At 43.1% G+C, this 57671-nt stretch carries 52 protein-coding genes (1 of these 52 running past the window's edge); 29 read left to right on the forward strand and 23 right to left on the reverse strand.

The genetic code is table 11. From position 1 onward, the window contains the following. The first annotated feature begins 549 nt into the window (after window positions 1-549). The 3 genes from AB4513_RS17860 to AB4513_RS17870 all read left to right on the forward strand — a co-directional run bounded on the left by AB4513_RS17860 (window position 550) and on the right by AB4513_RS17870 (window position 2746). Window positions 550-1713: a threonine/serine exporter family protein gene (locus AB4513_RS17860; RefSeq protein ID WP_009845522.1), complete on the forward strand. Its 1164-nt coding sequence runs from the start codon at window positions 550-552 to the stop codon at window positions 1711-1713. A gap of 179 nt (window positions 1714-1892) precedes the next feature. Then, window positions 1893-2231 carry a zinc ribbon domain-containing protein YjdM gene (locus AB4513_RS17865; protein ID WP_004731484.1) on the forward strand — a complete coding sequence of 113 codons (339 nt, stop codon included), beginning with the start codon at window positions 1893-1895 and terminating at the stop codon, window positions 2229-2231. Between the two features lie 44 nt (window positions 2232-2275). After that, window positions 2276-2746 (forward strand): GNAT family N-acetyltransferase, encoded by a 471-nt coding sequence (locus AB4513_RS17870; protein ID WP_017101368.1) that lies wholly within the window; start codon window positions 2276-2278, stop codon window positions 2744-2746. A 47-nt stretch (window positions 2747-2793) separates the two neighbouring features. Here AB4513_RS17870 and AB4513_RS17875 read toward each other — a convergent pair whose 3' ends face one another. Then, window positions 2794-3903, reverse strand: a complete 1110-nt coding sequence (locus AB4513_RS17875) for an AraC family transcriptional regulator (RefSeq protein ID WP_032555060.1) — start codon at window positions 3901-3903, stop codon at window positions 2794-2796. Between the two features lie 20 nt (window positions 3904-3923). Between AB4513_RS17875 and AB4513_RS17880 the strand changes: the two genes are divergently transcribed. Then, window positions 3924-5930: a TonB-dependent siderophore receptor gene (locus AB4513_RS17880; RefSeq protein ID WP_009845519.1), complete on the forward strand. Its 2007-nt coding sequence runs from the start codon at window positions 3924-3926 to the stop codon at window positions 5928-5930. 172 nt (window positions 5931-6102) lie between these two features. Here AB4513_RS17880 and AB4513_RS17885 read toward each other — a convergent pair whose 3' ends face one another. The 6 genes from AB4513_RS17885 to AB4513_RS17910 all read right to left on the reverse strand — a co-directional run bounded on the left by AB4513_RS17885 (window position 6103) and on the right by AB4513_RS17910 (window position 12049). Next, entirely contained in the window at window positions 6103-7047 is a 945-nt protein-coding gene (locus tag AB4513_RS17885; protein ID WP_009845518.1) for an ADP-ribosylglycohydrolase family protein, read from the reverse strand. Window positions 7048-7239: 192 nt separating this feature from the next. Next, complete coding sequence (locus AB4513_RS17890) at window positions 7240-8166, reverse strand: amino acid ABC transporter permease (RefSeq protein WP_032555058.1); 927 nt, start codon at window positions 8164-8166, stop codon at window positions 7240-7242. Window positions 8167-8299: 133 nt separating this feature from the next. Beyond that, window positions 8300-9109 carry a transporter substrate-binding domain-containing protein gene (locus AB4513_RS17895; RefSeq protein ID WP_009845516.1) on the reverse strand — a complete coding sequence of 270 codons (810 nt, stop codon included), beginning with the start codon at window positions 9107-9109 and terminating at the stop codon, window positions 8300-8302. A 12-nt stretch (window positions 9110-9121) separates the two neighbouring features. Continuing rightward, window positions 9122-9919 (reverse strand): amino acid ABC transporter permease, encoded by a 798-nt coding sequence (locus AB4513_RS17900; RefSeq protein ID WP_009845515.1) that lies wholly within the window; start codon window positions 9917-9919, stop codon window positions 9122-9124. Next, window positions 9919-10665 (reverse strand): amino acid ABC transporter ATP-binding protein, encoded by a 747-nt coding sequence (locus tag AB4513_RS17905; protein WP_012600470.1) that lies wholly within the window; start codon window positions 10663-10665, stop codon window positions 9919-9921. Before AB4513_RS17905 ends, AB4513_RS17900 begins: the two co-directional genes overlap by 1 nt. A gap of 235 nt (window positions 10666-10900) precedes the next feature. After that, on the reverse strand, window positions 10901-12049 hold the full coding sequence (locus AB4513_RS17910; protein WP_009845513.1) for an iron-containing alcohol dehydrogenase: 1149 nt from the start codon (window positions 12047-12049) through the stop codon (window positions 10901-10903). 193 nt (window positions 12050-12242) lie between these two features. On the opposite strand from AB4513_RS17910, the gene AB4513_RS17915 reads away from it, so the two are divergent. The 7 genes from AB4513_RS17915 (at window position 12243) to AB4513_RS17945 (ending at window position 20561) form a co-directional block, all read left to right on the forward strand. Continuing rightward, window positions 12243-13127, forward strand: coding sequence for an AraC family transcriptional regulator (locus AB4513_RS17915; protein ID WP_009845512.1), 885 nt, complete (start codon window positions 12243-12245; stop codon window positions 13125-13127). A gap of 663 nt (window positions 13128-13790) precedes the next feature. Then, complete coding sequence (locus AB4513_RS17920; RefSeq protein WP_102258323.1) at window positions 13791-15038, forward strand: RidA family protein; 1248 nt, start codon at window positions 13791-13793, stop codon at window positions 15036-15038. A 243-nt stretch (window positions 15039-15281) separates the two neighbouring features. Beyond that, window positions 15282-15638 (forward strand): hypothetical protein, encoded by a 357-nt coding sequence (locus AB4513_RS17925; protein WP_009845510.1) that lies wholly within the window; start codon window positions 15282-15284, stop codon window positions 15636-15638. A gap of 94 nt (window positions 15639-15732) precedes the next feature. After that, on the forward strand, window positions 15733-15885 hold the full coding sequence (locus AB4513_RS17930) for a hypothetical protein (RefSeq protein ID WP_009845509.1): 153 nt from the start codon (window positions 15733-15735) through the stop codon (window positions 15883-15885). 954 nt (window positions 15886-16839) lie between these two features. Then, the gene (locus AB4513_RS17935) at window positions 16840-18249 is read left to right on the forward strand and encodes an EAL domain-containing protein (RefSeq protein ID WP_032555056.1); all 1410 of its coding nucleotides are present in this window, start codon (window positions 16840-16842) and stop codon (window positions 18247-18249) included. Between the two features lie 128 nt (window positions 18250-18377). After that, complete coding sequence (locus tag AB4513_RS17940) at window positions 18378-19832, forward strand: hypothetical protein (RefSeq protein ID WP_009845507.1); 1455 nt, start codon at window positions 18378-18380, stop codon at window positions 19830-19832. Window positions 19833-20042: 210 nt separating this feature from the next. Continuing rightward, entirely contained in the window at window positions 20043-20561 is a 519-nt protein-coding gene (locus AB4513_RS17945) for a GNAT family N-acetyltransferase (protein WP_009845506.1), read from the forward strand. A 113-nt stretch (window positions 20562-20674) separates the two neighbouring features. Here AB4513_RS17945 and AB4513_RS17950 read toward each other — a convergent pair whose 3' ends face one another. Then, window positions 20675-21121, reverse strand: a complete 447-nt coding sequence (locus AB4513_RS17950) for a DUF417 family protein (RefSeq protein WP_009845505.1) — start codon at window positions 21119-21121, stop codon at window positions 20675-20677. 281 nt (window positions 21122-21402) lie between these two features. Here AB4513_RS17950 and AB4513_RS17955 point away from each other — a divergent pair, with 281 nt between their 5' ends. Continuing rightward, window positions 21403-21765 carry a RidA family protein gene (locus tag AB4513_RS17955; RefSeq protein ID WP_009845504.1) on the forward strand — a complete coding sequence of 121 codons (363 nt, stop codon included), beginning with the start codon at window positions 21403-21405 and terminating at the stop codon, window positions 21763-21765. A 142-nt stretch (window positions 21766-21907) separates the two neighbouring features. On the opposite strand, the gene AB4513_RS17960 is transcribed toward AB4513_RS17955, so the two are convergent. Next, the gene (locus AB4513_RS17960) at window positions 21908-23494 is read right to left on the reverse strand and encodes a BCCT family transporter (protein WP_009845503.1); all 1587 of its coding nucleotides are present in this window, start codon (window positions 23492-23494) and stop codon (window positions 21908-21910) included. A gap of 450 nt (window positions 23495-23944) precedes the next feature. Here AB4513_RS17960 and AB4513_RS17965 point away from each other — a divergent pair, with 450 nt between their 5' ends. After that, window positions 23945-27103: a chitinase C-terminal domain-containing protein gene (locus AB4513_RS17965; RefSeq protein WP_032555055.1), complete on the forward strand. Its 3159-nt coding sequence runs from the start codon at window positions 23945-23947 to the stop codon at window positions 27101-27103. A gap of 292 nt (window positions 27104-27395) precedes the next feature. Continuing rightward, complete coding sequence (locus AB4513_RS17970; RefSeq protein ID WP_102258324.1) at window positions 27396-28859, forward strand: sensor domain-containing diguanylate cyclase; 1464 nt, start codon at window positions 27396-27398, stop codon at window positions 28857-28859. Between the two features lie 90 nt (window positions 28860-28949). Here AB4513_RS17970 and AB4513_RS17975 read toward each other — a convergent pair whose 3' ends face one another. Continuing rightward, a complete protein-coding gene (locus AB4513_RS17975; protein WP_009845500.1) occupies window positions 28950-29204 on the reverse strand; it encodes a YgjV family protein in 255 nt (84 codons plus the stop codon). Between the two features lie 268 nt (window positions 29205-29472). Here AB4513_RS17975 and AB4513_RS17980 point away from each other — a divergent pair, with 268 nt between their 5' ends. The 3 genes from AB4513_RS17980 (at window position 29473) to AB4513_RS17990 (ending at window position 31911) form a co-directional block, all read left to right on the forward strand. Continuing rightward, window positions 29473-30057, forward strand: a complete 585-nt coding sequence (locus tag AB4513_RS17980; RefSeq protein ID WP_009845499.1) for a DUF4136 domain-containing protein — start codon at window positions 29473-29475, stop codon at window positions 30055-30057. 178 nt (window positions 30058-30235) lie between these two features. Further along, complete coding sequence (locus tag AB4513_RS17985; RefSeq protein ID WP_017097507.1) at window positions 30236-31420, forward strand: D-alanyl-D-alanine carboxypeptidase family protein; 1185 nt, start codon at window positions 30236-30238, stop codon at window positions 31418-31420. A gap of 197 nt (window positions 31421-31617) precedes the next feature. Beyond that, window positions 31618-31911 (forward strand): YkgJ family cysteine cluster protein, encoded by a 294-nt coding sequence (locus AB4513_RS17990; protein WP_012600484.1) that lies wholly within the window; start codon window positions 31618-31620, stop codon window positions 31909-31911. Window positions 31912-31962: 51 nt separating this feature from the next. Here AB4513_RS17990 and AB4513_RS17995 read toward each other — a convergent pair whose 3' ends face one another. Beyond that, window positions 31963-32859, reverse strand: a complete 897-nt coding sequence (locus tag AB4513_RS17995; protein ID WP_009845496.1) for a LysR family transcriptional regulator — start codon at window positions 32857-32859, stop codon at window positions 31963-31965. 116 nt (window positions 32860-32975) lie between these two features. On the opposite strand from AB4513_RS17995, the gene AB4513_RS18000 reads away from it, so the two are divergent. Then, a complete protein-coding gene (locus AB4513_RS18000; RefSeq protein ID WP_009845495.1) occupies window positions 32976-33356 on the forward strand; it encodes a DoxX family protein in 381 nt (126 codons plus the stop codon). An 80-nt stretch (window positions 33357-33436) separates the two neighbouring features. Here AB4513_RS18000 and AB4513_RS18005 read toward each other — a convergent pair whose 3' ends face one another. The 6 genes from AB4513_RS18005 to AB4513_RS18030 all read right to left on the reverse strand — a co-directional run bounded on the left by AB4513_RS18005 (window position 33437) and on the right by AB4513_RS18030 (window position 38982). Then, window positions 33437-35119, reverse strand: coding sequence for an RluA family pseudouridine synthase (locus tag AB4513_RS18005; RefSeq protein ID WP_009845494.1), 1683 nt, complete (start codon window positions 35117-35119; stop codon window positions 33437-33439). A 151-nt stretch (window positions 35120-35270) separates the two neighbouring features. After that, window positions 35271-35891: a glutathione S-transferase family protein gene (locus AB4513_RS18010; protein WP_009845492.1), complete on the reverse strand. Its 621-nt coding sequence runs from the start codon at window positions 35889-35891 to the stop codon at window positions 35271-35273. Between the two features lie 34 nt (window positions 35892-35925). Beyond that, window positions 35926-36957, reverse strand: coding sequence for an NADP-dependent oxidoreductase (locus tag AB4513_RS18015; protein WP_012600487.1), 1032 nt, complete (start codon window positions 36955-36957; stop codon window positions 35926-35928). Window positions 36958-37094: 137 nt separating this feature from the next. Beyond that, a complete protein-coding gene (locus AB4513_RS18020; RefSeq protein WP_009845490.1) occupies window positions 37095-37685 on the reverse strand; it encodes a TetR/AcrR family transcriptional regulator in 591 nt (196 codons plus the stop codon). Window positions 37686-37839: 154 nt separating this feature from the next. Then, a complete protein-coding gene (locus AB4513_RS18025) occupies window positions 37840-38313 on the reverse strand; it encodes an FKBP-type peptidyl-prolyl cis-trans isomerase (RefSeq protein WP_012600489.1) in 474 nt (157 codons plus the stop codon). 42 nt (window positions 38314-38355) lie between these two features. Beyond that, entirely contained in the window at window positions 38356-38982 is a 627-nt protein-coding gene (locus AB4513_RS18030) for a thioredoxin domain-containing protein (protein ID WP_099165583.1), read from the reverse strand. Window positions 38983-39253: 271 nt separating this feature from the next. On the opposite strand from AB4513_RS18030, the gene AB4513_RS18035 reads away from it, so the two are divergent. Next, complete coding sequence (locus AB4513_RS18035) at window positions 39254-39847, forward strand: OmpA family protein (protein WP_009845487.1); 594 nt, start codon at window positions 39254-39256, stop codon at window positions 39845-39847. A 108-nt stretch (window positions 39848-39955) separates the two neighbouring features. On the opposite strand, the gene AB4513_RS18040 is transcribed toward AB4513_RS18035, so the two are convergent. Further along, window positions 39956-40315, reverse strand: a complete 360-nt coding sequence (locus AB4513_RS18040) for a glutaredoxin (RefSeq protein ID WP_065679986.1) — start codon at window positions 40313-40315, stop codon at window positions 39956-39958. Window positions 40316-40404: 89 nt separating this feature from the next. Next, window positions 40405-41997 (reverse strand): nitric oxide reductase transcriptional regulator NorR, encoded by a 1593-nt coding sequence (gene norR, locus AB4513_RS18045; protein ID WP_009845485.1) that lies wholly within the window; start codon window positions 41995-41997, stop codon window positions 40405-40407. A gap of 349 nt (window positions 41998-42346) precedes the next feature. Between norR and hmpA the strand changes: the two genes are divergently transcribed. Continuing rightward, window positions 42347-43543, forward strand: coding sequence for an NO-inducible flavohemoprotein (gene hmpA / locus AB4513_RS18050; RefSeq protein WP_102258325.1), 1197 nt, complete (start codon window positions 42347-42349; stop codon window positions 43541-43543). 159 nt (window positions 43544-43702) lie between these two features. Here the strand turns inward: hmpA and AB4513_RS18055 are convergent, their stop codons facing one another. Continuing rightward, window positions 43703-44683 (reverse strand): TDT family transporter, encoded by a 981-nt coding sequence (locus tag AB4513_RS18055; RefSeq protein WP_029222915.1) that lies wholly within the window; start codon window positions 44681-44683, stop codon window positions 43703-43705. Window positions 44684-44984: 301 nt separating this feature from the next. Then, complete coding sequence (gene clcA / locus AB4513_RS18060) at window positions 44985-46391, reverse strand: H(+)/Cl(-) exchange transporter ClcA (RefSeq protein WP_029225590.1); 1407 nt, start codon at window positions 46389-46391, stop codon at window positions 44985-44987. Window positions 46392-46931: 540 nt separating this feature from the next. Here clcA and AB4513_RS18065 point away from each other — a divergent pair. From AB4513_RS18065 to AB4513_RS18075, 3 genes are all read left to right on the forward strand, one after another. After that, window positions 46932-47915 (forward strand): GTP-binding protein, encoded by a 984-nt coding sequence (locus tag AB4513_RS18065; protein ID WP_102258326.1) that lies wholly within the window; start codon window positions 46932-46934, stop codon window positions 47913-47915. Between the two features lie 182 nt (window positions 47916-48097). Further along, a complete protein-coding gene (locus AB4513_RS18070) occupies window positions 48098-49384 on the forward strand; it encodes a DEAD/DEAH box helicase (protein ID WP_004731392.1) in 1287 nt (428 codons plus the stop codon). A 136-nt stretch (window positions 49385-49520) separates the two neighbouring features. After that, window positions 49521-50141 (forward strand): LysE family translocator, encoded by a 621-nt coding sequence (locus tag AB4513_RS18075; protein ID WP_004731394.1) that lies wholly within the window; start codon window positions 49521-49523, stop codon window positions 50139-50141. Window positions 50142-50405: 264 nt separating this feature from the next. Here AB4513_RS18075 and AB4513_RS18080 read toward each other — a convergent pair whose 3' ends face one another. Then, window positions 50406-52433, reverse strand: a complete 2028-nt coding sequence (locus AB4513_RS18080; RefSeq protein ID WP_102258327.1) for a PhoX family phosphatase — start codon at window positions 52431-52433, stop codon at window positions 50406-50408. 252 nt (window positions 52434-52685) lie between these two features. Between AB4513_RS18080 and AB4513_RS18085 the strand changes: the two genes are divergently transcribed. The 6 genes from AB4513_RS18085 to AB4513_RS18110 all read left to right on the forward strand — a co-directional run bounded on the left by AB4513_RS18085 (window position 52686) and on the right by AB4513_RS18110 (window position 57041). Continuing rightward, on the forward strand, window positions 52686-53027 hold the full coding sequence (locus tag AB4513_RS18085; protein WP_004731398.1) for a YggL family protein: 342 nt from the start codon (window positions 52686-52688) through the stop codon (window positions 53025-53027). A gap of 253 nt (window positions 53028-53280) precedes the next feature. Further along, window positions 53281-53448, forward strand: coding sequence for a hypothetical protein (locus AB4513_RS18090; protein ID WP_012600501.1), 168 nt, complete (start codon window positions 53281-53283; stop codon window positions 53446-53448). Beyond that, entirely contained in the window at window positions 53414-54097 is a 684-nt protein-coding gene (locus AB4513_RS18095; RefSeq protein ID WP_102258328.1) for a spondin domain-containing protein, read from the forward strand. Before AB4513_RS18090 ends, AB4513_RS18095 begins: the two co-directional genes overlap by 35 nt. 9 nt (window positions 54098-54106) lie before the next feature. Continuing rightward, the gene (locus AB4513_RS18100; protein WP_012600503.1) at window positions 54107-54787 is read left to right on the forward strand and encodes a spondin domain-containing protein; all 681 of its coding nucleotides are present in this window, start codon (window positions 54107-54109) and stop codon (window positions 54785-54787) included. Window positions 54788-54869: 82 nt separating this feature from the next. Then, a complete protein-coding gene (locus AB4513_RS18105) occupies window positions 54870-55601 on the forward strand; it encodes a response regulator transcription factor (RefSeq protein WP_012600504.1) in 732 nt (243 codons plus the stop codon). Between the two features lie 66 nt (window positions 55602-55667). Further along, complete coding sequence (locus AB4513_RS18110) at window positions 55668-57041, forward strand: HAMP domain-containing sensor histidine kinase (RefSeq protein WP_102258329.1); 1374 nt, start codon at window positions 55668-55670, stop codon at window positions 57039-57041. 176 nt (window positions 57042-57217) lie between these two features. Here the strand turns inward: AB4513_RS18110 and AB4513_RS18115 are convergent, their stop codons facing one another. Next, window positions 57218-57671, reverse strand: the 3' portion of a protein-coding gene (locus tag AB4513_RS18115; protein ID WP_102258330.1) for an exoribonuclease R. It continues 32 nt past the right edge of the window; 454 of the gene's 486 nt are visible here — the last part of the coding sequence; the start codon falls outside the window, past its right edge; it ends in the stop codon at window positions 57218-57220.

A 57671-nucleotide genomic window follows, 5' to 3' on the forward strand; every position in this document is an offset into this window, starting at 1 on the left:
GTAATAGCCATTATACGATGTACGCACATCGTCTTAACGAGTTTGATAATGCCACATCTAACTGAAAACGAAACCTTTTTCTTTCATTTTTATTCTAAGTGCTCGCATAACCACCACTCCGCTAGTTTTTCCATCATGTTCGGCGCTTTTAGAGTGAATAAAATGTGACTAAACTCTCGTTAAACGTAGGGCGAGAAACAACAAAGAACCCTCCACTCTTTCTAAGACCCACTCAGTTGGATTTATAAACCTATTTTAGTGGTGTTTCCTCATCACAAAATTAACATAAATACAGGCAATTTGACCGTTAACATAAACTGATTTCCATTCGTATTTTGATGCCCATTAATAACAATCTGGATGCATTGTTTTAACTTGCCAGTCTGCCAAAGTATTCATCAAGTGAATCCGAAGCGGGTGGAGTTATAGACTCCTCTAAGCGTTCGAAGGAAAAAGTAACGAATTTAGTTGATAATTCATGCAAAACTCTCGTCATTACGTCTATCGTTTGGTACATTTGCCGCACATTTTGTCTCCCCTAAAATTCCCATGCCTTCTCAGTTCCGAATTAACAAAATTGTTGAAATTGGTGACACTCTTCATCGCAGTGGTTGTGCTCCTTACAAGCTAGAGAAATACACCCAATTCTATGCAAAAAAGCATGGTGTTGATGTGATGATCCAAGCAACGCCAACCGCGATTAATTATCAATTTCCAGACGATAACAACGCCGTTATTCTTAAGCGTCTAAAGCCTGCTTCGATTAACTTGAGTTTGTTGGCCAATACCATCATTCGTATTAACCAACCGAGCAGTGAGCCTGTGCCAGAGCCTGTCGGTTACTCTAAACTTGTGACGGCACTGGCCAATATGGGTATTCCGCCAGCGTATCTGATGCTAATTGGCAGTACGTTAGAAGCGGTTGGCTTTTCTGCATTACTGGGTCTGATGGTTTGGGTATGTCAGCAAGTTCTTCATTCACGTCGCGCTATTGCGGTTGAATTCATCTCGGCACTATTAACGGGTATCTTCGTGGCATTTTTGGCAAGCACAGGGTTGCCGATCCCGGTGTGGGCGTTATGTATCGCTTCGATTGTCTTGTTTGTCCCCGGGTTATCCATAGCCAACGCACTAGAATGTTTGGCGTTTAATGATCTCGTCTCTGGTACCAGTTTGTTAGGGCAGAGCGCATTAACCCTGATAAAGCTGTTTGTCGGGATTATTATGGGGCTCAACATTGGTGAAGCGATATGGGGACAAGCGGTCTCCATTGACTATACGAATGCGGTTCCGACATGGATGCACATATCTGGTTTGGTGTTGATCTCGGTGTCGATTGGTGTGATGTTCAATGCGCGTCCTAAAGACATCTTACTTGGCTTGCCAGTGGCAGTTCTGGGTATGTGGGGGCCGTTCTATCTAGGTTTTGACAGTGGTTGGGTTGTCGGTACTTGGGTTACGACGGTTCTTATTACTTTGTACGGGACTTGGATTGCCAAGAAGATGGAGCTCACGGGCTCTATTTATATCGTGCAGGGGATCATCATCTTGGTTCCGGGTAGTCGAGTATTAGTGAGTGCCAGCCAGTCGGTGTTTGAACAATCGATTTTACCTATTCCGAGTATTGGTTTGTCGGCGTTGTTCATGTTCTCTGCAATTGTGGCAGGGCAAATCACCGCTTACTCGATTTACTCACCAAAAGTCGAACGTTAATCCGTTTCGCCTCCCAAGCCCTTAAACAAACACAGCTTAGCGGCTGTGTTTGTTCGTTTTAGGTACTGCTCTTTTCTAAGTTAAATTACGCTACTGAAAATTGGTTCGATTTGTGCTCGCTAAGCCTAACAAGAGTCATTAAAATGGACGCAAATTTTATTTAAATGAAGTATTAACGTATGTCTTTACCTCCTTGTCCGCAATGCCAATCTGAATATGTCTACCCAGACCAAAACAACCTAATCTGCCCTGAGTGTGCCTATGAGTGGAACCCAGAAGAAGAGCGTTTAGAAAGAGAAGCCGCGCGTGTTAAGGACGTAAATGGCGTTGTATTGGAAAGTGGCGATAAAGTTACCTTCATTAAAGATCTAAAAATTAAAGGCAGTTCTTCTGTACTGAAAATCGGCACTAAAGCGGTAATCAGACGAATAAATGAAGGCAAAGATCATCAGTTAGATTGCAAGCTTGATGGTGGTGGTGAAATGCTCGTTACAGCGAAGTACGTTAAGAAGCAGTAGTCGAGCGTTGGCTATATAGTTCATTGATTATTGTTGGAGATATTTTGAAGTATTCGACAAGACCCGCTCAGTCATCAGATTATGAATTTCTGTTCGAGCTGAAAAAGGCGGCTGAATTTGAGCCAATCAAAGCTGTTTTTGGCTGGGATGAGCAAATTCAACGAGATATACACGCCGAAGAGTGGGCAGAAGAACGACCTGAAATCATTGAATATCAAAGCAAAGCGATTGGCAGTGTGTTGCTGCAAGACAAAGGCGACCACTTCTATTTTTGCCGATTCTTCTTGCTGCCTGAGTATCATGGAAAGGGAATTGGTAGCCAAGTACTGAAAGACTTCTTAACTAAGGCTGATTGCTTAACTAAGGCTGACAGCCTCAATAAACCCGTCGAACTATGCTATTTACAAGGTAATCGAGTTGGAGATTTGTATCTGAGGTTTGGATTTGAAATTACTTCGCAGAATGACCAGTTTGTTTATATGTGGCGGTCACCTGGCCAACATAGCAGATGTTAGATATAGCCTTTTAAAGTTATAGAACAAATAGTTTTATATCAATGTAACTAAGTCTTAATCGCTATGTCTTGTGGCGGCACACCGAAGGTTTTCTTAAAAGCATTGGTGAAATTAGAAGGGTGCTGATAACCCGCTTCATAGGCGGCCTCGGTGATTGAAACCAACCCTCGTTCTAAATGCTGGCGTGCGATCTCTAATCGTCTCAAACGGATGTAACCGTTGATTGTCATGTTGTATGACTGCTTAAAACGCCTTTGAATATTAGATACACTCATCGAAAAATGCTCAGCAAGCATTTTTAGGCTCAGCTCTTGGTCGAGATGAATTTCAATAAAGCAGATTACAGCCTCAATTCGTTCGTCATAACTTTGATGTTCAATGTTAGTTACACGTGTCGCTGGTTTTATTATTTTTGGTTTAGTTTGGTAAGCCAGACAGCAAGTTTGTGGTAGTTGATGCATCGAATTCTCAAGGATCTGTTGAGTTAAGGATTCTATATGCAACTTCTGATGGAAGTTATTGGGTGAAGAGCAAGTTGTCAAGTCTTGTGTAAGCTTCCAGATTTCTTCCGTCACTTCTAATTGGAAGTTGGCATTATGTGTATTGATGAAATTTCGGCATTTACACTCTTCGGTTACTCGAGATTCGAACCATTTTGGTTTGACTAAGATATTAATCTTATTGAGTTTATTGCTTGCTGTCATCACTCGACGGAAATTGGCGGGTTTAGTGAGGTTGACCACCACACCTTGAGGTTGATGAGTGGCATCGAGATCAAATTCGAGATCATCGTAACCAAATGACAGCTTACCTTCCAAAAGAATGGTGATCAGAACTGAAGCGTGAGCGGTAGAGATGATCTTAGTATCGACGAGCTCAATACAGCGGCCACCGTGGATAAATATTAGTTCATTATATTGATAAGAAAGAAATTTCCCCTCAGCCAGTGATGTCTGTGTAGTTTGACCTTGTGTGACAATAATCTGCTTTTCTGTTTGCTCCAACTTTTTAGTCAGAGTGACTTTGCCAATTTTAGCCCGTTTAGACGTTACTTCACTCATTTGACCGTTCCTCATAACAGCTGTGCGTTTTTGCATAAGCAAATCATCTGTGCATTTATAGGTTACAACTCTATCATGATTGATAATTATTATCATTTACATCTAGGATTGAATCTATGGAAAGCCCAGTCAGATCAACAATTAAGCTTTCAGCCCTCTATATCGCAATTGCCAGCACGTTTAGTAGCTCTGTTATGGCCGAAGAAAGTACATCGCACTTCGATGAAGTTGTGGTTTGGGGAACGAAAGTCTCAAGCAACACTGAATCGATCATTGCAGATGACATGTCACTGAAGCAAGCTGACCATATGTCAGATTTGCTGCGCGAAATCCCCGGTGTTGATGTTGGGGGAACGCACTCGATCAACCAGCGAATTACGATTCGCGGCCTAAGCGAAACTGACTTAGACATTCGATTAGATGGCGCTTCTCAGCACGCCAACATGTTCCATCATATTGGTAATTTGACTCTTAACCCTGACATATTGAAATCAGCTGATATCCAAGTAGGTAACAACTCGGTGACGCAAAATGGGTTAGGCGGTTCAGTGCTGTTTGAAACCAAAGATGCCAAAGATCTACTTCGCTACGACGAGACTTTTGGCGCTCGTGTTTATGGCGGGTATGCCACGAATGCAAGCCAGCAAGGTTCACTTACTGTGTATGGTTTGTTGTCAGATAACGTCGATGCCATGCTTTACAGTCATTACATGAGCCGTGACAACTTTGAAGATGGTGATGGCACTGAAACCTTTGGCTCAGAAGGGGATGTATACAATATTCTAGGTAAGATTGGTTTTGAGCCAAGTGACTTACACCGTTTTGAACTCTCTTATGATATGTACCGTGATAACGGTGATTACAGCCCACGCCCTGATATGTCGGGTGGTACGAACGTGGGTTTGTCTAAAAACATCCTCATTCCCACCGATTACAACCGTGACACCATCACGGCCAGCTATGAGCTGCGTGGTGAAAGTCATCAAGGTAACGTGACTCTATACAACACGGAAACTGAGATTCAGCGAGATGAAAGTGTTATGGCACCACGTTGGCCTGCTAATCGCTTATCCAAAAACACGGCTAAAAACCAAAACTTTGGTCTCAACGCAAAGTTCCAATCCGATTATCGCCTGATGTCGTTTGATAACATCGCGACTTATGGCTTTGACTATATGGACAAGTCATCGAGCAGCTATTACGGCAGCAGCAAGTTTATGGACGAGTCAGCAATCTCTACAGCCCTTTTTGTTGAAGATCAGTTCTACTTTACTCAAGCATTCTCGGTCACGGCAGGGCTTCGTTTTGATGATTACCAACGTAAAGCAGAAGTTGGTAGCGAAGATTTTGACGATGTAACTTGGTCGTTGGCCACTCAATGGGATGTTACTCAAGATTGGACGCTGTTCGCGAGTACACGTTCGTTGTTCAAAGGCCCGGAGTTGATGGAGAGCTTTATTGCTTACCAAGATGTCGCTTATTTGGCTAACGATCTGAAGGCTGAGACAGGGCAGAACACGCAAGGTGGTGTCCGTTTCGATAAGCGCTTGGATAATCACTTTATTGGTGCCAACCTGACAGTATTCCAAACTAATATTGATGACTATATTGCCGAAAAGTATCAACGTGCAAGTAAGAGTTATTTGATTTATAACCTAGGTGACGTTGAGATAAAGGGCTTCGAGGCGAGCCTATCTTATGGCTACGAGATGTTTAACAGTAAGCTGTCCTATGCGCTTTTAGAGACTAAAAATAAAGATACAGGCGGTGCAGTCGCAGGTGGCAATGGTCGAAGTATTGATATGGGTGACAGCATTACGCTGACACTCGATTATCAGTCTGAAGCGCTTGAGACTATCTTTGGTTGGAATTCGATGTTTGTTAAAGACGAAGACAACGTATTCGATGGTCAGCCGAAAAAAGAAGGCTATGACGTTCATAACCTGTTTGCTCAGTGGGTGCCATCGAATCTTGATGGATTGTCTGTCACCTTTGGTATCGATAACGTGTTTGATGAGCAATACACCTCACACGCTTCTCGTTCAGGTACGGCAAGAGGCTTTACCTTGGATGACTATGAACCAGGCCGTAACTACAAGCTTTCTGCTGCTTATCAGTTCTAGAGAAGGCTTTAGCGTTTAGGTTTGGTTAGCGCAATAAACTGGCGGTCGTAGAGATCCGGAAGGGGTATTGCTCGAAATTGAAGTTATCCGTTTAAGTCATTCTAGTGAAAAGAAAAGCGCCTCTCGAGCAAGGAGTCGAGAGGCGCTTTCGCCTTATTTGTTATTGTGGGAATCACTCAATAGGCAAAGACAGCACACCACAATTGAGTTCTACTTGGCTCAGCCATTCTGTTGGAATCGCTCCGTCTTCTTCGTAGAAACACGCCGCTAATACCGCGCCAATCACAATCGCACGCCCGCAGCTGTCACCGCCACATAAGATATTGTCTCGAATACCTTGTTTATAGCTCTGAGCACCCGCAATGATGCGAATTAGCAAGGGAAATGCGGCACTCAGTTCACAATGCAATCCAAACTTCTTCGCGGCATCTGTTATTGAAAGCTCAGGTTCAGCCAATGCTTCATCGATTTGATCATGTATAAATCTGCTGCAAGTTTGTCGCACCATTTCTACGGACTGTAATGGTGAGTTGCCTTGAATCGCTGCTTGAATCAACAGGGTGATGGCTTGCGCCCATTCCACGGCTTTGTCGTTGTTGTTGGTCACTCGTACCGCGCTCTCTACCATCGCTGGTAAGGTGTGAGAGGTATAAGTACAGGCTACTAATGGAATGATCTTTGAAACTGCGGGGAGCTGCGTATCGTCTGCGCCACAGGCAGTAATCGGGGCGCCCTCTAGTTCTAATTGATGGATGTTCAGCAAGCTCATGCGCGTCGCTTTATCAATGTAGCCTTGCCAACTACCACCGAAATCAAACCATTTGCGGAAATGTTGAATATAGCTCGCTTCATCGTATTTTTGGTTGTCGACTAAACTATCGACCATCGCCAATAACTGAGCACCGTATTGCGAGTGCTCACCGGACGTTTTTCCTTGGTGCGCAAAGTAGCCTTTGTCTTGATAATCGAACTGATTCGGTGAGCGAAATTCTGGCTCGAAACCAGCCACGTGTAAGATCCTCTCTTGGTCATACAGCCAGTGCAACCCCATGGAAGCGGCGTCTCCAACCAATGCGCCGACAACGGCGTAAAAAGCTCTTTCTTTATGATTGTCCATGCTGAGTGATGTCCTTGAGAAGAATCAACGTAGTTCGATACTTCAAGTATAGTGATTAGACGAGTATTTCGCTGTGTTTCTAAGAAGAAATATGAAGGGATAAATCCCGATTGGTCAATAGCTTAAAACAATCAGGTGAACTTGATAAGGGAAAGGAATGGTCGGGCGAGTCGGTACTATTAATTAATGACGTTACTGATGGTTAAGGTAAACACTAGAACGTTGTTCAATCACTTTGAACAGACGCGAAAGCGCAAAGCATAAAGCAAAATATACGAAGCCTACAATCAGCCAGATCTCGAAGATCAACCCCGATGAGTTTGCCATCTCAGTACCAACAAACGTCATCTCTTGGATCGAAATCAGAGACACAATCGACGTGTCTTTAATCAAGGAGATTGCTTGGCCTGCCAATGGTGGGGTGATGGCCGTTAATACTTGTGGGCCAACCACAAATCGATACTTAGACAATGCAGACAAGCCAAGCGAATCGGCCGCTTCCCATTGGCCTTTAGGAATACCTTCTAAACCCGCTCGAATCACTTCCGCAATGTAAGCCGAAGAGAGCAAACCAATACAGATAACACCAGACGCTAAGTTTTCCCAAAGGTTAGCAGGACCAAACAGAAAGGCTTGAACAGCGTTAATCTCGCCATTGTGTTCACGTAAGATACTTTCTAAACCAAGTAATGGAATCAGTTGGTTAGAAACGAAGAAATAGAATATGAAGATAAACACCAGTGGCGGAATATTTCGAACCAACTGGATAAAAATCAGTGCCGGTGTTTTGAAGAAAGCGATCTTTGAGTGTCTTGCTACACCTAACAATGTGCCAAAAGAGAGTGCTAACACCATACTCCAGACACTCAAGCGCAGTGTAGCGATCAAGCCTTGGAAGAAGTAGGGAATACTGCCTTGAGAAGGTGGAATGAAAATTAGGGTAAACGCATCTTCCCAGCGCCACTGGTAGTTGATACCAACAGCAGAACGATAATAAAGCCAGCCTGCAAACACACAAATGACAGCGAGTAACACGCCATCCAAAAGGTTAAGGCGTTGATACCAAGGCTTCATATAAACGTTGGGCTTAGGTGTTGTTAATGCGCTAGTACTACTCACGTCATTCCTGTTTAAACAATAATAATTAGTAGGCTGTTTTGTTGAGTTTTAGATCATCATTAAAGCGAATCAAGTTGCCGAATCGAGGCAGTGCAGACAACGCACTGCCTCGATTCACTAGCAAAAGTTCAGATTACTGACCTTGAGCAATCCGGTCCTGCCAATCTAGAGTAGAGAACCAGTACTCGTAACGCTCTTTCAACCAACCGTCTTCAGTACGTGCTTTGATCCATTCGTTGAAGAATTCTGCCTTGTCAGTTTCACCTAGGCGAACTGCAAATGCTTCGTTACCTTTTGATAGACGCTCTTCAAATGGAATAAATAGCGTGTCTGCATTTTTGATCGTTTCGTGTTCTGGTTTCGGGCTAGACGCGATAACCGCGTGCGCGTTGCCGTTTAACACTTCTTGGAATGCTTGAGCATCGTCATCGAACTGTAGAACTTTCGCTTTAGGGAAGGTTTCACGAGCGACTTGAACCGTGAATGCTCCACGACGTGCTGCAATTTTTACGCGGCGAGAATCAAAATCAGAGATCTGAGTAAAACCTTCCGCTAGCTCTTTGTTAGCCGCCAGTTGAACGCCAGAGTGCGAGTAAGGTTCAGTGAACAATACGCTTTTAGCTCGCGCTTCAGTGATAGACATACCGCCGATGATTACATCAAATTTTTTCGATAATAGAGAAGGGATAATACCGTCCCATGCCGTAGGTACAAATTCGACTTTCCAACCAGAATCTTCGGCAAGGCGTTTCGCCACGTCGATTTCAAAGCCAACGAGATCGCCTTGTTTGTTACGCATCGCCCAAGGAACAAATGTCGACATCCCAACGCGCAGTGAGCCACGTTCGTTGATTTTATCGAGGTTAGGCGTTTCAGAAGCAAGTGCAGGCAAACTTACGGCAAGCGCAAGTAGGGCTGTAATCGCGGTTTTAAATAGCTTCATGCTGATAAATCCTTATTGTGTTCGCCAGTTAGCCCCGAGCTTATGCTCAAGCCAAGCAGCAACGGCAGAAAGTGAAAGTGTAAGAGCAAGATAAATGATCGCCACAGAGAACCAAATCTCGAATGGCATCGCGGTTTCAGAAACAATGTTTCTGGCTTCAGTCGTCAGGTCAAAAATAGCCATGACACTCACAATTGAAGAGTTTTTAATAAGAGAGATCACTTCATTAGTCAAAGGTGGCAAGGTACGTTGCACCACCTGAGGAAGAATCACATCCCAGTAAGTATAGGTCTTTGATAAGCCCAAGGATTGAGCTGCTTCAAATTGTCCTCTCGCAATACCATTTAAACCGGCACGAAATATCTCGGCGGTGTAAGCGCCTTGGAAAAGTGCCAAGGCTAAAACGGCAGTGCTAAAGCGATCCAGCCCTAACACGGGGCCAAATACAAAATAGAGCAAATAAATTTGTACCAATAACGGCGTGTTACGAATTAACTCAACATAGCTGGTGGCTAAGGTGCGTCCAACCACAGAATTTGAGTTTCTCAATAGTGCTGTCGTTAAACCAATGATCAGCGTAGCAACCAAAGAAATCAAAGAGATATTGATGGTAACCAGTAGCCCTTCAACTAATTCTGCAGGCCACCATTCACCATCTTCATAGAAAGCAATATAGTCCGGCACACGCTCCCATTGCCAGCTGTATCCCATGGTTTGTGCACCAGAGTCGAGAATCCAAACAACAGCAGCCACCAGTACAACAATCTGTACCAAAGCAGATAGGGCGGGTTTAATAATTCGAATCAACATCAATAAGTCAGGATCTGATTTAGGAACGCTTGAGTACGTTCATGTTGAGGGTTTTCAAAGAGCGCTTGTGGCGTATTCGATTCCACAATTTGTCCTTCATCCATGAAGATAACGCGGTCGGCCACTTGTTTCGCAAAGCCCATTTCGTGGGTCACACACACCATGGTGATACCTTCGCTCGCCAGTTCAACCATCACGTCGAGCACTTCGTTGATCATCTCCGGATCAAGCGCTGAAGTCGGTTCATCAAAAAGCAGTAATTCAGGCTTCATGCACAGCGAACGGGCGATAGCTACACGTTGTTGCTGACCGCCAGAAAGTTGTACTGGGTATTTGTTGGCTTGTTCAGCGATGTGTACGCGCTCGAGATAGTGCATTGCAAGCTTCTCGGCTTCTCGTTTGCTTTTTTTCAGCGTACGTATTGGAGACAGAGTCAGGTTTTCAAGCACGGTAAGATGGGGGAATAAATGAAAATGCTGAAACACCATTCCGACTTGGCCAGGTGTGTTGAATTTACTCGGAAGTACTTGTTCTAACACGCAAAGCTCGCCACTTTCGAAAGGTTCTAGCTGATTGATACAACGGATTAAAGTTGATTTACCCGAACCTGATGGCCCGCAAATCACCAGTATCTCTCCTTGTTCAATCTTTAAATCGATATCCTTTAGGGCATGAAAATCACCATACCACTTGTTAAGTGACTTAAACTTAACCATTTCCTTGAGATTGTTCAAATCGTTGTTCATACCTAATAAAGAGACAGGTTTACCTTAACAATATAGAAATATGATTGCACATTAAATTAAGGACTTATGAGAATTTAATAGCATCTTGTAGGGCTAATTAAAAAGCAGCGCCTGATTTGGACGCTGCTTGAGGATATACGCAAAGGCAAAGAATTTGGTTCAGTTTCACGGAATAAATTTTTAGATTATGGTGATTTTCTTTAGAACCTTGTTTTCCTTGCTCTAATTTTGACTGTTATTGAATTGCAGACTCTAGAATCTCGCGTGTTTTCTGAGGCGTGATTGCTTTGTTCTCGCCAAGCTCTAGGTAACCGTGTGATTCAAGTTGAGCAACAACGTTGTCGATTGCTGCCGCTTTCGTTGCTTCGTAACCGTCGAACATAGTTGCAACGTCTAGGCTGTGGTAGAAGGCTTCGATTGCAGCAATAGTGCGCTCGGCTAAATCAGCACCCGCTTCTAGGCCAAATACGTTGCGACCCATTTGCTCTAGCTTGCCACGCTTCGCTTCGATTTGATTACGAAGTAGTGAAGGTTGAACAATCGCAAGAGAACGTGCGTGGTCTACGTGCCATAGTGCTGTGAATTCGTGGCCAATCATGTGTGTTGCCCAATCTTGAGGAACGCCAGTACCAATCAGGCCGTTAAGCGCTTGGTTTGCAGTCCACATTAGGTTTGCACGCCATGCGTCGTTGTCACGCTCGTCGTATTGCTTACCCAGTACAAGTAGGTTCTTAAGCAGTGTTTCTGCGTAACCGTCTTGAACCATCGCGTCTGTTGGCATTGTGATGTATTGCTCACATACGTGAACCCACGCATCAACTAGACCGTTGATCAGTTGGCGCTCTGGCAGAGACTTCATTACGTCTGGGTCCATAACCGCGAACTTAGGTTGTACTGCAGGGTTCATGAACGCCAGTTTCTCTTGAGTCTCTTTACGAGTGATTACAGCACCCATGTTAGATTCAGAACCTGTCGCAGGGAGTGTCAGTACAGCACCAATAGGGGTTGCTTCAGTAACTTGGTGTTTGCCCGCTAGGATATCCCAACCGTCGCCGTCGTATTTAGCTGCCGCAGCAACGTACTTAGAACCGTCGATTACTGAACCACCGCCAACAGCGATAATGAACTCTACGTTTTCTTCTTTAACAAGAGCGACGGCTTTATCTAGCGTCTCTTTGGTTGGGTTAGCTTCAACACCAGCGAACTCAATCCAAGCGTGATCCTTTAGAGAAGCGACAACTTGGTCGTAAACACCGTTGCTTTTGATTGAACCGCCACCGTAGATGACTAGTACTTTCTTCGAAGTATCAACCGCTTGGTTGATAGCGTTGATTTGGCCTTGGCCGAAGTGGATAACTGTAGGGTTAACATAAGTGAATTGCATTAGAGATTCCTTGTGTAAAGCTCAATTTGTTATTTTATTTGATTGCTCAATTTCTATATTTGCATATTAGTACAGTAATCTAGGGTGATGAAGAGCTGATTCTCCAAATAAATTGCCTATTTCTACAAAGTTGATATTCTTTCTCTGCTTTAGCTTACTTACTCTTAGCACTTGGAATGGAAAGTCGCCACTTATGAAAACACTCGCGCAGTTGTTACAGTCTTATGTAGAACACAAAGGTTGGGATGATCTCGAAGGGATCAGAGAAACTGAAATTGGCGGTGTGTGGTTGTATAGAAGCAGTGGCGGGAATCAACGTCAGCCATTCACTTACCAGTCGGGTATTATCATGCTCGGGCAGGGCAAAAAGAACATCTATATTGGCGATAGACCCGTTACTTACGCTGCTGGTGATTATCTTGTGGTAGGCGTGCCAATGCCATTGGAGTGTGAAGCCTTACCTGTAAATGGCGAACCATTGCTTGGTTTGTCGATAAGCATCGATTCTCAGCGCTTGCACAGCTTAGTCAAAAAGCTGGAAGACCAAGGCTTTCTAGAGAGCTACTGCAACAAGCACAAGCAGAATTCGAGCGGCTTAGAATCGACGCCAATGGAAGAGCAAATGCTGGAGAGCTTTACTCGATTGGTCAAAACTCTACATTGTGACATTGAAGCCAATATATTGGGCGATGCCATGGTCAGCGAAATTGTCTACCGCGCCCTAACCGGTTCAGAAGGGCGTGTGTTGTTTGATTTAGCTCATCATGACGGCCATTACGCACGTGTCGCTAAAGCGCTGTCTAAAGTGCATGAAGAGTACGACCAAACCATCACTGTTCAATCGCTTGCCGACGAAGCCAACATGAGCGTGTCTGCCTTCCACAATGCATTCCGTAATGTCACCTTTGAATCTCCTCTTCAATATTTGAAGAAGGTAAGACTCAACAAAGCCAAAGAACTGATTCAACTAGAAGGCTTACGAATCAGCGATGCTGCTCGCCGAGTCGGCTACTCGAGCCCATCCCAATTCAGTCGCGAATTTAAGCGCCACTTCAATACCACTCCAAGAGCGGTTTAGCTCTTCTTTCAACGAAACTATCTGTTGAGAGCTATGGTGTTGAGAGCTATGGTGCCAAAAGCTATGGTGTCGATTGCTCTTCGTTGATGCCATCGTGATTCCTGAAAGCCCATGTCTTGGCTGAACACCATACTTCTCATGTCATCCCCCTGAGTCTCATATTTGTTGAATTATATGAGTAAATGTATCTAATCATAGGCATTGTCAGATTGTAGGTATTTGATTCTCGAATATATTATTAACGTACTTATATAAAATAAGCTCTCGAAAATAATTAATTAAATAGCCTAAGAGTTTATGCACGGGTATAAGGGATAAAGTTACTAACCTAGCTAGTAACGGAGTTTTAGTGTGAACAACCTATCAAATATCATCTAAATTTTGGTAATTATCCTTTCAATTACCTGAGAGAGTATTCAGGATTATTGAATAGACTTAAAATTAAAGAGAATTTAGCAGTTGATAAAGCCTAATGTGACGGATAATTAGTCGCTTGATGACTAATTATCCTGTAACTTGCTGATTTATAGTCAACTGAGAGTCTGATGTATATCACGTTTACCCTAAAATAATTCACTTAACATGGCGCTACTTTAATCATTCTTTCCAATACGATTGTTAAATATAAATACGTATTCCTATATTATTAAAAGGATAATTCCGATGAGTAGCGATATCATTAAAATTTCAAGAAATACTGAAAATGCACCAATTAATTCTGTATCTACACAAACGGTCGCTTTTTCTCATTATAATAACTTTTCTGCTCAACTGCCTGTTGACCCTAAAACAGGTGAAATAGTTATTGGAGATATTAAAGACCAAGCAGCACAATGCTTGAGTAATATTAACTCTATTGTTGAAAGCATTGACCATGTTATGGATGATGTCGTAAAGATCAATATTTTCGTTAAGAATATTTCTGATATCGATGCTATTGATGAGGTTTACGCAAGCTTCTTCAACAACAGCCTGCCGACACGTACAGTCGTGGGTGTAGCTGCGCTACCGAACAGTGACGCTTTAGTTCAAATGGATGCTCTTATTTCGAACGGCGAAGGTACTAAACCACAAGCACCTTGCGCACTAGTTAAGGTCTCAAGAAATACAGATAATGCGCCTCAAAGTGCTGTATCGACGCAGACAGCGGCTTTTTCTCACTACAACAACCTTTCAGCTCAATTGCCTATCGATGTAAATACAGGTGAGTTGGTTTCAGGTGGTATCACAGAGCAAACGACACAATGTTTAGCAAACATTAAAACGATTCTAGAGAGTATCGGTCATGTCATGAATGATGTGGTTAAAACCACTATCTACCTTAAAAATGTTGAAGATGCAGAAAAGGTAAATGAAGTTTGCGCTAAGTTCTTCCCAAGTTATGTACCAGCGCGAACGGTTGTTAATGCTGCTGAACTACCAATGGGCGCTTTAATTCAAATTGATACATCCGTTTCACATGGCGACGGTACACCGCCGCAATTACCAGAAGACACTCGCTTGTTGGTTATTGAAGCTAATAATACTGTCGATGCCCCTTTCATGGCTTATTCGCACACCGTTGCTTTCTCTCACTACAATCATATTTCAGGCCAATTACCTTTAGACCCGAAAACAAATGAAATGGTTGCTGGTGGTGTAAAAGAGCAAGCGGAACAATGTTTACAAAATATTAAGGCGATCATTGAAAGTGTTGATCATAGTATGGACGATACTGTGAAAATTAATATTCAGCTTAAAAATGTTTCAGACATTGATACAGTGAACGAGGTCTACACAACATTCTTTAATGCTGAATTACCGGCAAGAACGGTGGTTGGGGTTTCAGAGATTCCTATGAATGCTCTAATTCAAATTGATGCAGTCGTTTCCAACTGCGAAGGTACACCACCACAAGATGTTATTGCTTAAACATAGTTGTAACCTTTCCTAATAACAGCGATCAGATCTCGGCTTTAGCTCTTAAACATTGAGTCGAAACATAAGCCGGCGGTCTGATCTGCTAACTCACCACAGATACTGCCAATCCCAAGCCTCGCTACATAACTTATTCGAAGCGATACAATTAAGCTTACACTCGACATATGGTGCTTATTGAGTCGAAGTGTCTTAATATGAAAAACAGATGCTTAACGTAAGAAAGAAAACCAGTTTATGCAATTTCGGGCCATTTTACTGCTATACCTTACCCTAGTAGGGTGTTCGTCCAATCAAGAGTTGGTACTCGACCCAACAACTATCACGCTTTTTTATGGTGAGACGTCGATCTCGGCGGGTGTGTTAGAAGATAAAACATTTAATTCGGTTCTAGCCGATAGAAGAGAGAGTGTTACTTTCTCGGGCTCACTATCAAAGCAAAACTCAGGTTACTTAGTTGATATGTTAGTGATCAGAGAAAATAGAGCACCACGTTCAAAGCGCCAATTAAACACCTTACTTCTTATGAAGCCGGGAGAGTTAGTGGATGTTGGCGGTGTGAACAATGATGTGTTCAGAGTCATTTTAGAGTAACAATCCCGAAGTAATCAATTAATGCAAAATTTTTATTTACCTCAACCTAACTTCAAGTCTTAAGCTTCTCTTACCCAATAAGAAGGAGCTTACTATGCAAAATAACTACGTAAAAGAACTCGCCGTTAAAACTTACCAAGAAGACCTTAAGAAAGAGTACGTTAAATCTAAAGCTAGGCCATTCCACGGCCCGAGTTTTATCGGCGGTGTACTGTTGTCAGTCGTGTTGGTTGGGTTGTTTTATTGACTTGAAAGCGTACAGGCCATTGAGATAACTTATTACAGGATACTGATAGCCGAATTGTTGTGAAAGCTAAAATAATCAGAGGTACCGAGATAAACATAGTAACCTTAATTGCGTTATCTTCTACCGATGATTTGGCAAACTCACAGTAATACTGGCCAAATATATCCAGCGACTACCCATTCGACAGTAACTTAGTGTAATTACACTAAACCATTCATTGCAGATTGCCTTGACCAGCCTTTATGTAGCTTTACTACCTCAGTGCTGATTCGTACTGGATGATTCTGCTAATACCTACAACAACGTTAGCTGTTGACGACTTTACGTCGCTACGAACTATGACTCTTCGTTAGTTTCCCCATCATCAATTATTGTTCAGTTAATTATACAGAACGACTCCCTCTTTTATTTAGTTTTATCCATCAAAATGTCCTGTTCTCCTTTCAATTGAGATTTCCCATCTATTCAGATAGTTGAGGTTAGGATTAGGTGTTTGCGTTAGGACTTAACTTACCCTCTAGCGTGCATTTGATTAAATTTATGGTTTGTTTCACTTCCAAACAGATTGGTTTCATCAAGGGTATGTAGTGATGTAACCCAGATAAAGTTGCTGATTTCAATTCCTCCCCATTAAATATCGCGATCACTGTCAGTTTTTTATAGCGTAAATAAATACTAAAAAAAGCGATGCAATCATTACCCCCCTGAAATGGCACTGTGGCGTAATTTGGTGGCTATTATGTGATGAAGTTGTCGGGATATTACGGGATGTACAATATGCGGTTAGTGGTGTTTTCGTGCATGATATTTATAAATTTGCACAATTACACTCAATTCAAGTAGATGACTATTAAGTGGTCAGATTTGTTTTTATTTGTGTGAGTCTCATAAGTAAGAATACAATCATTCTGTTGCATCGCAAAATGCGATGCATATCACTTTATTCGGGGTGCCGTGTTGTCTACTGTTAATTTACTTTGTCTGTTTTTTATTACATTACTAATAATATGCACATCATTTCATCTGAAGTCGTCGGAAGGTAAAAAAAAGCTATCTTTTGTTCAGCAAAGACTTGAACGAGAACAAAATAAACAAAGGCTCAAACGTTTTTTCTGTGAAGAAACAGATTTACCTAACATCAACTATATTCAAGAAAAATTATTAAGAACAAACAGAAGTACCTACAAGATCATGCATGTAATCTGTGTTGGGAGATCTGCAGATTTCTATAAGTTTTTCGATTCAAAAACTAGTCGAATAGTTAAAACAGAATTACATCACTACCTAAGTGAGACACTTTCACCAAGGGTTATCGGTTTGTTTGAAGACAAATACATTGTTCTTGTATTTGAAAGCGATACTCCCTGGGAAGAAAAAAAAATCCTTGAGCAGCAACAAAAAATTCAATTCTCTTTGCCTCATGAAAAGAAAGTAGGCGATAAAACCCTAACTTTTGATTATTCTCTTGCTAGCATGATCCTATCTAATTTTGATAAACCCCAAGATAAAAATCAGTTGTTTAGAAGAATGGCTTACAGTGTTAAAAAGTCACTTCAATCTATTGATGGTGTCTACATATATAACATTAATGACTATGAAAAAAACGTTAGAACCCGTTCGGTAATCCAAGCTTTACATCACGATATAAAAAAGGGAGGGACTCAGTTCGAGCTTTTTTATCAACCCGTCGTTTATAGTATGAATACTTCTAAAGAGTACCTTTGGGAAATATTGCTTAGGTGGAAACGCACAGAGTTCGGAGGTCCTGGTGTATTTATGCCATTATTGGCAACGGAGCCGCACCTACATTACTCATTAACCATTATAATTTTTAAAAAAATAATTGAATACGCAAAAAACACTCAAGATACACTTCCTAATATCAGTGTTAACATTAGTCATGCAGATTTAAGTATCGTTGACTTTTATGATGATGTAATGGAATTAACCAAATTAGTTCCAGAGTTAAGAAGTAAGATAATATTTGAAACAGTTGAATATAGTGAGGGTCTTTTACATAGTTATGCTAAAGAAAATATAATTGCTCTTAAAGGGGCAGGTTTTCGATTTGCTATTGATGATTTTGGATGTGGTTACTCCAATTTTAACCTTTTATCAGAAAAATATTTTGATTTTATTAAGCTAGATAAGTCGTTACTACAAAAATGTCAGGAAGATATTGTGGCCAATGAGACACTTAAGTTTATGGTTAAGCTATCTGAGCGTATTGATGTAACCTTGATTGTCGAAGGCGTTGAAAATCCTCAACATCTACGACTACTTCCAAAAAAATCTAACATCTTATTCCAAGGCTTTCACTTTTCCAAACCAAGAAGGTTAATTAGCAATGTGAAAACAGGTTGATATATGTATGGGCAATAATATGTGAAGGGCTGTAAATGACATTAAACAAAATCGAATTCGTTAACTAATTTAAGAGTATTACTATTTTAATATTTTTAAATCTCAACAAATAATAGAGATCCATTTAAATGAAAATGATGATACCAATTTTGTGCGTTCTGGCTTTATCAGCTTGTGGTGGTGGCGGTGATGGTGGGAGTAATCCGACAATTCACAAAAAAGCTACTGGAAAAGTAATCGATGGTTATATTGTAGGCGCTACCGTTTTTCTAGATATAAATAATGATGGTAAGTATAACGCAAACACTGAACCTAGAGCTTTAACTACAAAAGGTGGTAGTTATGAGCTTGACCTAAATGAAACCCAAGATAAATGCCTTGGTTATGCTCCAACGATAGTAGATGTTCCTGTTGGCGCTATTGATGAAGATTTGGGGCCTGTAAAAAATGCTTATCGTATGGTCTTACCCCCTGAATTTAAAGAACAGGTCGATTTCAAAAACCGTTTTATCACCCCTTTAACTTCATCTTTATGGGCGACAGTAGAAACCAGTAATGGTAAAAGTAACTATACGTGTCAGGATCTAATGAGCGATATAGAAAAACAAACTAAACAGGCTCAAGCGTTAGAGCATGCTCTTACAGAAACAATTCGCACATATAATATTTCTGAGGCTAAAATTTATGGTGACTTTATTGCATCCGAAGATAGTGACCTTGCCTTAAAGGCCCAAAATATCGTAACAGGTCTAAAGAAATCGTTCACAGATACAAAAGATTTACAACAAACCAACCCCAATAGCTATGTGCAAGTTCATTACTACTTCAAAGATGAAAACGGCGCTAGGAATTGGTATAAAAAGGTTTATATTTCTTCTCTAGGTACTAATCAATCAGCAAAGCAAACAACCACAAAAATGAGCGATGATTTGTTAACAGAGGTGGAAGTGTTGTCTGAGTCCACATCGGTTAACCTTTCAACTCAGTGGGGTGTTTACAACAATACTTTTGATATTGCTAGTATTAACAACTTTAATAGCAGCATCCGTCCGGGGTGTACATTCACAGAGAAAATCATTATTAAAGATGATAAATTTGATAATGTACTATCTAACATTGCCTACGATGGTAATATACATAACTTAGTAAATTGTCAATCTCTGGATCTAACAAATAAAATAGTCTCTAGAACTACTTCAACTTGGAAATATAACAAGAGCATCAAAGAACAATTAAATCGTACTTATGTCGACTGGAATGAGCATACTTTTGGAAAAGGCGATGACTTTGGATTATCGACAGTCGTTAATGTTAAAAGTCATTTAAATAGTTTAGATACTGAAAATATCAAAACAAACATTATGGGTAGATATAAAGATTACTCTAGTAATGAATTAGGTGACGCATCTAAGGTCATACGGTCAAAGATAGTTAATGATCAGAGTAAAGAAATCACCTATTGGAAAACACTCTTTCGTGCATCTCCGACGACATATTCACGAAGAATAACATCGTCAGATCAAACTTCTGTATACGAAAAAAGTACTGACGGAACTAATTGGGTAGTATCGAGTAAACCGTAGTCGTTAAGTATGTATATAATTGATGGGGTGGGTTGCTTAAATGTCACGCCCCATTCACTTCTATTAAAAAATATCTTCCTATGCCCACTAGAACCTCACTTTCAGCTGCTAACTCTGAAATAAGTAGTGACGTACCGTTTACTCAGAGATTTGGGTACTCGAATTTCAATCGTAGGCAAGGCTTTCGAAATAACCATTGGGAGTACTCGTATGGATGTATTTTTGCATTTACTTCAAACAAGTGATGCTAGGGCGCTCTTGGAATTTGAAGTAGACAATAGAGATTGGTTCGAGATGTCTGTACCACCACGGGAAGAAAGTTTTTATTCACTTTCAGGTGTAGAGAAGCAGATTGCTAGTTTTTTAGCGGAATATGAAAGTGATGAGATGATTCCTATGTTGATAAAAGATGAACAAGGGATTATCTGCGGTAGGATTAATGTACGTGACATCGACGAACACGGAGAACGAGGAGAGCTAGGCTATCGAGTGGGTCACTCCTTTAGTTCTAAAGGCATTGCGTCTAACGCGGTGAGGAAGTTACTTATCTATTTGGCGGAGCACTCTTCCCTTAAATATGTGGATGCCTATGCGTTAGGGGGTAATGTTGGTTCCAACAAGATTTTATCCAAGGCCGGTTTTGGCTTAGTTGAGCGTGTAGAGAATTACGCGTTATTCAAAGGGCAAAATCAAGACGCTAATTATTATCGTAAGGTATTAGCTGAGTAGGTGAGTATCAGTGCCTTATTCATTAGAAGCTGGCAGCGTCCTTCTAGCCAGCTTATGGTTTTATGTTACTTAAAATAGATCTTTAGGTTTACGGCCACTTATTAGATTTACATTTACTTCTGAGGCTTGTTACGTTCGATTACGCTAATAGCGATAGCCAAAAACAGAATATCTTTCACTAGGAAGAAGTTAGTGACTAAGATGCCATCCGATACTTTCCAAACGTTTGGCGTGGTGACTAGAAAGCTCAGTGTCACAACAAAGATAGCCGCTGCTGCAATACCTGAATAGAAAGCAATTGTCGGTTTCTTAAATCCAACGAGCAGTCCAATCGCAACAACGATTTCCGCGCCACCCACCATGTTAGAGACAGCTTGTACTGAGAACAGTTTGTAAAGCCAGTTCATTGCTGGGTGGTTTGCAATTAAAGGCTCAATTAGCATCGCTTCAGTTGGCGTAAACTTGTAAATACCAATCCAAGCTAACACTAATGCTACACCAATCACGCCTAGGCTGTATCCGACGTTACTCTGTTTTAAATCATAGGTTTGAACATGCATAAAAGTACTCCATTTAATAAAATCTCTGAATATGACCGCAAGAGTTCAGATTAAATTTCGCGTTGAGAGTAATACTTAATATATTTATCTAGAAACTCAATAGATGGTGATTTATTGTTTTGATATTAATGCGTAGGCTAGTGATGTTGAACACCAAAGTCATAGGTTGGCGATAGTGCTGTTTAGCCGGTACTACGAGCTTTCTAATTTTTGTTTTCAATGTTAGGAATTTGGATTAGATTACGCTGATGTGCACCCTAATTATAAGAAGAGTATAACCAGTGAAAATTCATAGAATTAACCCGACCAAGCGTTGGTCTGATGTGACTGTGTTTAACGGTATTGCAAGCTTTGTTGAAGTACCAGAGACGGATACAACGGCAGGAATTAAGAGTCAGGTTCAGCAAATCTTCGAACAAGCTGAAGAAATGATGAGTTTGGTAGACAGCGATAAATCTCGTGTATTGTCAGTGACTATTTACCTAACGGATTTCGCTAACTTTGATGCACTCAATGAAGTGTGGGAAGAGTGGTTCCCTGAAGGCTGCGCGCCAAGCCGTGCGTGCGTGAAAGCAGAACTCGCTAACCCTGAACTATTGGTTGAGATGTCATTCATGGTTGCTGCTGGTGAAAAGTTTCAATAAGCCGAAATCTCGGTAGATACAAGCGCTAGTAGACATAACTATTAATAAAGTCGACAGCGAACAGATAAAAAAACCACTCAGGTGAATCACTTGAGTGGCTTTTTAGTGTTCTACGCTATCCGAAACTAAATCGGATTAGGTATTAAGCGAGGCCTTGATCTCTTGCCATCTGCTTCGCGATCTTCGGTGCATGCCATAGACATGGCAGCAAGATAAACGAAACAGGAACGGCAGTGATCACAATGAACGACTGCAGAGCTGAGATGCCGCCAGAGCCCATTGAGATAAGCGCGATAGCCACTGCCCCCATAATGACGCCCCAGAATGTTCTAACTGCTGAGTTAGGTTCTGTTGTGCCAGTCATTACTACACTGATGGTGTAGGTCATTGAGTCACCTGTGGTCACGATGAACGTGGTCGTCAGGATAAGGAACAGGATTGCAATCAGAGTCGGGAACGGTAGTTGCGAAGTAATAGCTAGTAGTACAGCTGGAAGGTTGAAACCTTCGAATGCGCTAGATATTACGCCTGGGTTCTCTAATTCAAACGCTAAGCCACTACCACCAACAATGCTGAACCAAAAACAAGTCACAAGCGGTGCAACGATGCTGATAGAAACGATCATTTGGCGAATAGTTCGGCCACGTGAGATACGAGCAATGAAGATCGCCATCATTGGGCCATAACCTAAGAACCAACCCCAGAAGAATACAGTCCAGCCACCTAGCCACGCAGTATCTTGGCGGTATAGCGCCATTGGGATAAAGTTGTCGACCATTTCACCGATGCCTTGTAGGTAACCATCAATGATAAAGCTGGTTGGGCCAACAAGGAGAATGTAAACGATTAGGCACACCGATAAGATGATGTTGTAACGGCTTACCAGTTGGATGCCTTTACTTAGACCACTTAATGCCGACAGCGTATACATTGCAATAGCGAATAGAATAACGACACTTTGGGTAGCAAAGCTATCAGAAATCCCAAACAGCTCGCTCAACGCATAGCTGATCTGTAGGCCAAGGAAGCCGATAGGGCCGATTGTACCTGCGGCTACTGCCACAATGCTGCACGCATCAACGACGTTACCAATCCAACTGTTGATTGCCTTGTCGCCCAGTACTGGGTAAAGCAGGGTGCGTGGCTTAAGAGGAAGGCCTTTTTCGTAGTGCAAGTACATAAGCACAATCGAAGAGAGACCACCTAAGATAGCCCATGCAAGGAAACCCCAGTGCATGAAAGATTGTGATAGTGCATTGAATGCCATCGCTTGAGGGTCTGCATTGCCATACAGCGGTGGAGCTGAAACAAAGTGAGCAATTGGCTCTGCAGCTGCCCAGAACACGCCACCACCCGCAAGGAGTGTACATAGGACGATAGACATCCATTTAAACGTGGTCATTTCTGGTAGGGCAAGCTTCCCTAAACGAACATGGCCTGTGCGACTTAGTGCAAGCACTAAACCGATAATGAAATTGAGTAGTAGTAGGACTTGCCAGAAAGCACCGAACCATTTAGTTGAGTAACTAAAGCCGATGTTGACAAGTTCGGACAATACGGAGGTGTTGGTGAAAGCAAGGATGACAAAGAGGGTCAGGAAACTGCCACTCAGCCAAAAGACTGGGTTTCCGAGTTCCAGTTTTTCACCCAAAGATTGAGCTCTATTGAAATCGATAGAAGTAGATTCTGCGTTGATGTTTTCGTTGGCGACTTGCGTCAAGTTGGACATTATTTCTTCGCTATATTTGGCTCTTTCAAGCCTATGTATTTCTCCCACATTCGGATAAAAATGTGAGGCTCGTCAAAAAAGCCGCTGATACTAACATATTTGTTATCCAAAAGTGGGCAATTTCATAAAATAATCTCAAATCGCCCCTAATTCCCTACTTTTTGGTTAGTTTTGATACGAATTCTCATCGAATCTAAATCATATTTCTAAATTTTGAGACACTATTTTTTTAGCTTTGCGAAATAAATTAATATTAGTTGTTGGTGCAAAATAAGTGTCGAGTCATTGCATGCTATAAACAAATTAATGCGAGTCATTTTATAAATAAGGAATATTTTAGGTGTTTAATTGGCACTGTTACCTACAGTTGTTTTGCGAAGGAATTTAAGTGGCAAAAAAAGTGTCATTTACTTTAAATATCTTAAAACAACAACTTAAGGGACTGCAAACATGCACCTAAATCAAGGAAGAGTGGCCAAAAAGGTTTTTACACTCAGTACTCTCACTGCGTCATGCTTAATGGCTTTCAATAGCTATGCGGCTGTGGATTGCTCAACGTTAGAAGCGTGGGATCCTGCCACGGTTTACACCGGCGGCGATCAAGTTTCACATGACGGTAGTGCTTACAAAGCCAATTATTGGAATCAAAATAACAACCCAAACCAATTCGAAGGTGACCATGCACAATGGAAGAAGGTTGATGTGTGTAGCGGTGGTGGTACGCCCAATGAAGTGCCAACGGCTTCGTTAACGACTCCATCAGCCTCTGACATAATCACTGAAGGCGATAACGTGGTGTTGAGTGCAACGGCGCTAGATTCTGACGGCAGTGTTACCTCGGTTGAATTCTTCATTGATGGAACTTCAGTTGCGGTTGTAACAGCTGCACCTTTCGAAGCGGCTTGGGCTGCAACGTCTGGTAGCCATCAGGTTTCGGTTGTTGCTACAGACAATGAAGGCGCGGCTAGCTTAGCGAGCGCGGTCTCTATTTCTGTCGATTCAGTTACACCTGGAAATGAAGCGCCGACAGTATCGGTTGCGCTTTCTGCATCTTCGGTTGATGTTGGTGGTGTGGTAACGCTTACCGCAACGGCAACAGACAGCGATGGTACGGTTGATAAGGTCGATTTTTATGTGGCAGGTTCTTTAGTCGGAACGGCTGCGACAAGCCCATACACGCTTAACTACACAACCACTCAAGCGGGTTCTTTAGCGGTTTACGCAAAAGCGACTGACAATCAAGGCGCAACGACAGATTCAGCGCTGGCTTCTTTGACGGTGAATGGCGTACCAACGGTGAGCACTTGTCGACCTGATGGCTTGTATCAAACTCAAGGTGTCGATGTTCCTTATTGTACGATTTACGATGATGAAGGCCGTGAGAAAATGGGCGCGGATCACCCACGTCGTGTCATTGGTTACTTCACCAGCTGGCGTGCAGGGGATGACCCACAAGCTGCTTACCTAGTAAATGACATTCCTTGGGAACAACTCACACACATTAACTACGCTTTCGTGAGCATCGGCTCAGATGGCAAAGTAAACGTGGGTGATGTGAACGATCCGAACAACGCAGCGGTTGGTAAAGAGTGGCCGGGCGTGGAAGTTGACCCAGCATTAGGCTTCAAAGGTCACTTCGGTGCATTAGCGACAGCGAAGAAAAAACACGATGTTAAGACTTTAATCTCAATCGGTGGTTGGGCGGAGACCGGTGGCCACTTCGCCACTGATGGTAGCCGAGTGGCTGATGGTGGTTTCTATACCATGACGACCAATGCTGACGGTTCTATTAACCATCAAGGTATCGAAACATTCGCAACTTCAGCGGTTGAAATGCTTCGTAAATACCAGTTCGATGGTCTAGATATCGATTACGAATACCCGACGTCAATGGCGGGCGCAGGTAATCCGTACGATAAAGACTTTATGGAACCACGTCGTCAATACCTATGGGCTTCTTACCAAGTGTTGATGAAAGTGTTGCGTGAGAAGCTTGATGCAGCCTCTTCGCAAGATGGCAATCACTACATGTTAACGATCGCGGCGCCTTCTTCGGGTTACCTACTGCGTGGTATGGAAACATTCGATGTAACCAAATATCTCGATTACGTAAATATCATGTCTTATGACCTTCACGGTGCGTGGAACGATCACGTAGGCCATAACGCTGCGTTGTTTGATACAGGTAAAGATTCAGAGTTAGCACAGTGGAACGTATACGGCACAGCGGCTTACGGCGGTATCGGTTACCTGAATACGGATTGGGCCTACCACTACTTCCGTGGTTCTATGCCAGCAGGTCGTATTAACATCGGTGTGCCTTACTACACACGTGGTTGGCAAGGTGTAACTGGTGGTGAGAATGGTCTTTGGGGCCGAGCAGCACTGCCAAACCAAGCTGAATGTTCAGCAGGTACTGGTGAAGGCGAGAAGAACAACTGTGGCCATGGCGCAATTGGTATCGATAACATGTGGCACGATACTGATCCGAAAGGCAACGAAATGGGTGCAGGTTCAAACCCAATGTGGCATGCGAAGAACTTAGAGAAAGGCATTTGGGGTTCTTATGCAGCAGCTTACAAGCTTGATCCTGTTAACGATCCTTCAGATGTTCTAATGGGGACTTACACGCGTAACTATGACAGCGTGGCTGTTGCTCCTTGGTTGTGGAACGCAGAGAAGGGCGTATTCCTTTCAACGGAAGATAAAGATTCTATCGATGTGAAAGCCGATTACGTTATCGACAAAGAAATCGGTGGCATCATGTTCTGGGAACTAGCAGGGGATTACAACTGTTACGTACTCGATGCGAACGGTAACCGAACTTCAATCGATACAACCGAACAGGCGTGTAATAGCGGAAACGGTGAGTTCCATATGGGTAACACTATGACGAAAGCTATCTACGATAAGTTTAAGTCAGCTACTCCATATGGAAACAAGGTTGCAACGGGTGCTATCCCAACGGAAGCATTAGATATTACTGTTTCTGTAGGTGGCTTCAAAGTCGGTGATCAAAACTATCCAATTAACCCTAAGATCACGTTTACAAACAATACAGGTCAAGCGCTTCCTGGTGGTACTGAGTTCCAGTTCGATATCCCAGTGTCTGCACCTGATAACGCAAAAGATCAATCGGGCGGTGGTTTGTCTGTGATTGCTTCTGGTCACACTCGTGCCAATAATATTGGTGGTCTAGATGGTCCGATGCACAGAGTAGCGTTTACATTACCTGCATGGAAAGAGCTTCCTGCTGGTGGTGTGTATGAACTCGATATGGTTTATTACTTGCCAATTTCTGGCCCTGCAAACTATACAGTGAATGTGAATAGTGTCGATTATGCATTTAGCTTTGAGCAGCCGGATCTACCACTGGGTGATATCAGTACTGGTGGCGGTAATCCTGGTGATGGCGGTACCAACCCAGGTACATGCGATACTGCGGGTTTAGCTGTATATCCCGACTTACCTCAGAAAGATTGGGCGGGTAACCCAAGCCACGCAAACACGGGCGACCAAGTGGTTCATAACGGTAGTGTTTACCAAGCAAACTGGTGGACAAGTGCCGAGCCGGGTAGTGACGGCAGTTGGACCAAAGTGTGCTCTTAATTTAAGGCTAAGCAATGTATTTATAGACAATAGAGCGTAGTAATAGGTAATAAATGCGAATGCTTTTAAGTCGATTTATCAGGGCTTTAGTATAAATTAAGTTATCAATTTAAACGTAAAATCAAAACGCCGAACTGAATCCAGTTCGGCGTTTTTGCTATAAGTCACAGATTGCACATGAAGGGCGCTATTAATATCGACTATCGTTCAGTAAAATAGATAAATGTGATATAAAACAGTCTGCTTATAAGAACATTAGCGTTACCTAAAATTTAAAAGCTATGAGGTAATTTTGAAAGTAAGACGTAAGTATATCCTCAACTTTTCCATCGTGTTGGCCCTAGTATCTCTGGTCCTCTCCGCTATTCAATTTAACCGAACCAAAGAATCACTTTTAGAGTCTAATCAATTCTTCTTCCGTACTATTGTAAACGCAAGCTACGACATCGTAGATACTACCGTTAACGAAGCTATTAAAACCTATCTCAAAGGTGTGACTGATACTGTCGCTTCTCACACACTAGGTGTCACTCCAGAACAAGAAGTTAAAGAAGTCATCCGAATTGCTAACGAATTGGTGATTGGAGAGTCAGGTTATATCTATTTGATGTCACCACAAGGTGTCCACCTGTATCATCCGTTTTTACAAGGGCAAAATCGCGCGCATTTAACCCATATTCAAACGCAACTGACCTCAAAGTCTGGAATGACTCAGTATTCTCATGCTAATCCACATGAAGTCGGCAAGCGTGCGAAGGTCGCGTATTCAGTGAGGCTACCGAGTGGTAATACATTGGTGGCGACCACTTATAAAGATGAACTCATGTACTTGGTCGATCTCGAAGCGCTTAAAGATAAACTAAGAAAGTATTCATATGGCGATAGTGGTTATGTATATATTGTTGATTTGCAAGGCGAGCTAGTCCTCCGACCCAATTTTGAACACGAACACTTGAAAGCCTTAATTGGTTATTCATCAGAGTTGCTCATCGATAAGGTCGTTGCTGAGCCTGAAGGGCATTTTAGTTACTCAATTTCAGATGACAACGGTACGACAAACAAAAACATTTTCTATAAGTTCTACCCATATCTGAATTGGATCATTTCTGCTGGAGTTTTGGAGCAAGAGCTCAATAAGAACCACAGTTTATTGCTAGTTAGTTTGATGACCTTGGTTATAAGTTTGCTTAGCATCATCGCCGTTTTGGTGCTTTACCTGCGGCACCGTCATTTAAAGATCTTAGATGTAGCTAGCTTAGATTATCTTACGGGGTTGAGTAATCGGCGGGACTTTATTTCTCAGGTTAAGATGAGAATTTTAGAGTGTTCGCCTTATCCGTTAAAAGGTGTTGGTATCATTCTTCTAGATATTGACCATTTTAAATCGGTAAACGATCTACACGGGCATAATGAAGGCGATAGAGTGATCTGTGCCGTTGCAAAAGTATTGAAGCAATTTGCAAATGAAAATCGTCTAATTGCTCGCTATGGCGGTGAGGAATTTATCTTTGTGACTTTTGATTGCAATGAATATCAATTGTACGAGTTGTCGGAAGAGCTTAGGCGTAGCGTCGAAAAAATTGAGGGGTTAGTGTTACCTGTAACGGTCAGTGTTGGGTGTCGCTATGCAAATGCACTGTTCCACATAGAAGGCACGATAGACCAAGCTGACAAAGCACTTTATCAAGCGAAAAAGAATGGACGCAATAACACACAGGTATACAGAGAGAGTCAATATCGTATTGTCTGTCATTGAAGTTTTCTAAAATTGATAAGCATGAAAAAGCCCAAATAGAACGTTCTATTTGGGCTTTTTTAGAATTGTTTGAAAGTGCTAGCCGTTAATCTAAGCTTTTGCTGCTTTCATCGCTTCATTTTTTTTTTCCTTTTGCATTTTTGCAAGGAAGTAGATGTTCACACAAGCGATGAAACCGTTGGTTGCAACCACTGGCCATGCATCAATCATAACGCCGTATGCTGTGAATAGAGTACAGCCAACAAAGTTAAGGACACGCAGACGCACGATATCTTTCATTGTTAATGAAATTGCGACCATAATAGATGCCGCGTAACCTAAAATTTCAACCATATTGAATTCCATTGTGTGACCCTCTTAAATTTGCCGATGCTTTATCGGTACCAATTCTTCTCTTCATGAGATGATTGAGGAAGCTCCGTGCCCCGAATGGTTTGGTTATGTTTAACTAAGTTTACTATACCGAGTCTATTTCTGTGGTTAAACCCCCAAAATGAGTAGAAGTGAAGGTTAGCGATTACGCAAACGTTTAATGATCTTTCTATTAATATAATTACTGTTTATGTTGAAGGTCAAATTGATAATTATTCTTGTATAGGAAAGGAAGCCGCGAATGATAAAACGATTCATATGTGCAACAAAAGGCGTAAATAAAGTCGCGTTGTTGGCTTTGATAGCGATTGGACTGACAGCGTGTACAACCAATGAAACGACTCCAACTCACAATTATGGCGTGGTGACCAGTGGTGACTTTGATTTCATGAAGCATGGGGTAGTCACGTACTCATGGCATCCCGAATCAGAGCAAGTGTACCTTTCTGAAAAATATGACAAGACGGTCGTCACTGATCTTGTACGCGAAGCGATTAAAGAACAACTTTCATTGAAAGGTTATCAGTTGAAATCCGGGGCTGGTGATGTCGTAGTGGGTTTTGGATTAGCTGAAGAATCTGAACTGAACGATGAATCGATCTTTGATGCGATTCAGCTATCTACAGGTGTGCCATTTTATAGTGATGATGGAAAGGTAAGCGAGAAAGGATCTTTGTATATTGCTTTTTTTGTTCCTAATTCGGAAGTTATACAGTGGCAAGCACTGGCGCAGTCTGGTATCCAACCTGATTTAGAGCCGAGCGAAAGCAAACAGCGGGTTATGGGCTTTGTTGAAATGTTATTTAGACGTATGCCCGAGAGGTAAAGCGAAGTGTTGAATGCATTCATTGAGTCAATCGTTTTTGTGCAAAAAACGGACAGGTCGCAGATTATACTTTTTTATTTGTAACGAACCGTACAAATACGTAAAGCAACGTAAAGTTCGCGCTTCTTTTGCTAGCATTTGTCTATACTGAACAAAACGTTAACTTAGGTTTAATTCAATGAAACGGTTCTCAAAATACTCTCTCCCTCTATTAAGTATGTTCATTGTAAGTAACGCAGCGATCGTAGCAAATACTGCTGTCGCGGCACCTTCTATAGTACCAAGCCCACCTAGCCTAGGCGCAAAAGGGTATGTGTTAATTGATTTTAACTCTGGTGATGTGCTGGTAGAAAAAAACGCACACACTAAGTTGAACCCAGCGAGTTTAACCAAGCTTATGACCAGTTATGTGGCTGGACAAGAGATGAAACGAGGTAACATCTCTGCGGATGATCAGGTGCGAATTAGCGAAAACGCATGGGCGAAAAACTTCCCTGATTCTTCAAAAATGTTCATCGAAGTGAACACTGATGTCGCGATGATGGATCTTTACCGTGGCTTGATTATTCAATCAGGGAACGATGCGAGTGTTGCGATTGCAGAACATGTTGCTGGCTCACAAGATGCATTTGTTGACTTGATGAACTCTTGGGCAGCTTCGCTAAAACTGGAAAATACCCATTTTGCGAATGCACATGGTTTAGATGCGGACGATCTCTATTCAACGCCTTATGATATCGCTCTATTAGGCCGTGCGATTATTCGCGATTTACCGGATGTGTATGGTTTATACAGCGAACGCTCGTTTAGCTACAACAAGATTACACAACACAACCGCAATGGCTTATTACGTGATAGAAGCTTGACGGTCGATGGCATGAAAACAGGCTACACCTCTGGTGCCGGCTACAGTTTAGCGAGTTCGGCGACACAAGGTGAGATGAGACTTATTGCGGTTGTGATGGGCGCATCAAGCGTTAAGAGTCGTGAGTCAGACAGCAAACAATTGTTGAGCTATGGTTTTCGTTTCTTCGATACGCTAAACCCTCATCAAGGCGGTGACCAAGTCGCTGAAGAGAAGGTGTGGTTTGGTGCTCAAGATACGTTGAAGCTAGGCGTTGCAGAAGATACGTTTATTACGCTGCCTAAGTCAGACAGCAAAAAGTTAACGGCATCGATTGAACTAATATCTGAACTGAAAGCCCCGATTTCAGAAGGCCAAACCTTAGGCGTTGTTCATTACACCGTTGATGGTGAAGATGTTCAAACTCAACCTTTGATCGCGTTGGAAGCGGTAGAGCAGGCTGGCTTGTTCAAACGCTTGATGGACTACGTAAAGCTATTTTTCGCTAGTCTGTTCTAAATCGAGGCTAGTCTGTTGTAAAGCGAGATAGTGGCGACAAGTCGCGATGGAAAACCATAAATAGTATGGGTGTTGTGAGTAAATCACAGCGCCTATTTTTATTTCTACATCAATCAAAACACTGCGCCGCACTATCTTTATTAGCCGTAGCGGTCGGTTTCGATTACTATACGCAAAATTTAGCAGCGTAGTCACTTATGACGATTGAGATAAAGAACGTAACCGAACCCGAAGTAACATGTGCTAATTGTCAGGCATGCTGTTGTCGTTTAGAGGTTATGATCATCACAGATACAGGCGTACCTGAAGAGCATATCGCTTATGATGAATGGGGCGGCGAAACGATGTTGCGACTCGACGACGGTTGGTGTTCTGCTGTAGATAGAGAAACACTGATGTGTACTATTTACGAAAACCGACCTTGGATCTGTCGTGAATTCGAAATGGCCTCTTTTGAATGTGTTGATCAGCGCAAGGATGTAATGGGTTAAGACTTTATCTTAGCTATCGATGTTAGTTGAGCTCTAACTGTTCTTAGAGCTTTAACTATTCCTTGCGCTCAAATACTTCGCAAGAAAATCGATAAACACTCGGATTCTTTGGGGCAAATAATCGCTCGCATGATACACCACGTACATTGGTAGCTGGTTATTACTCCAATCTTCCAATAACCTTTTTAGTTCTCCTTTCTCAACATACTCTTTGCCCATCCAATCCGGTAAAGCAACAATACCTAAACCTTGTCGAGCCATTTTAAGTAGCATATCTGGGCTATCTGAAGTGAATATTTGATTTACTTTAATGGTATTAGTTTTGTCGCTCTTGTCGGTAAAACGCCATTCATTCGCAGGGCTCATCAGGGAGTAGGTTAAGCATTGGTGTTCGCTCAAATCTTGTGGATACAGAGGAATCCCTTGTTTTTCTAGATAATCTGGTGATGCGAAGTAGTGAACTTTGTTGTTAAACAAGAAGCGTGCTTTTAGCCCTGAGTCTTTGAGTTGTGACGCGCGGATGGCAACATCAATATTGTGTTCATTAAGGTTGACGATGCGGTCATCGATGCTGAGGTTAATGCGGATACCTGGGTGCTGTTCAATGAAAGCTTGAAGCGGCTCACTGAGTAACATCGATGAAAAAGCACTTGGCGCAGATATCTTAAGCTCACCTTCCACGGATTCTGTTTCACGCTTGAGCCTACTTTCTATGGTAGACATCTCTTCGAGTAAACGGGAGCAATAAGTCAGGTAGTCTTTGCCTGCATGGGTTAGGGATATTTTGCGACTGTTTCGCTGAAACAGCGTCATTCCTAAATCACTTTCTAACCACGCAATCTTTTTACTTACGGCACTTTGTGTCACGTCGAGTTTATTGGCAGTAGCAGTAAAACTGTTCAGCTGCGCAGTTTCCACGAAGATACGAATACACTCAATTTTATCCATTCTAGTTGTCCTATATCTTGTACCTAAACCCAATCATTCCAAATTGGAATCCTAACTATCATAAAACTAGCATTTATCGTTCTATTTATGAATGGTTAAATGATTCCACTACGTTAATGATTCTTAAGAAAGGTGGCAACATGAGTACAGTAGTGAGTGTATTACTAGTGGTGTTCTTTTTATTGGCGAGTTCAATCAAGACAATTGCTTGGCAAAAGAAAGTGTTTGAAATCCAGCTTGGCTTTTTTAAAAGCTATGGATTAAATCGCGTCATCATGTTTCTAGTTGGCATGGTTGAGTTTACTGGAGCTGTATTGTTGCTCTGTGCTTTGGTTGGTTTAGCACCTGAACATACGCAACTGATGGGAGGTTTGATATTAGCGAGTACTTCACTAGGGGCGATTTACTTTCATTTGAGATTCGATACGTGGAAGGATGGTATTCCCGCGATGGTTACTCTGTTGGGTTCTGGCTTCTTGGTCATTGCATCGTACTAAGTTTATTCGACATGTAGCGATAGCTATGAGAGGCAAAGGAAATAAGAGTAGGGCACGAAGCCCTACCAAATGGAAACGGTTTAGAACTCAGAAGGCACTTCAAACTCGAGCCATTCACCGGTTGTTGGGTGAATCAGTTTTAAGTAGCCAGCGTGAAGGTGTAAACGCTCACGTTTGTATCCGTATAAGTCGTCACCACGAATCGGTACACCAAGGCCTGACGGGTGAGCACAGTGTACGCGCAGCTGGTGGGTTCGTCCTGTTTTAGGGTACAAGTGAACCTTGGTTTTGCCATTGTTGGTGCTGACCGCTTCCCAATGAGTTTCAGCATTACGTCCATGTTCATGGCAAACCAATTGTCTTGGTCTGTCTGTTATGTCGCCGCGCAAGGGCAAGCTGATATCGCCAGATTTGCCGTCGATTTCACCATCTAACAGAGCTATATATCGTTTCTCTACGGTTCTATCAATGAACTGCTTCTGGATGTGTTTATTGGACTCTGCGGTCAGCGCCAAGATCAATAAGCCTGACGTCGACATGTCCAATCGATGGATAATCAAAGGGCCTGTTGCATCGGGATAACGCGCTTTAATACGGGTATAAACAGAGTCTTCGATAAACTTACCAGGAACCGACAAGAACTCCTCGGGTTTATTCACCACCACGATCTCGTCATCTTCATAGACAATATCAAACGACTTACCAACCGCAGGGTTCACGATAAGCGGGTTCTCTTCTAATTCGATGCCGTTTAGCTGGTGGTCGAGGATCTCGAAGCTTTTACTTTGGCAAACCGGGTACAGGTTTGCGTGCTGGCGAATGACAGCCGTTGGAGGCAATCCCCACCAAAACTCAGACAATGCTAATGGCTGAAAGCCGTGTTCAAAAGCAAAATTAAGCAGCTTAGGTAGGCAGCAGTCGCCAGAGCCTTCAAGAGCGTCTTTGCCATCTAACAATTCAAGCAGGTTCTTTGATTCGAGAGCTTGGTTGTTAAAGCGATAATGAGACAACCGTTGCGCTTCTAATTCGGCTGAGATCGCTTGGTACTCTTGCTTGCGGCTCGTGAGTTCGCTTTCGATAGCATCAACTTGCGACTGGCGTTCTGCGATCTTTTGTTTCCACTCGATTCTAAGTGCTTTTAAGTCGCGTTTCTCTTGGCTGCTTTGATTGCCCAGTTGTTTGAGCAAATTCGCTGCTGACTCTAGATTCCCCAATGCCTTTTCTTGATTGGCTTGTTCTCTGAGTTCGTTACGCTGAGATTTGTTTGCTGCCAAGGCTAATTGAAAGGCTTCGATAGCTTGTGCTGATTCGATTTTTAACTCTTCAAATTCAGCCAATAATGCGTCTAGGTTGTGCGACTGTTGTAGTTTTTCAATGTCATCCGCTAGTTGCGATTGGCGAGCAAGGTTTGCACTGTTGTGAGATTGAAACTGTTCTGAATCGAAGGCTGATGGAACAAAGTTAATGTTGTTTAACTGAGAGGCCAAAGACGGATATAACTGCAAACCTGAAAACGCAGAAAGGTAACCTAGCTCTTGTGTAGTTGGGTTCTGAACAAGAAGCACGGCGTAGAGGTTGCCTTGCGATGTTTCATTCACACCGCAGTCGAGTAACGACTGCTGAAGTTGCTGCATGGCAAACTCACACGTTGGATGTGGTGTGTAGTAGTACGGAAACGTAAAACGAGTCGGTAGCGGTAAGTCTACATTCGTATTGTCGTTTTTTAGGTGCAGTGGTGTGTATTGAGCAAGGTTTGCTGACATGAAGATCAAACTCTATGGCTGTTCAGTTAGAGTTCGGTATTGTTGTCGAAATGAAGGCAAATGAGAAGCCAAAGCGAAAGATAAATCGGCTTTGGCTTCATTTAGTTGCTTTTGCTTATCCGAAGCGCGTCCGAGCTTGATTGAAACTCGATCAGTTCGAGTGTTCTAGCTCTAGTTGCTCGGCTTTTTGGTAAGCAGGGTGGCTCGTTAAAAGATCACCGTATTTAGCAATGTTAGGGTAGAGCGCAGTGGCACCGAAGTTACCCACGATTTCTACGATGAACGACATCATGAAATCGGCACCCGTCAGAGTATCAGCAACAAGGTAAGTTTTACCTTCAAGCGCTTCGTTGACAAAGGTTAGGATCTTTTGGTTTTCATCATCAGCGTAGCCGCCAAGGAAATTAGTCTCGCAACCGTCTTTCATCACAAAGATTTTAAGTAGCATTGGCAGAATACCAGAGCTTTCAGCGAAGTGAAGCCACTGTGAGTATTCCACGTAGTCAGCGGTGCCGCGCACTGGTGCGAACTTACCTTGACCGTATTTGTCGATTAGGTACTCGGTGATAGCACCAGATTCGCTGATCACGACGCCATCGTCTTCAATAACCGGAGATTTACCAAGAGGATGAACGGCCTTCAATTCTGGTGGCGCTAGAAACGTTACACTGTCTCGTTGGTATGGTTTGATTTGGTAATCTACTCCAAGCTCTTCCAATAGCCAGATGATGCGTTTTGAGCGAGATTTGTTTAGGTGATGCAAAGTAATCATGATTTTACCTAGTTAACTGGTTCAGTTTTTGAATTTATTTAGCTTCGTTTGTTTTGATAACAAGCTTACCGAAGTTTTGGCCTTCCAATAGACCCATGAATGCTTGTGGCGCCTCGTCTAGGCCTTCAACTAGGTGCTCACGGTAATGCATCTTGCCTTGAGACAACCATTCTGTCATTTGAACAGCAAACTCATTGTAACGGTGTGCGTAATCATCAAAGATAATGAAACCTTGCATCTTAATACGCTTGACCAAAAGAGTGCCCATAAGGCTAGACATGCGATCTGGGCCTTCAGGAAGTGATGTCGCATTGTATTGTGAAATAAGGCCACAAACAGGAATGCGAGCACCAGTGTTAAGCAACGGCATTACCGCATCGAACACCTTGCCGCCAACGTTTTCAAAATAAACGTCGATGCCGTTGCTACATGCTTTAGCCAGTTGCTCCGCGAAGTCGTCGGCTTTGTGGTCGATACATTCATCAAAACCAAGCACTTCTTTCGCGTACTGACATTTCTCTTGACCACCAGCAACGCCAATGACACGACAGCCTTTTAATTTTCCGATTTGGCCAACGGTTGCGCCTACTGCACCTGTTGCAGCCGCAACGACTAGAGTGTCGCCTTCTTTAGGTTGGCCGATATCAAGTAAGCCCATGTACGCAGTAAAGCCTGGCATACCCATGATGCCTAGTGCGTAAGAAGGGTGTGTTGGCTCTTTACCTAGTTTGATTAGGCCTTCACCATCAGACACACCAAGATCTTGCCAACCGGTGTAAGCCAGTACCCATTCGCCAACTTCAAAATCGCTATTGTTTGACTCTTCAACCTGACACACGGTTGCACCGACCATCACTTCATCAATCGCAACAGGGTCTGCGTAAGATTTAGCATCGCTCATTCGGCCACGCATGTACGGGTCTAGAGAAAGGTAAACTGAGCGAAGTAACATCTCGCCGTCTTTAATTGTTGGTGCGGCTACTGTCTCCAAACGGAAGTTATCTTGAGTCGGTGCGCCTACTGGGCGAGAAGCCAATACGATGCGGCGGTTGTCTTGTTGAGTCATTGGGTATCCTTAATTTTATATTATGTTTATTTAGAATTAGACCAGTCGTCTAGTCTTGTTGTCTAAAAATCCCGCCGTCATCAAATGATAAGAGGGCGGGTTATCTGTCGTTAGTAAAGACTAAACACAGTACGTGGTTAGTTTTTACCTTTTAAAATCTGTTGGGTTAGGTTTAAAGCTGATTCTAAGCTACGTGAACTCTGGCTTAGTTTGCTTAATAAGCTTGCGCCTAACCACATAGAATATAGATTTTGAGCGGTTTCTTGGCTCTCTTCAACCTTTATCGAGCCATCATCAATACCACCGACAATGCACTGCTCGATGGTATGCGTCACTTTCTCAGCACCTTTCAATAGCGCTTGGCGCATAGGATCAGAAAGATCAGAAACTTCGGCGCTGAGCTTAACGACTAAGCATTTATGAGCGTTACAAGTACCGTTTTCAATCTGTGACCATCGAGTGAAATAACTGATAATTCTCTGGTAATGGTTGCCTTCACCATGAACCAAAATAGTTTCAACTCTGCTGATGTAGGTCTCAAAATAGTGCTGGATCAGAGCCTCGCCAAATTGCTCTTTAGATTTAAAGTAGTGGTAAAACGATCCTTTTGGAACATCCGCTTCTTTAAGCAATTGCGATAAGCCAACGCCGTTAAAGCCGTTGTTCACTATTAATTGGTAGCCAACATCTAAAACATGCAGGCGTGTGTCGTTCGTTTTATCGTTCATGGGCTTACTATAAGTTAAATTAGACCAGTCGTCTAGTCTTCGGCTTTTTGAGGTATATTCCGTCGTTACAAAAGTGGCTTCAAATATTCAAACGTTCACATATAAAAAAGCCCCAACATAGCTCGTATGTTAGGGCTTAAATCAGTCTCTTCAATTATTTGATAGAGATTAACTCAACATCAAAAATCAAAGTTGCTGATGGTGGGATAGGGCCTGAACCACCTTTACCGTAAGCCAATTGGCTTGGGATAAACAGGCGAACTTTTTGGCCTTCGACCATGTAAGTCAAACCTTCTTGCCAGCCTTTGATCACTTGTTTAAGAGCAAATGAGATTGGCTCACCACGATCAACAGAGCTGTCGAAAACAGTGCCGTCGATAAGTGTACCGTGGTAATGAACCGTTACTTTGCTGTTCTTAGTTGGGTGCTCTGTACCAGTACCTTCTTCAAGAACTAGGTATTGAAGACCACTTTCAGTCGTAACAACCCCTTCTTTAGCGCCGTTTTCGATAAGGAATTGTTGGCCTTGTTCAATATTTTCTTCGCCAGATTTATGGTTCATCCAAGTGCGGTAGATCATGAAGCCAGCCAAAATAAAGACAATGACCGGGATGATAAATTTAGACATAGTAAAACCTATTTATTGTTGATTTTTTATAGAGAAAAGCCGTTAAGGCTGAGTCAAAAGGTAGTTGATCGTTTTTGCGATACCTTGAACATCTTGGTGACCTGCTGTTAGTACTTGGTATTTACCGTTGATGATAAATGTTGGTACTGAGTTGATTTGACCTTTAACCGAGATCTCTTCAGCTTTCTTTACGTAGTCAAATAGAGCGACTTGCTGTTCTTTGTTCAGTTGGTATGGGCTAACCAGACCACGAGAAGTGAACGCAGTCTCTAGAGCTTGTTGACGTTGTTCAGGAGTCGCATCTGCACCCATTTGAACCGCACCAAATAGGTCGTCCATGAACGCGTGGTCAGGGGTCGCATCAAGTTGCATTACTGCTGTGTAGTAGATCATTGCGCTGATTTGAGCACTTTCATTGAACGTAACGTGCATCTTGCCAATAGTTTGGTCTGTTAGAGATTCGATCTCTGGAATTGCACTTTCCATTTGACGGCAGTGACCACAATTTAGAGAGAAGATTTCAGTGATCGGAGACAGGTTAAATTCAGTTAGAGCAGTAGGCAGCGCTTCGTATTGAACGCCTTTCTGTGGCTCGTCTGTTTCACTACAACCCGCGATAATCAGTACGGCAGCAAGTGCTGTGATGAATTTAGTAAATGGTTTAAACATAATGTTTGCTCTAGCGTTGAGAAGTCGTGAGATTCTAACTATTTAGTACGAATTGGAAAACAATTATAAGGTAAATAAATGCAAACAGTTGGAACGGGCGGGCGATGACAGGCGAGTTGACGATTAACTGTGATCAAAAACACTTTTTTTGGACGTGCTTTCTTTTCGTATAAAGTTTTTGTCTAAAGTTTTTCTCTCAGTGCCGATATAGACATTAGTGAATGGTTTATCTGCATAAGTGGTTGGTGAAGTAATGAGATATTTAGCGATAATGTTAAGCATAGCTTTGGCTGGGTGCGAAACTACGTTACCAACAGGGTTATTCGGTGAGGATATGTTACAAACTGCACCGAAAACTGATTATGACATTATGTACCCTGAATGGGGTGTGGTTCAAACCACTCATCAGCAAGGAACTATTACCACTAACTACGGACGTGGCGTTTCGACCAATGATCCACTGGAAGTCTTTTTAAGACAAAACCGTATCGATTTTGAAGTTTTACCTGGCAACCATGTGATGGTAAAGCTTGTACAGCATGTGAACTTTAAAACAGGTTCGACATCTCCTGAACCCGCTTACAACAATTGGTTGGACACGTTAGGCAGCTATCTTTCTCGACGCCAAGACATTGATGTCGTCATTGAAGGACACACTGATAATACAGGCAGTGATCGTGTTAATGATCCGCTCTCTGAACAGCGCGCAAAAGAAGTGAAAGCTCGCTTAGAAAGTAACTATGTTTCGAGTCGTGCTATTTACACCCGCGGTTTCGGTGAGTACGTTCCCGCGTGTAACAACGCTTCAGCACAAGGTAAAGCCTGTAACCGCCGTGTAGAGTTGATGCTGATTGTGGCGAAATAGATGCGAGAAGCTTGATTCTTTGAATCGAAAGAGCGTATCGATTACAGACATAAAAAAATCCCTCATGAAGAGGGATTTTTTGTATTTAGCTTGTGTTGCTTTTTCCGCTTATGCGAACTGTTTTTCTAAGTAAGATACGATATCCGAAGATTCGTACATCCACTCAGTTTTACCGTCTTTCTCGATACGTAGACAAGGCACTTTCACACGACCGCCGCCAGCTTCAAGTTCTGCACGGTGTTGTTCGTTGTTTTTTGCATCACGAAGTTCAAACTGAACAGACTGACGTTTCATCGAGCGTCGTACTTTTACACAAAATGGACATGCTTCGAATTGGTACAACGTGTGCGTTTTTGCCTGTTCGTTCACTTTGCTTTGTTCTTCTTGAGAACGCTTCACACCGCGTGGGCTGAAAACAAAATTCAACAGCAAGATGACGCGACCTAAAAACCAACGGATAAACTTCATAACTCTCTCTACATATTTAAAATTAGCGTTACAATTTGCAGCATTATATACACAAGTTTTGTCAGATGCTCGCAACAAACCGCTAATATCTATTTTGTCCGTTCGATCGTGTGAGACTTCGCCACATTTAGCCCTAAACGTTTGGACAGTCGAGTCAGGTTTGCTCGGTCTGTTTTCAGAACTCGCCCTGCTTGCGCCCAGTTAAAGTTGGCATCTTCCAACACCTCAGTGATGATGCTGCGTTGAAAATCATCGGTAGCGCCACGTAAACCTGCAGATAGGTCGATCGTTGGTGTTGATAAAGGTGTGTTTTTTACCTGTGTCGTCGCTATAGGCTGATCTTGGTCGAGTGGGCCACAATCTTCTTTAGTGATTGTCACGAGGTTTTTGTTGGTGCTACGAGCTAATGCTTTTAGTGCTGAACGGCTAATCACGTGCTCAAGCTCACGTACGTTACCTGGCCAACCGTAACGGTTTAAAAATACCAGTACATCAGAGCGGAATTTAACTTGGTTGATACCAAGTTTACGACGTGCCTGTTCTAGGAAGAAGCCTGCTAGCAAGCTGATGTCGTCACCTCGGTCTTTCAGAGCTGGCACTGCGATAGGGTACACACTCAATCGGTGGTATAAATCGGCTCTGAATCGACCGTCTTCAACTTCTTGCTTTAAGTCTCGGTTGGTTGCAGCTAAAACACGAACATCAATAGTTTGAATGTTGTCTTGGCCTACAGGTTGGATTTCGTTGTTTTGCAGTGCACGCAATAGCTTACTTTGTGCTGCTAAAGGCAATTCACCAATTTCATCTAAGAATAGCGTGCCGCCATCGGCTAGAGCAAACTTACCTAAGCGGTTTTTGTCTGCACCAGTAAACGCGCCACGAACGTGACCAAATAGTTCACTCTCTACCAAGTTCTCAGGAATAGCTGCACAGTTGACATAGACGAGTGGGTTACGTTTACGCTGCGATTGGTGATGCAGGGTTCGAGCAACGAGCTCTTTACCAACACCTGTATCACCATGAATCAGAATATTAAATTCAGAGGGTGCGACAACCGCGATATCGTTTTTAAGCGCGACCATGGTGTCACTATTACCAATCAATTCGCCGCCGTCACGTTCCCACGCTTCAACATTCAGCTCTTCCAGTAATTGCTTTGACTGTTTTGCTTGATGTTCAAGTTGCGAGAAAGTCATCGCCATTTGCATCGTAGAGGCAGCAATAGCAGCGAGAACTTCTAGGTTCCGAGCAGGAATATTCGCGAAGACATCAGGTTTTAGGCTGTCGAGGGTTAGTACCCCTAACAATTTGTCACCAAAAAGAAGAGGCAAACCCATACAGGCATGCATAGGCAAATCGCCGTCGTGGTCGATCAGTAAGCCATCGAAAGGATCAGGCAATGAGCTATCCGCATCAAAACGAACTGGAGAACGCGATGCACAAATCGCATCAAAACGTGGATGTTCTGAAATAATAAAGCGGCGACCGAATGTATCTCGACTGAGCCCTTGCATTGCGATGGGTACTAGCGTGTCGCCTTGAAGGCTTAAAAGTGCGACACAATCACACGTTATGGTTTTACGAATGGCATCGATTAAGCGATTGAAACGGTCTTGATCGTTCACACCGCTGGCTAAACCAATGGTCATTTCCATGAGAGTGGATGCTGAGATATCTTGCATAAAGGGCTCATACTGTTTGTATTTTTATACATGGTAGAGTCTTTATGACATAAAAAAAAGGTCTTTTTGACTAAAGTTTGAAGAGGGTTTTTGAAGGAATGCTAGGCACAACAAGCTTTCGCATGTTGGCACCGTTTGTGCAGTGTGTCCATTGCGTGTTGTCTATATGACTGAATAACTGACCTATCATTGATTTGAATCAATTAATGCGAATTTATCAGTCCACGTAATTCTCATAAAAATAGTAGCCAAAGAGCTCATTGAGAAAGAATTAATATAAAGTCATCTTTAAATAAAATTAGTCAATTTGACATGAAAGGTCAAAAGACTAAGTGTTCGGAGTAAATCAATGCTAAACAATCTACATATCAACATCATCAAATCGACGATTCCTCTTTTAGAAAGCGCAGGCCCTGCTTTAACTCAACACTTCTATCAACGCATGTTCACGCATAACCCTGAATTGAAAGATATCTTCAATATGACTCATCAAAGAACAGGTCGCCAAGGTGTTGCACTGTTTGAAGCTATCGCAGCTTATGCAAAGAACATCGAAAATCTAGCAGCGTTAACCTCAGCGGTTGAGCGTATTGCACAGAAACACACAAGCTTTAATATTCAACCAGACCATTACCAAATCGTTGGTCTTCACCTAATTGAAACACTGCGTGAATTAGCTGCTGATGCATTCACCCCAGAAGTAGAAGAAGCGTGGACTGCGGCTTACCTATTCTTAGCGCAAGTATTCATCGACCGTGAAGCTGAACTTTACCTACAGCGCAAGCAAGCTGTTGGTGGTTGGGAAGCTGCACGTGCATTCGTAATTGCAGATAAAATTGAAGAATCAGCATTAGTAACAAGCTTCATCCTACAACCAAAAGATGGCGGTGACGTTCTGGATTATACGCCAGGACAATATATTGGTATCGAAGTGAAACCTGAAGGTGCTCAGTACAGCGAGATCCGTCAATACTCACTATCAGACAAGCCAAACGGCAAGCAGTACCGAATTTCTGTGAAACGTGAAGCCCAAGGTCAAGAAACTCAAGGCGTAGTATCTAATCACATGCACGATACTGTTGCTGTCGGTGATGAAGTTAGCCTATATGCCCCAGCGGGTGACTTCATGTATCAAGAGCGTAGCAAGCCAGTAACGCTTATCTCTGCTGGCGTGGGTGTAACACCAATGCAATCAATGCTTGAGTTCTTAAACAACCAGCAGAAAAACGAACCTGTACTGTACCTTCACGCTTGTGAAAACGTAGGTCAACACTCTTTCACGACTCGCGTTAAAGATATTGTTGCCGATAAAGGTTGGGAAGCGAAAACGTGGTACATGAACAAAGGAGAGTCTGCGTGTGAGAACACACATGAAGGTCAAATGGATCTAGCGTCTATCTCCGATACTAAAGGCTTTGAAGAGAGTGATTTCTATATCTGTGGCCCTGTTGGTTTCATGAAAAACATCGTAGAGCAGTTAGACGCACTTAAAGTAGATCGCTCACGCGTACACTACGAAGTCTTTGGCCCTCACGCTAATTTCTAATAGCTCTCGACAGTTCTATTAACACTCGCCTGAACTATTGACACCTTGCCTATTCAAAGGCCTCACATTGTGAGGCCTTTTTTCGTTTGGTTTGTCCAGCGAGAGACAATTGGATATTGGAGTAGGGGGTGATCAAGGTAAGATCTTCTGGCGTTCGTTTTAAGAACGCTTAACCTTTTTGGACATGTAATCAGAATCAAAAAACTCAGGCCAGTACATTTTCACATAACCGCCTGCCACCCAAATCACTAGGATGGTCGCGATGGTTAATTCAAAGAAGCCGAATTTATGCAGCCAATACCATTGTGGGTATTCAGCACCGAAAAATGTGGTTAAGCGGTGCATAGCAATGGCGCTGATCACGGACGGGAAGGTGACGGCTGCAATCGAAGGTTGGAACTTAAGACGCATTAGACGGATGTAACATAAGTAAATCAATAGAGTCATGGTGATAGCAATGCCAGCCAATGCTCCTGTCAGAATCGGATCTGGGTTGTCGAAGTTCACCAAGTAAGCGGCTAAAGATAAGTTAACCGGAGCCGCCATGATTGCGAGTGTTGGTCTTGCTCGACGTGGCAGGTTTCCTTCGAATACCAAGCGGTACAACACCACTGGCAGCATTAGGAAATAGATACCGATACAAGTGGCCGCCAGTGTCTCTGAAAAAACGGTGTGTCCAAACTGTGTACCTGCTAAGGAACTGCTGATTAACCCCACGGGATACAGGAACCAACTCGGCACAATGTTCGACATTTTGAAATTGAGGATCTGGAAACTAAAGAACAACACCATCATGGTAAAATGCAACAACAACGCGCAGAACCAGACTGGATAGGCGATTATTGGAGATATCTCGGCGAGATAGTCACATAGAATCAATAACGCCATGCTCATCGGCGCCATTAAGCTTCCGCTAAGTGGATGGCGAATGTCATTGATAAAAGTATCAAAACTTGTGAGATAACGAAGTAAAACGGGCAGCAATAACAGTGCGCCAAACGCAGCAAGGTAAGGACGAATGAGCTCACCAACCCCTGGAAGATATAATGCCCAAGCTTGCCCCAGCCCTATAACGCCAAGTGCTAAAGACGCCTGAGATGGTGGAACATTCTTTACTTGGGTTAATCTTCTCCAGTTCAACGACTTGCTCCACTCAGTTAAATGTAGAACGTATACTCTAATCAAAACGTTCAGTCATGCTCACAATCGGTGTTGTTAGGCATGTAAATAATTTCGTGGATAATAGCAAGTTTAACGTTTGCTTTTAAGGTTTTGATTCGAAATTGATATATAAAGCGCGATGAAAGTGTTTTTGATTTTCTTGAGTGTTCTATAAATATTGAGCTTGGTTTGCTTATTGTATTAGTGGAATTTGATTGTATTAGTGGAACTTAACGAGTTACGTTTAAGTCCCACATTTGAACTGACGTTTTCAATGCAATTAACGAACTTCCTCTTGCTGAGGGAGATCTTGCTGTCTTAGTTTCTCGTTTTTCAGCGTGCGGTTAAGTAGTTGGCTGTAAATTGGCTGACCACCTAACATCTGAGCAATGATTACCGCGCCTAAGCAGGTGATGATCAACGGTAAGATGAGGTAGTAGTTATTGGTCATTTCAATAACCAACAGTATGCCAGTGATAGGCGCTCGCACAGTGGCGGCAAATAAGGCGCCCATGCCGGCAATCGCAAACATACCCGGCTCTATGTTCAGTTCAGGGAAGAATGCCGCCGCGATAAGCCCAAATGCGTATCCAAAGAGTGTTCCTAGAGCAAGCATTGGTGCAAAGATACCACCCGGTGCACCAGAGCCGAAACAAAGTAGCGTGGTGAGCACGCGCCCTAAGAAGATTAACAGCAGCACGTTTGCGCTGTAGTTGCCATTAGTGATATTCGGGATGATACCAATACCACCGCCAGTCAACTCCGGTATATAGAGCAGCAATAAGCCAAAGCAACCGCCCAATAGGGAACCTGTCATTAAGTAGCGTTTACGGTCATTCTTGTGTATTGCCACAAACAGGTCTTGCGAAAGTGTAATTAGCTTATTGAAAATCACACCAAACAGGCCGAACAATACACCTAACAACAAGAATAGCCACAGAGCATCCAGTTCAGGCGGTTGGTATTGAGGCATTGTGATAACGGCAGATTGGCCATTGATCGAACGAAATACAATATTGGCTGAAACCGCCGAGATGATGACGGCTTTGATTGAAATGAGTGAGTAGCGAAACTGCGGTCTCATCTCCTCGACTACAAACATGATTCCGGCGAGTGGTGCATTGAATGCCGCGGCCAAACCACCTGCGGCACCCGAAGCCAATAGTGAATGTCGGGCGTCGTCATCTTTGACTCGAAAGATATCGGTGACCATGCGACCAATACTGCCGCCCATTTGAACGGTTGGTCCTTCTCGACCTAAAACCATACCAGAGCCTAATGCGCCCATACCGCCAAAGAATTTTACTGGCAATACTCTCCACCATCGAACAGGGCGCATACCGTCCATCGCCCCTTCAATTTCAGGGATGCCTGAGCCTGCAGCCTCTGGAGCGAAACGGTGAACAAGGAAGTAACCAATAAAGGCAAATGCAGCACTAATAAGGAAAGCGGCGAGCCAAAGAGGTAAATAGCTACCAATCTCATCTTTAAGCCAATCGGTACGAGTTTCGGTGATGAAATGAACCGCGACTTCGAAATAGGTACCCACCACGCCAGCAAGTACACCTACAATACAAGAAAGAAAGAGAACGGAAGCGGGTGTCTTATCTCTTGAGAGAAATTGATTAATAGCATCCCTTGGCATTTTGGCTAATAAGGATTGCTTAATTTTCTCTCTTCTGGTCATTGAGATAAGGCTCCTGAATGGGTTAAGGCGGGACTGCAATAAATTATACGCGTCCTCTTCATATCCTATAGCAGCAAAGATGAAAAGTTGAATTTCATTTATGGAATGTACGTGTTACATAAATGGAATATATGGGCAATAGTGGAATCCTCGTCACAATTTTGATCGATTCTCAGATGGCACCTTGAATATCCCTAAAAATGAACCATAGTTAAATCGTAAAGCAACATAACAAACCGCAAGGAGACGTGAGGTTTTACACACAATTTGGATGGATTCAGATACAAAGTTTTAGTTTCTCGTTAATTGTTCAGGTCGATATTTAAGGCTTCCTGATTCGCGAACTCACGATTGAGTAACGAGAGTGAGGCGTACTGATAAGTACGCCTTTAGTTCGTCTGGAGCATTTATTTTTCTTCGTTCCCCCCTTTCTAGTGACACTCATACAACTTCTGGCTTAAATCATTCTCCGTACATACAAGCGATTGGGGTCAATTTCTCCGTGATTGTGTATATACTCCTTAAAAAAGGAGAACTGATATGATCAAAAAAGTTCCTACAAACATAATTACGGGTTTTCTAGGTGTCGGTAAGACGACCGCTATTTTGAACCTTCTAAAAAATAAACCTGAGAATGAAAACTGGGCTGTCCTAGTTAATGAGTTCGGCGAAATCGGCATTGATGGCGCATTGATGACGGATCAAGGTGCTTTGATTAAAGAAGTACCGGGTGGCTGCATGTGCTGTACTGCTGGTGTGCCTATGTCGGTAGGTATTAATGCCTTACTGCGCCAAAAACCGGACCGTTTATTGATTGAGCCGACAGGGCTTGGTCACCCTAAACAAGTGATTGCGACACTGACTTCCGATCAGTACACGCCTTATGTTGATTTAAAAGCGACGCTTGGTTTGGTTGACCCTCGAAATCTTTCTAATGAAAAGTACACCTTGAATCAGAATTTTAATGATCAACTGGACAGTGCTGATGTGATTCTTGGTACTAAGGTTGACCTTGTTCATTCTGAAGACATCGATGTGTTCAATGATTGGGTGACGGATCAAACGCCAGCAAAAGTCTTCCATAAGCTAATTCACGATGGTGAAGTGCCATTGGAAGTGTTGGACATTGAAAGAGTATACGGTAGTGCTTCCTCTCATATTGAAGCGCATCATCACGATCACGCTGAGCAAGAGCCTCAATTCCAACTTCCTCCCGGTGAAGCTTTCATCCGTAAAGAGAATAAAGGGCAGGGCTACTTTAGTTGTGGCTGGTTGTTTGGCGCAGAGCATAAGTTTGATTTTGATGCGCTGTTTTCAATGCTGTCGGATCTAACGGCTGAGCGTGTAAAAGCCGTAGTGAACACCGACCAAGGTTGCTACGCATTCAATGTGGCGAATCAAGTGGTGTCAGTGAATGAAATTTCCCTTGATGGCTTTGAGTCTCGTCTTGAAGTGATCGACTCGCAGTTAATGCCGTGGAGCGATCTCGAGCAGATTCTACTCAAGCTGTGTGGCATCAAATAGCCCTGTTTTTGCTGTTTGAACCAAGGATCTTGGTGTTTACCTCGTTGAAGGCGGGATAAACACCAGATTAAATGAGAAAGTTTGCGTTATATCACGATAAATGTGAGATAAATCACTCTAATTACTTTATAGTGCTCGGCTGAAATAAGAATGTAGGCTGTCTGCTTAAGGAACCCGTAACAATGTCATTTTCCTCTCAAGGTTTTGCTCCTGAATTAGTCAAAGCGTTGACTGAGTGTGGTTATGAAAAACTCACTCCAATTCAACAAAAAGCGATTCCAATGGCTCGTAAAGGCCATGATATTTTTGCTACTGCTCAAACCGGTACGGGTAAAACAGCGGCATTTTCATTGCCTGTTATCCAACACCTTTTGAACAGCGGCAAAAAGGCTTCTAGAGGAACGGCTCGCGGCCTTATTCTTGCTCCAACTCGTGAGCTTGCTGCGCAGATCGCTCAAAACATTAAAGACTACGTTAAATACACTGAACTAAGCGTTTCAGCGGTTTACGGTGGTAACAAAATGTCTTCACAAGTTCGTCAATTAGAGCTGGGTGTGGATATTTTGGTTGCAACACCTGGACGTTTAGAAGAGCACTTAGAAGCGGGTAACGTGTCTATCGCAAACCTAGAATTTCTAGTATTTGATGAAGCTGACCGTATCCTTGATATGGGCTTCATTAATGCCGTTCGTAAGATCATGCTAGATGTAGAAACATCACCGCAAATCATGATGTTCTCTGCAACGACTTCTACTCAGTTAAACCAACTGTCTGTTGATATTCTACGTAAACCAAAACGTATCAGTGTTGAGCGCGAAAACTCAACGGCTTCTACTGTTGGTCACGTGGTTTACCCTGTGGATCAAGAGCGTAAAACAGAACTGCTTTCTGAGCTGATTGGCCGTAAAAACTGGCGCCAAGTGCTTGTGTTCGTGAACTACAAAGAAACAGCGAATGACGTTGTTAAAGAGCTTAAATTAGACGGCATTAAAGCGGTACTTTGTCACGGTGATAAAGCACAAAGCGCTCGTCGTCGTGCTTTGGATGACTTCAAAGAAGGCAGAGCACGTGTGATGGTAGCAACCGACGTTGCAGCTCGTGGTCTTGATATCGAAGACTTACCACATGTAATTAACTACGACATGCCTTTCCTAGCGGAAGATTACGTTCACCGTATTGGCCGTACAGGTCGCGCTGGTAAACAAGGTCATGCGATTTCTTTCGTTAACCGCGAAGAAGAGTTGACTGTTGTTCAAGTTGAAACACTGATTCAACAACGTATTCGCCGTGTTGAACAACCGGGTTATGAACCGAAGAAACGTGATGCTTACATCGAGAAGCTGAACACTAAATCGGCGTACAAAAACCGCCAAGGTCGTAAGAACAACGCGAACGAAGAGCCTCAAGATCAAGCAAGCGCAGAACGTCGTTTGACTATGATGAAGCGAATTAAAAACCGTCGTAAGTAAAATTACGGTTGGTAATGGAAAAGAGCCACTGTATTGTGGCTCTTTTTCGTTGTGTCGCTAAATATAAGGTAGCTCCTTAGAAAGACAGCTCAACAAGCTAAACACTTAAATAAAAATAAGTCGATAAGGTAATAATATGGATAGCGCACTACTTTGGGCTTTTATTCCCACATTTTTCTTTGTGTCAATTACGCCCGGTATGTGTATGACCTTGGCGTTGACACTTGGAATGAGTGTTGGATACAAGCGTACATTATGGATGATGATCGGTGAATTGGCTGGTGTTGCGGTGGTTTCTATTGCTGCGGTATTGGGTATTGCATCTATTATGTTGAACTACCCGTGGCTTTTTACAGGCTTTAAATTTGTTGGTGCAGCTTACTTGTTCTATTTAGGCGTTCAGATGTGGCGTTCGAGAGGCAAACTGGCGATCAGCACTGACAACCAAACAACAAAAGTCAGCAATGATTGGGACTTGGTGGTTCAAGGTTTTGTCACTGCAATTGCGAACCCAAAAGGCTGGGCGTTTATGATTTCTCTGCTGCCTCCCTTTATTAACAGCAATAAAGACTTAGCGCCGCAGTTGTTGATTTTGGTGTCGATTATTCTGGTTTCTGAGTTTGTTTGCATGACCTTATACGCGACAGGCGGAAAGAGCTTAAAGCATATGCTGGGCAAAGCCGATAACGTTAAGTTAATGAACCGTATTGCAGGTACGTTGATGATGGGCGTTGGCGTGTGGTTGTTCGTGAGTTAATTGTGATTAACGGTATTGCGATCAACGATAACGATTAGAGATCCCCGACTCAGTCGTTCCTCCTTCTCGAGGATGACGGTGCGTGATTTGGTTTGGGGTGAAGAGCAGTTTGCAAAGTCGCAGATCATTAGTTGAATCAAAGAGCTTATAGAATTTAAAAAAGAGCGATAGGGCATTTGGCCTTATCGCTCTTTTTTGATTTAACTAGCTAGCGAACAGAAACTAGATAACAGTAAGGTTGCTGATCTTAGCTAGATTTGCTTATTAAACCGCGATTTCACCGCCGTCTTCACGACGAATCACAACGGTAGATGCTCTTGGGCGAACATTGCCTTGAGTCTGTGCGGTCGCATCTTCTGACGATGGCCAGTTTGCAGGGTGTTGAATGTTTACAAATAGCGATTTGAAATCAGGGCTGATGGTAAAGCCTGTTACTTCACAACCGTTTGGACCAACAAAGAAGCGTTTAAGTTGTGCTTGGTTGTTTGCATCAATTACCGCGCTGTTGCCGTTGTCACCCGTTAGCTGAGATGGAACAACTGCCAGCATTTGGTCATTGGTGTAGCCAGTGACTTCGTCTGCGCCGTTATCTGTCTGAATCCACAAGATGCCACGAGCATCGAACGCTAAGCCGTCAGGGCTGGCGAACTGGTTCATGTCTGTTAGACCTGAGCGGTTAATAGACTTGTCTTCCACTGCTGGAGAACCGAATACAAAGATATCCCAATCGAATTCGCTCGCAGTTTTGCCTTCATCCCAGCGGATAACATGGCCAAACTTGTTGTTTACGCGAGGGTTCGCTGAGTTCGCTTCTTTGCGCTTGTTGTTATTTGTTAGCGTTAGGTAAACGGTACCTGTCATTGGGTCAACAGAGCACCATTCAGGGCGATCCATTGGCGTTGCACCAACAAGGTCGGCAGCGCCTGCTGTATTGATGATAAGCGCTGCTTGAGAGTCAAATGAATCACCTAGCTTACCGCCGTTTTTAGTCTTGCTGCTCAGAGTCAGTGGTAGCCAAGTACCTGAACCATCATCATTGAACTTAGCCACATACAGTGTGCCTTTGTCCATATACTTGTCACCCGCACTTAGGCGATTGCTCGGCTCTGCATCACGTGGGTCCCATTTCGCTTCAGAAACGAATTTGTACAGGTATTCAAAACGAGAGTCGTGGCCAGAATAGAACACGATAGGCTCACCTTCAGTAAGTTTGCCAAACGTACAACCTTCATGACGGAAACAACCCAATGCTGAACGTTTCTTAGCGCGAGAGTTCGCTGTATATGGGTCGATTTCGACAATGTAGCCGTGACCATGTGCTTCGTTACGGTAGTCATCAATCGGCGAATCAGCGCTTGGTGTTACGTCAAAGCGTGCAAACTCGTCTAAGCGTTGTTGTTTATTGCCTGAAAGCGTGTCCCAACCGTAACGTGTTTTGTCGGTTGCGATACCAATACGTTCTTGTGCTGGCGTTGTCTCGCCTTTGTTAACAAAATAACCCGGCCAGTTTTCTTCACACGTTAGGTAAGTGCCCCATGGCGTGTAGCCATTACCACAGTTGTTCAACGTGCCACGAGCTTGGCTGCCGTCTTGTGAGAATTTGGTTTTGGTAAATTCACTATGAGCAACAGGACCAGATAGATCCATTACGGTCGCGCCCGTGTAGCGGCGGTTAAGTGGATCGTTATCCACCATCACCCACTGGTTGCCATCCAGTTTTACACGAACCACACTCACGCCGTGCGCGTTGATCTCTTTGCGTACTTCATCAAGGCTAGGGCGAGCGCCTTCGTTGTATGTTGGGCCATTAGTGTGCAGTGCTTTTTGGTCGATGTATTCGTGGTTGATCACCAACAAGCCGTCGTTACTGTTGCCATCAAGCGGGAAGAAGTGCATGCCGTCGTGGTGCATGCCCAGTGAGTTCGCTTGATCTTGTGCGTTGTTGGTTCCATCTTTTAACCAAGCCTTGCCTTGCTTGTTCAGTGGGGTACCCCAAGGAACCAATACTTGTGCTGTATAGCCTTTTGGTACAACGACACTGTCTGTTAAAGAGCCTTTAACCGATTCGAAGGCAAGTGTTGCGGTGCTTTTGTGCGCGCCCGTTGCTTGCATTGTCGTAGCGTTAGCCGTGCTGTGACCCGCTAAACCAAATGCGCCAAAGGCGGTCATTGCACTGATGCCAAGACCGCCTTTCAGAACGTTTCTTCTTGAAAGGTTCGCATCTAGAACTTCTTCGAAGGGCTTGTTGTTACTCTTGTTAAAACGAGTGCTATCAAATGTTTCCTTGCTCATCGGGACTGCTTCCTGTTGGCTGACTTTATTATTTGTTATTCACGTGTAACCAAGCTATTTCTAATGAGTTAATAGCTGGTTCAATGTGTGACCAATCGTGAAGCAGTTAAGTGACAGATTTTTATAGTTTTGATTAAGGTTTTGTTTCTGCAGCACGATTTTTCCCGTTAAGCCTCTCGTGCAATACAAAACTCTTGGGAATTAACGAAGAACTGTGTATAAATGCTTTATCAAACGAAAAGAGAGACAGTTATGAAATTAGATAAAATCGAAAACAAAAATCGCCGCCTACGCAAGAAGTTATACCTAGGTGAATTCGCTATTCTAGGTTTTGAAGTAAGCTGCACGACTTCGATTGCTGATTTTGACCAATACGATGTGTTCATCGATGAATTTATCGATTTTATCGACAGCATCGGCCTGTGCTTTGGTGGCGGTGGTTTAGAGCTGTTCGAAGGTTTCTTATGTTCTATTGAGCGCTACCGTTCAGTGACAGAAGCAGAGCAACTGCAAGTAGCGCAGTGGCTTGAAGCTCGCGCAGAAGTAAGCAAAGTTGAAGTAAGCGAACTTGTTGACGCAAACTACGCATTCTAATTTGGTGGTGTATGGTTCGCTCAGCTGAAATCGATTGAGCTTTCGTGAGAGAACTTTGACACATCAGATAAAAGGCCCAGTCGGTATGTCGATTGGGCCTTTTGCGTTTGGTCTGCACTATTCTTGAACCATGATTCCTTGTCTAACTCTCATTTCTAGAACGAGAGTTTCTAACTATATATCAGTCTCTTAGAACTATATTTCTGGATAGTAATAAGTTTGAATAAACTTGTGAGAGTTTTATGAGAATTCAATGAAGTTGCTGATAGATTTGATCGCCATTCTTAGAGTCAACAACACCACAGTTCGTTCTGGCAAAGGTAACGGTATATCGCTGTTATTCGTTTTGTTGGCAACGATAGGACTCGATAAAGGATGGAATCAAAATGAACAAACGTACTCAAATCAGCTTAGTGATTAGCTCGGCTATGTTGGCCTTCGGAGCGGCTCAGGTTCAGGCTGCAGAGCTTGAGGTGACCGTTACCAACGCAACGAAAGGGATCTACTTTACGCCTATCTTGGCAGCCGCTCATGACTCCAGCTTGTTCATGTTTAGAACGGGTGAGAGTGCTTCTGCGGAATTGGAATCGATGGCCGAAGGTGGCGATATTTCAGGTCTATCGAGTTTGATTGCAAACGCGGGTGGTGTGGTGGTTGAAAACCCAGCCACCGGTATTCTTAATCCGGGCGTCGCAACTACGTTTGATATCGACACCGGTGATTTAGCTTACTTGTCATTGGGTGCCATGCTGCTGCCAACCAACGACGGCTTTGTTGGCTTAGACAGTTGGAAAATCCCAACTCAAGCGGGCACCTATAAAGCGACCCTCAATGGCTATGACGCAGGCACAGAAGCCAATGATGAGCTAGCGGGCAGCATGCCAACCCCGCCATTTATTACCTTTGGTGCTGGTGGTACTGGAGTTGAAACTGCAGTCTCAAACGCTAAGGTTCATATTCATCCGGGCAACATTGGTGATAGTGACGCGGCTGGCGGAATCAGCGACCTCGATAGTAGCAGTCATCGTTGGTTAAACCCTGTTGCTACTATCACCATTGTTGTGAAGTAAGGGGGATGTATGAAAGCTAGAATTCTATTTATCGCTGCATCAGTAGCTGTGTTAGCAGGTTGTCCGGACGATGACGACGATTACTATCGCTATGATGTGAGTGTGACTAACCTCACCCCCAATCAACCTATGTCGCCCCTCGCGGTATTGACTCACAATACGAATTTTGACCTGTTTGAAGTTGGGCAAAGTGCCTCTGTCGATCTGGAATACTTAGCGGAAGGAGGCAGTAATGCACAATTGCTTGCGCTCAGTGACAGTGACGCCAATGTTTATCAAGGCATCTCAGGCAATGGGCTGATTCTTTCAGGTGAGCAAGACACGGTGTCTATTCGTGTTGACCCAAATCAAGAAGGGTATATCTCAGTTGCTTCCATGTTGGTGAACACCAATGATGCGTTTGTTGGTGAATCCGGTTTGTCGCTTAAGTCATTAGCCGTGGGTGATACCTTTGTGATGAACATGAATGTGTGGGACTCAGGAACGGAATTGAACGACGAGCTTGCTGCAACCATTCCAGGGCCTGCAGGCGGTGGTGAGGGTTTTAATACCACACGAGACGACACCGATGTAGTGAGTTTCCACTCTGGCGTAATCAGCCAAGATGACGGCCTTACGACGTCTGCTTTAAGTGCTAACCATCGTTTCCTCAACCCAGGAGCAAGAATCACCATTACTCGAACTGAATAATAGGGTTGAAAGCACGATGAAAGAATTCCTGCTCTGTTCCGGTCAATTGAAAGGTAGGCAGACTCCGAATAGAGCAGGGATCATGAATAGTGCTGCGGTAAATTTGATGGCAAACATGTTGTTGGTTGAAGACGATGATGACCTAGCTGAACTGGTGCAGATGCATCTTAAGTTCCAAGGCCATAATGTCGAAAGAGCCAATACGATTGAAAAAGCACAGGATCTATACCTGGATGGTCAGTTTGATCTAGTCGTGCTCGATCGAGGTTTACCTGATGGTGATGGACTCGATTTTTGTCGGATGATCCGTCAGAAAGAAGATTGGACACCGGTACTCATGCTAACAGCAAGGGATGCTGAGCTAGATAAGGTGTCAGGTTTAGAAGCCGGTGTTGATGACTACATAACGAAACCCTTCAGTGTTCTTGAATTTCAAGCAAGAGTGAGGAACGTACTACGCCGTTTAAGCCATGTTGAATCAGTCACTCAAGAGGCTATGACAACAGAATCAATTATGAATTTTGGCGGGCTCATTATTCAACCTGAACGCCATCAGGTGTCACTCAATAATCAAGACGTACCGCTGACTGCTACCGAGTTTACCTTACTTCACTTCTTAGCAACCCGCCCGGGGCGTGTGTATAGCAAAGACGAGCTGCTCGATCACGTTTGGAATACTCATCACTCTGGCTACCACCATACTGTGTGCAGCACGGTCAACCGTCTAAGAACCAAGCTTGCGATGCCGAATAGTGATGATGATTTCATTAAAACCGTTTGGGGGGTTGGCTATAAGTTTGAGTCAAAAGCTTAGGTCTATGTGTCGCGCCCTAAGTTTACTAAAAAGCCAGTAAGACCTACGAGCCATCGAGGAGAGAACATGAGTTTCAAATCGCGTTTAGTGCTGTTCACAAGTTTGTGGTTTTTGGTGGTAAGTGTGGTGATTGCTTACACTTATCATTGGCAAAAAGAGACCATAGAACAAAGAACGAAGCAGAGCTTACATAAAGAGCTCGCGGTTCATATGCGCGATGATAATCCTCTCATGATTGGTACCGACTACAACCCCAAAGCACTCAAATCTATATTCCATACCTTGATGTTGATAGGGCCTGATTTCGATATCTATTTTCTCGATAGTCAGGGCAATATCACCACCAATGCGGCGCCGGAAGGTACTGTGTTAGCCAATCAGATAGATCTAGCGCCCATTCAACAGTTCTTAAATGACGAGCCTTATCCTATTTTGGGCGAAGACCCGATCAACCCAGGCTCTCCTAAAGTATTTTCTGTGGCGGCGATTGAAGAGCTAGGGTCGACGGTGGGTTATTTGTATGTGGTGATAGGAAGTAATCGCCATACTGTGATCACCAACTCTCAGGTTGATACACCATACATCGCACTTGCAGGGCTTGTGCTGGTTTCTATTTTTGGCTTTGCGGTTGGGGCCTATCTGCTAGTGAAACGCAGTCTGTTGAACCCAATAGAGGCGGTAACCAATAAATTGCAGCAACAAGCTGAGCAAGATTTTAGATTGGAACCTAACTTTGTCCATCAAGTGCCAGAATTGGTGCCCATTGCACGTTCTTATCAATTGATGGCGAAACACATCCAACAACAGTTTTTGCAGCTTGAGTATCAGTCATCACACCGAAGACAAAGCTTATTACAGCTCAGTCATGATTTGAAAACGCCATTATCGAGTGTTCTTGGCTACCTAGAAACGTGGAAGATTCAAAATCCGAAGTCAGACCCGTTGATTGACGTCGCTTACCGCAATGGCAACAAGTTGTCTGAACAGCTCCATTCATTACTCGATAGCGCCAAGAATGATAATCCTGTGCCTACGTATCAATACGCTTCAATCGATTTTAATGTGCTGATGAACGAATGCTTAGAAACGATACAAAGCCAGTATCGCCACAAGAATGTTGAGTTGAACGTCAATATACCTATTGGAATCAAGGCTGTGGGTGACAGTGATTTACTTGAGAGGCTGATCTTGAATCTGCTAGATAATGCGTTGAGGCATAGCCCGAGTGGAACAATGGTGTCGTTAGATGTAGGTTTAGAATCGGATTCAAAACGGGTGAAGGTCATTATCCATAATGAAGTTGAACGAGAGGCCCCTAATGGTTCGTTAGGTATTGGCACCAAAATCGCTCAGTCGATACTGATGTTGCATCATAGTGTTTTAGAAACAACAAAAGCAGAAAACTCATTTCAACAAAGTTTCTATTTGCCTTCGGTTTAGCCCTGTCTGTCTTCGATTTAGTTCTAATTTCTTTCGATATCGTTCTACTTGCCGCCGTTCTAGGGGATAGGCGAGTTGTTCTTTGAGTAACGAACAACTCGTTGAGCAGCTTTTAAGTTGAGAAGTTGAGAAGTTGAGAAGTTGAGAAGTTGAGAAGTTTTTAAGTTGAAGGGACTTTATGCGTCTTTTTTGTCTTCATTGCCTTCATTTAGTTCAGCATAGAAGTGCAGCAACTCTGTGAGCTCTTTTACCCAACCAAATGCTTCTGTCGGTGCTTTCAACAAAATCTTCTCGACTTTGTCACAGTGAGTTTCAAGGCTGATCGCTTGTTCAAGGTTGAACGACATTGCATAGAAGTGCCAAAGCAACAGTCGAGTCATGCGCTCGATGTTTTGCTGTGAGTTATCCGACTCACTAAACGCAAGATTCACTTCACTCAGCGCGATTGCTGTCATTCGCAGCATCGCATCAAACTTCGCTGATTGCATACGCTCTTCATTGGTCACTTCTTCCTGTTCGAACGTAAACAGTTCCGTCATTGCATCTTCAGGGACAAGGCGATGAATCATTCTTAAACTAAATTCTTCTAGTTCTTCACGAGGCATGTTGTTTAAGCAAGTTAAAGTGTAA

Source organism: Vibrio sp. 10N.222.54.E6 (genome assembly GCF_041473955.1).
In the GTDB taxonomy this organism is placed as follows: domain Bacteria; phylum Pseudomonadota; class Gammaproteobacteria; order Enterobacterales; family Vibrionaceae; genus Vibrio; species Vibrio tasmaniensis_A.

What these genes read in the sequence shown, in the direction of transcription:
- AB4513_RS17860 (WP_009845522.1), top strand. Translation starts at nt 550, where the DNA reads ATGCCTTCTCAGTTCCGAATTAACAAAATTGTTGAAATTGGTGACACT.
- AB4513_RS17865 (WP_004731484.1), top strand. Translation starts at nt 1,893, where the DNA reads ATGTCTTTACCTCCTTGTCCGCAATGCCAATCTGAATATGTCTACCCA.
- AB4513_RS17875 (WP_032555060.1), bottom strand. Translation starts at nt 3,903, where the DNA reads ATGATAATAATTATCAATCATGATAGAGTTGTAACCTATAAATGCACA.
- AB4513_RS17880 (WP_009845519.1), top strand. Translation starts at nt 3,924, where the DNA reads ATGGAAAGCCCAGTCAGATCAACAATTAAGCTTTCAGCCCTCTATATC.
- AB4513_RS17885 (WP_009845518.1), bottom strand. Translation starts at nt 7,047, where the DNA reads ATGGACAATCATAAAGAAAGAGCTTTTTACGCCGTTGTCGGCGCATTG.
- AB4513_RS17895 (WP_009845516.1), bottom strand. Translation starts at nt 9,109, where the DNA reads ATGAAGCTATTTAAAACCGCGATTACAGCCCTACTTGCGCTTGCCGTA.
- AB4513_RS17900 (WP_009845515.1), bottom strand. Translation starts at nt 9,919, where the DNA reads ATGTTGATTCGAATTATTAAACCCGCCCTATCTGCTTTGGTACAGATT.
- AB4513_RS17905 (WP_012600470.1), bottom strand. Translation starts at nt 10,665, where the DNA reads ATGAACAACGATTTGAACAATCTCAAGGAAATGGTTAAGTTTAAGTCA.
- AB4513_RS17910 (WP_009845513.1), bottom strand. Translation starts at nt 12,049, where the DNA reads ATGCAATTCACTTATGTTAACCCTACAGTTATCCACTTCGGCCAAGGC.
- AB4513_RS17915 (WP_009845512.1), top strand. Translation starts at nt 12,243, where the DNA reads ATGAAAACACTCGCGCAGTTGTTACAGTCTTATGTAGAACACAAAGGT.
- AB4513_RS17920 (WP_102258323.1), top strand. Translation starts at nt 13,791, where the DNA reads ATGAGTAGCGATATCATTAAAATTTCAAGAAATACTGAAAATGCACCA.
- AB4513_RS17925 (WP_009845510.1), top strand. Translation starts at nt 15,282, where the DNA reads ATGCAATTTCGGGCCATTTTACTGCTATACCTTACCCTAGTAGGGTGT.
- AB4513_RS17930 (WP_009845509.1), top strand. Translation starts at nt 15,733, where the DNA reads ATGCAAAATAACTACGTAAAAGAACTCGCCGTTAAAACTTACCAAGAA.
- AB4513_RS17940 (WP_009845507.1), top strand. Translation starts at nt 18,378, where the DNA reads ATGAAAATGATGATACCAATTTTGTGCGTTCTGGCTTTATCAGCTTGT.
- AB4513_RS17945 (WP_009845506.1), top strand. Translation starts at nt 20,043, where the DNA reads ATGGATGTATTTTTGCATTTACTTCAAACAAGTGATGCTAGGGCGCTC.
- AB4513_RS17950 (WP_009845505.1), bottom strand. Translation starts at nt 21,121, where the DNA reads ATGCATGTTCAAACCTATGATTTAAAACAGAGTAACGTCGGATACAGC.
- AB4513_RS17960 (WP_009845503.1), bottom strand. Translation starts at nt 23,494, where the DNA reads ATGTCCAACTTGACGCAAGTCGCCAACGAAAACATCAACGCAGAATCT.
- AB4513_RS17965 (WP_032555055.1), top strand. Translation starts at nt 23,945, where the DNA reads ATGCACCTAAATCAAGGAAGAGTGGCCAAAAAGGTTTTTACACTCAGT.
- AB4513_RS17975 (WP_009845500.1), bottom strand. Translation starts at nt 29,204, where the DNA reads ATGGAATTCAATATGGTTGAAATTTTAGGTTACGCGGCATCTATTATG.
- AB4513_RS17980 (WP_009845499.1), top strand. Translation starts at nt 29,473, where the DNA reads ATGATAAAACGATTCATATGTGCAACAAAAGGCGTAAATAAAGTCGCG.
- AB4513_RS17985 (WP_017097507.1), top strand. Translation starts at nt 30,236, where the DNA reads ATGAAACGGTTCTCAAAATACTCTCTCCCTCTATTAAGTATGTTCATT.
- AB4513_RS17990 (WP_012600484.1), top strand. Translation starts at nt 31,618, where the DNA reads ATGACGATTGAGATAAAGAACGTAACCGAACCCGAAGTAACATGTGCT.
- AB4513_RS17995 (WP_009845496.1), bottom strand. Translation starts at nt 32,859, where the DNA reads ATGGATAAAATTGAGTGTATTCGTATCTTCGTGGAAACTGCGCAGCTG.
- AB4513_RS18000 (WP_009845495.1), top strand. Translation starts at nt 32,976, where the DNA reads ATGATTCTTAAGAAAGGTGGCAACATGAGTACAGTAGTGAGTGTATTA.
- AB4513_RS18005 (WP_009845494.1), bottom strand. Translation starts at nt 35,119, where the DNA reads ATGTCAGCAAACCTTGCTCAATACACACCACTGCACCTAAAAAACGAC.
- AB4513_RS18010 (WP_009845492.1), bottom strand. Translation starts at nt 35,891, where the DNA reads ATGATTACTTTGCATCACCTAAACAAATCTCGCTCAAAACGCATCATC.
- AB4513_RS18015 (WP_012600487.1), bottom strand. Translation starts at nt 36,957, where the DNA reads ATGACTCAACAAGACAACCGCCGCATCGTATTGGCTTCTCGCCCAGTA.
- AB4513_RS18020 (WP_009845490.1), bottom strand. Translation starts at nt 37,685, where the DNA reads ATGAACGATAAAACGAACGACACACGCCTGCATGTTTTAGATGTTGGC.
- AB4513_RS18025 (WP_012600489.1), bottom strand. Translation starts at nt 38,313, where the DNA reads ATGTCTAAATTTATCATCCCGGTCATTGTCTTTATTTTGGCTGGCTTC.
- AB4513_RS18030 (WP_099165583.1), bottom strand. Translation starts at nt 38,982, where the DNA reads ATGTTTAAACCATTTACTAAATTCATCACAGCACTTGCTGCCGTACTG.
- AB4513_RS18035 (WP_009845487.1), top strand. Translation starts at nt 39,254, where the DNA reads ATGTTAAGCATAGCTTTGGCTGGGTGCGAAACTACGTTACCAACAGGG.
- AB4513_RS18040 (WP_065679986.1), bottom strand. Translation starts at nt 40,315, where the DNA reads ATGAAGTTTATCCGTTGGTTTTTAGGTCGCGTCATCTTGCTGTTGAAT.
- norR (WP_009845485.1), bottom strand. Translation starts at nt 41,997, where the DNA reads ATGCAAGATATCTCAGCATCCACTCTCATGGAAATGACCATTGGTTTA.
- hmpA (WP_102258325.1), top strand. Translation starts at nt 42,347, where the DNA reads ATGCTAAACAATCTACATATCAACATCATCAAATCGACGATTCCTCTT.
- clcA (WP_029225590.1), bottom strand. Translation starts at nt 46,391, where the DNA reads ATGACCAGAAGAGAGAAAATTAAGCAATCCTTATTAGCCAAAATGCCA.
- AB4513_RS18065 (WP_102258326.1), top strand. Translation starts at nt 46,932, where the DNA reads ATGATCAAAAAAGTTCCTACAAACATAATTACGGGTTTTCTAGGTGTC.
- AB4513_RS18070 (WP_004731392.1), top strand. Translation starts at nt 48,098, where the DNA reads ATGTCATTTTCCTCTCAAGGTTTTGCTCCTGAATTAGTCAAAGCGTTG.
- AB4513_RS18075 (WP_004731394.1), top strand. Translation starts at nt 49,521, where the DNA reads ATGGATAGCGCACTACTTTGGGCTTTTATTCCCACATTTTTCTTTGTG.
- AB4513_RS18080 (WP_102258327.1), bottom strand. Translation starts at nt 52,433, where the DNA reads ATGAGCAAGGAAACATTTGATAGCACTCGTTTTAACAAGAGTAACAAC.
- AB4513_RS18085 (WP_004731398.1), top strand. Translation starts at nt 52,686, where the DNA reads ATGAAATTAGATAAAATCGAAAACAAAAATCGCCGCCTACGCAAGAAG.
- AB4513_RS18090 (WP_012600501.1), top strand. Translation starts at nt 53,281, where the DNA reads ATGAAGTTGCTGATAGATTTGATCGCCATTCTTAGAGTCAACAACACC.
- AB4513_RS18095 (WP_102258328.1), top strand. Translation starts at nt 53,414, where the DNA reads ATGAACAAACGTACTCAAATCAGCTTAGTGATTAGCTCGGCTATGTTG.
- AB4513_RS18100 (WP_012600503.1), top strand. Translation starts at nt 54,107, where the DNA reads ATGAAAGCTAGAATTCTATTTATCGCTGCATCAGTAGCTGTGTTAGCA.
- AB4513_RS18105 (WP_012600504.1), top strand. Translation starts at nt 54,870, where the DNA reads ATGAATAGTGCTGCGGTAAATTTGATGGCAAACATGTTGTTGGTTGAA.
- AB4513_RS18110 (WP_102258329.1), top strand. Translation starts at nt 55,668, where the DNA reads ATGAGTTTCAAATCGCGTTTAGTGCTGTTCACAAGTTTGTGGTTTTTG.